At 35.7% G+C, this 57,671-nt stretch carries 54 protein-coding genes and 1 pseudogene (2 of these 55 running past the window's edge); 16 read left to right on the top strand and 39 right to left on the bottom strand.

The window, feature by feature from the left end; genetic code table 11:
- On the bottom strand, positions 1-1,237 hold the 5' portion of the coding sequence (locus tag BAQ44_RS04750; protein ID WP_061676320.1) for an NCS2 family permease. The gene continues 56 nt to the left of window position 1, outside the view; the window shows 1,237 of its 1,293 coding nt (coding positions 1-1,237); the start codon lies at positions 1,235-1,237; its stop codon lies beyond the left edge, outside the window.
- 280 nt (positions 1,238-1,517) lie between these two features.
- Between BAQ44_RS04750 and BAQ44_RS04745 the strand changes: the two genes are divergently transcribed.
- On the top strand, positions 1,518-2,909 hold the full coding sequence (locus BAQ44_RS04745; RefSeq protein ID WP_071721050.1) for an amino acid permease: 1,392 nt from the start codon (positions 1,518-1,520) through the stop codon (positions 2,907-2,909).
- A 169-nt stretch (positions 2,910-3,078) separates the two neighbouring features.
- On the top strand, positions 3,079-4,626 hold the full coding sequence (locus BAQ44_RS04740; protein WP_071721048.1) for a DNA-binding protein: 1,548 nt from the start codon (positions 3,079-3,081) through the stop codon (positions 4,624-4,626).
- A 34-nt stretch (positions 4,627-4,660) separates the two neighbouring features.
- On the opposite strand, the gene BAQ44_RS04735 is transcribed toward BAQ44_RS04740, so the two are convergent.
- Both BAQ44_RS04735 and brnQ1 read right to left on the bottom strand, forming a co-directional pair.
- Positions 4,661-6,382: a DUF2339 domain-containing protein gene (locus BAQ44_RS04735; RefSeq protein WP_071721046.1), complete on the bottom strand. Its 1,722-nt coding sequence runs from the start codon at positions 6,380-6,382 to the stop codon at positions 4,661-4,663.
- A gap of 139 nt (positions 6,383-6,521) precedes the next feature.
- A complete protein-coding gene (brnQ1, locus tag BAQ44_RS04730; protein ID WP_071721045.1) occupies positions 6,522-7,823 on the bottom strand; it encodes a branched-chain amino acid transport system II carrier protein BrnQ1 in 1,302 nt (433 codons plus the stop codon).
- Positions 7,824-8,076: 253 nt separating this feature from the next.
- On the opposite strand from brnQ1, the gene BAQ44_RS04725 reads away from it, so the two are divergent.
- Entirely contained in the window at positions 8,077-9,462 is a 1,386-nt protein-coding gene (locus tag BAQ44_RS04725; protein ID WP_071721044.1) for a peptide MFS transporter, read from the top strand.
- Between the two features lie 32 nt (positions 9,463-9,494).
- On the opposite strand, the gene BAQ44_RS04720 is transcribed toward BAQ44_RS04725, so the two are convergent.
- The 4 genes from BAQ44_RS04720 to BAQ44_RS04705 all read right to left on the bottom strand — a co-directional run bounded on the left by BAQ44_RS04720 (position 9,495) and on the right by BAQ44_RS04705 (position 12,304).
- Positions 9,495-10,127, bottom strand: a complete 633-nt coding sequence (locus BAQ44_RS04720) for a class A sortase (RefSeq protein WP_071721043.1) — start codon at positions 10,125-10,127, stop codon at positions 9,495-9,497.
- Between the two features lie 117 nt (positions 10,128-10,244).
- Positions 10,245-10,718 (bottom strand): RNA polymerase, encoded by a 474-nt coding sequence (locus tag BAQ44_RS04715; protein ID WP_071721041.1) that lies wholly within the window; start codon positions 10,716-10,718, stop codon positions 10,245-10,247.
- Positions 10,711-10,929 (bottom strand): helix-turn-helix transcriptional regulator, encoded by a 219-nt coding sequence (locus BAQ44_RS04710; RefSeq protein WP_000154011.1) that lies wholly within the window; start codon positions 10,927-10,929, stop codon positions 10,711-10,713. The genes BAQ44_RS04715 and BAQ44_RS04710 overlap by 8 nt, the downstream gene beginning before the upstream one ends.
- Before the next feature lie 112 nt (positions 10,930-11,041).
- A complete protein-coding gene (locus BAQ44_RS04705; RefSeq protein ID WP_071721040.1) occupies positions 11,042-12,304 on the bottom strand; it encodes a 3D domain-containing protein in 1,263 nt (420 codons plus the stop codon).
- A 646-nt stretch (positions 12,305-12,950) separates the two neighbouring features.
- Between BAQ44_RS04705 and BAQ44_RS31760 the strand changes: the two are divergent.
- Both BAQ44_RS31760 and BAQ44_RS04695 read left to right on the top strand, forming a co-directional pair.
- A pseudogene (locus tag BAQ44_RS31760) lies at positions 12,951-13,469 on the top strand (methyl-accepting chemotaxis protein); the annotation flags it as partial.
- Positions 13,470-13,601: 132 nt separating this feature from the next.
- Positions 13,602-14,414: an undecaprenyl-diphosphate phosphatase gene (locus BAQ44_RS04695; RefSeq protein ID WP_000434784.1), complete on the top strand. Its 813-nt coding sequence runs from the start codon at positions 13,602-13,604 to the stop codon at positions 14,412-14,414.
- Positions 14,415-14,529: 115 nt separating this feature from the next.
- Here the strand turns inward: BAQ44_RS04695 and BAQ44_RS04690 are convergent, their stop codons facing one another.
- Positions 14,530-14,733, bottom strand: coding sequence for a hypothetical protein (locus tag BAQ44_RS04690; protein ID WP_001268328.1), 204 nt, complete (start codon positions 14,731-14,733; stop codon positions 14,530-14,532).
- Positions 14,734-14,905: 172 nt separating this feature from the next.
- On the opposite strand from BAQ44_RS04690, the gene BAQ44_RS04685 reads away from it, so the two are divergent.
- Positions 14,906-16,057, top strand: a complete 1,152-nt coding sequence (locus tag BAQ44_RS04685) for a VanZ family protein (RefSeq protein WP_061676330.1) — start codon at positions 14,906-14,908, stop codon at positions 16,055-16,057.
- Between the two features lie 7 nt (positions 16,058-16,064).
- On the opposite strand, the gene BAQ44_RS04680 is transcribed toward BAQ44_RS04685, so the two are convergent.
- The 6 genes from BAQ44_RS04680 to bdhA all read right to left on the bottom strand — a co-directional run bounded on the left by BAQ44_RS04680 (position 16,065) and on the right by bdhA (position 22,358).
- A complete protein-coding gene (locus BAQ44_RS04680; RefSeq protein ID WP_071721036.1) occupies positions 16,065-17,378 on the bottom strand; it encodes a D-arabinono-1,4-lactone oxidase in 1,314 nt (437 codons plus the stop codon).
- The gene (locus BAQ44_RS04675) at positions 17,366-18,538 is read right to left on the bottom strand and encodes an amino acid deaminase/aldolase (protein ID WP_071721034.1); all 1,173 of its coding nucleotides are present in this window, start codon (positions 18,536-18,538) and stop codon (positions 17,366-17,368) included. The genes BAQ44_RS04680 and BAQ44_RS04675 overlap by 13 nt, the downstream gene beginning before the upstream one ends.
- Before the next feature lie 110 nt (positions 18,539-18,648).
- The gene (gene sph / locus BAQ44_RS04670) at positions 18,649-19,650 is read right to left on the bottom strand and encodes a sphingomyelinase C (RefSeq protein ID WP_071721032.1); all 1,002 of its coding nucleotides are present in this window, start codon (positions 19,648-19,650) and stop codon (positions 18,649-18,651) included.
- A 77-nt stretch (positions 19,651-19,727) separates the two neighbouring features.
- Entirely contained in the window at positions 19,728-20,579 is an 852-nt protein-coding gene (gene cerA / locus BAQ44_RS04665; RefSeq protein WP_071721030.1) for a phospholipase CerA, read from the bottom strand.
- Positions 20,580-20,842: 263 nt separating this feature from the next.
- Complete coding sequence (locus tag BAQ44_RS04660; RefSeq protein WP_061676335.1) at positions 20,843-21,187, bottom strand: potassium channel family protein; 345 nt, start codon at positions 21,185-21,187, stop codon at positions 20,843-20,845.
- Between the two features lie 118 nt (positions 21,188-21,305).
- A complete protein-coding gene (bdhA, locus tag BAQ44_RS04655) occupies positions 21,306-22,358 on the bottom strand; it encodes a (R,R)-butanediol dehydrogenase (protein ID WP_000645834.1) in 1,053 nt (350 codons plus the stop codon).
- A gap of 225 nt (positions 22,359-22,583) precedes the next feature.
- Here bdhA and BAQ44_RS04650 point away from each other — a divergent pair, with 225 nt between their 5' ends.
- Positions 22,584-23,762 (top strand): MFS transporter, encoded by a 1,179-nt coding sequence (locus tag BAQ44_RS04650; protein ID WP_071721028.1) that lies wholly within the window; start codon positions 22,584-22,586, stop codon positions 23,760-23,762.
- An 18-nt stretch (positions 23,763-23,780) separates the two neighbouring features.
- On the opposite strand, the gene BAQ44_RS04645 is transcribed toward BAQ44_RS04650, so the two are convergent.
- The 12 genes from BAQ44_RS04645 to BAQ44_RS04590 all read right to left on the bottom strand — a co-directional run bounded on the left by BAQ44_RS04645 (position 23,781) and on the right by BAQ44_RS04590 (position 36,074).
- Positions 23,781-24,110 (bottom strand): hypothetical protein, encoded by a 330-nt coding sequence (locus tag BAQ44_RS04645; RefSeq protein ID WP_061676337.1) that lies wholly within the window; start codon positions 24,108-24,110, stop codon positions 23,781-23,783.
- 16 nt (positions 24,111-24,126) lie between these two features.
- Positions 24,127-24,468, bottom strand: a complete 342-nt coding sequence (locus BAQ44_RS04640) for a YcnL family membrane protein (protein WP_071721026.1) — start codon at positions 24,466-24,468, stop codon at positions 24,127-24,129.
- Between the two features lie 318 nt (positions 24,469-24,786).
- On the bottom strand, positions 24,787-27,186 hold the full coding sequence (inhA2, locus tag BAQ44_RS04635) for a M6 family metalloprotease immune inhibitor InhA2 (protein WP_071721024.1): 2,400 nt from the start codon (positions 27,184-27,186) through the stop codon (positions 24,787-24,789).
- Positions 27,187-27,506: 320 nt separating this feature from the next.
- Positions 27,507-28,154 (bottom strand): fructose-6-phosphate aldolase, encoded by a 648-nt coding sequence (gene fsa / locus BAQ44_RS04630; RefSeq protein ID WP_000667669.1) that lies wholly within the window; start codon positions 28,152-28,154, stop codon positions 27,507-27,509.
- A gap of 34 nt (positions 28,155-28,188) precedes the next feature.
- Positions 28,189-29,115, bottom strand: coding sequence for a ribose ABC transporter substrate-binding protein RbsB (gene rbsB / locus BAQ44_RS04625; RefSeq protein ID WP_071721022.1), 927 nt, complete (start codon positions 29,113-29,115; stop codon positions 28,189-28,191).
- Between the two features lie 14 nt (positions 29,116-29,129).
- On the bottom strand, positions 29,130-30,065 hold the full coding sequence (locus BAQ44_RS04620) for an ABC transporter permease subunit (protein WP_001074641.1): 936 nt from the start codon (positions 30,063-30,065) through the stop codon (positions 29,130-29,132).
- Between the two features lie 2 nt (positions 30,066-30,067).
- The gene (rbsA, locus tag BAQ44_RS04615; RefSeq protein ID WP_063261561.1) at positions 30,068-31,552 is read right to left on the bottom strand and encodes a ribose ABC transporter ATP-binding protein RbsA; all 1,485 of its coding nucleotides are present in this window, start codon (positions 31,550-31,552) and stop codon (positions 30,068-30,070) included.
- Between the two features lie 18 nt (positions 31,553-31,570).
- Positions 31,571-31,966, bottom strand: coding sequence for a D-ribose pyranase (rbsD, locus tag BAQ44_RS04610; RefSeq protein ID WP_071721020.1), 396 nt, complete (start codon positions 31,964-31,966; stop codon positions 31,571-31,573).
- Positions 31,963-32,859 (bottom strand): ribokinase, encoded by an 897-nt coding sequence (gene rbsK / locus BAQ44_RS04605; RefSeq protein ID WP_063261563.1) that lies wholly within the window; start codon positions 32,857-32,859, stop codon positions 31,963-31,965. Before rbsK ends, rbsD begins: the two co-directional genes overlap by 4 nt.
- A gap of 13 nt (positions 32,860-32,872) precedes the next feature.
- A complete protein-coding gene (gene rbsR, locus BAQ44_RS04600; protein WP_063261564.1) occupies positions 32,873-33,844 on the bottom strand; it encodes a ribose operon transcriptional repressor RbsR in 972 nt (323 codons plus the stop codon).
- Positions 33,845-33,982: 138 nt separating this feature from the next.
- The gene (locus tag BAQ44_RS04595) at positions 33,983-35,596 is read right to left on the bottom strand and encodes an MDR family MFS transporter (RefSeq protein WP_071721019.1); all 1,614 of its coding nucleotides are present in this window, start codon (positions 35,594-35,596) and stop codon (positions 33,983-33,985) included.
- A gap of 19 nt (positions 35,597-35,615) precedes the next feature.
- A complete protein-coding gene (locus BAQ44_RS04590; protein ID WP_061676345.1) occupies positions 35,616-36,074 on the bottom strand; it encodes a MarR family winged helix-turn-helix transcriptional regulator in 459 nt (152 codons plus the stop codon).
- A gap of 272 nt (positions 36,075-36,346) precedes the next feature.
- On the opposite strand from BAQ44_RS04590, the gene glpT reads away from it, so the two are divergent.
- The 6 genes from glpT (at position 36,347) to opp4A (ending at position 43,608) form a co-directional block, all read left to right on the top strand.
- Positions 36,347-37,696: a glycerol-3-phosphate transporter gene (gene glpT, locus BAQ44_RS04585; RefSeq protein WP_071721017.1), complete on the top strand. Its 1,350-nt coding sequence runs from the start codon at positions 36,347-36,349 to the stop codon at positions 37,694-37,696.
- A gap of 284 nt (positions 37,697-37,980) precedes the next feature.
- Complete coding sequence (locus BAQ44_RS04580) at positions 37,981-39,000, top strand: ABC transporter ATP-binding protein (protein WP_071721015.1); 1,020 nt, start codon at positions 37,981-37,983, stop codon at positions 38,998-39,000.
- Positions 38,987-39,913: an ABC transporter ATP-binding protein gene (locus tag BAQ44_RS04575; protein WP_001196373.1), complete on the top strand. Its 927-nt coding sequence runs from the start codon at positions 38,987-38,989 to the stop codon at positions 39,911-39,913. The genes BAQ44_RS04580 and BAQ44_RS04575 overlap by 14 nt, the downstream gene beginning before the upstream one ends.
- A 14-nt stretch (positions 39,914-39,927) precedes the next feature.
- Positions 39,928-40,896 carry an oligopeptide ABC transporter permease gene (gene opp4B, locus BAQ44_RS04570; RefSeq protein WP_060629545.1) on the top strand — a complete coding sequence of 323 codons (969 nt, stop codon included), beginning with the start codon at positions 39,928-39,930 and terminating at the stop codon, positions 40,894-40,896.
- Positions 40,897-40,914: 18 nt separating this feature from the next.
- Positions 40,915-41,820, top strand: coding sequence for an ABC transporter permease (locus BAQ44_RS04565; RefSeq protein ID WP_061183804.1), 906 nt, complete (start codon positions 40,915-40,917; stop codon positions 41,818-41,820).
- Between the two features lie 12 nt (positions 41,821-41,832).
- Positions 41,833-43,608 carry an oligopeptide ABC transporter substrate-binding protein gene (opp4A, locus tag BAQ44_RS04560; protein ID WP_061676349.1) on the top strand — a complete coding sequence of 592 codons (1,776 nt, stop codon included), beginning with the start codon at positions 41,833-41,835 and terminating at the stop codon, positions 43,606-43,608.
- 104 nt (positions 43,609-43,712) lie between these two features.
- Here the strand turns inward: opp4A and BAQ44_RS04555 are convergent, their stop codons facing one another.
- The 4 genes from BAQ44_RS04555 to BAQ44_RS04540 form a co-directional block, all read right to left on the bottom strand.
- Positions 43,713-43,838, bottom strand: coding sequence for a DUF4027 family protein (locus tag BAQ44_RS04555; RefSeq protein WP_000738295.1), 126 nt, complete (start codon positions 43,836-43,838; stop codon positions 43,713-43,715).
- Between the two features lie 211 nt (positions 43,839-44,049).
- Entirely contained in the window at positions 44,050-44,472 is a 423-nt protein-coding gene (locus BAQ44_RS04550; RefSeq protein ID WP_063261568.1) for a universal stress protein, read from the bottom strand.
- A gap of 65 nt (positions 44,473-44,537) precedes the next feature.
- Positions 44,538-45,989, bottom strand: a complete 1,452-nt coding sequence (locus BAQ44_RS04545; protein ID WP_071721013.1) for a SulP family inorganic anion transporter — start codon at positions 45,987-45,989, stop codon at positions 44,538-44,540.
- Between the two features lie 157 nt (positions 45,990-46,146).
- A complete protein-coding gene (locus tag BAQ44_RS04540; protein ID WP_071721011.1) occupies positions 46,147-47,394 on the bottom strand; it encodes a cell wall-binding repeat-containing protein in 1,248 nt (415 codons plus the stop codon).
- Between the two features lie 174 nt (positions 47,395-47,568).
- Between BAQ44_RS04540 and BAQ44_RS04535 the strand changes: the two genes are divergently transcribed.
- Entirely contained in the window at positions 47,569-48,246 is a 678-nt protein-coding gene (locus BAQ44_RS04535; protein WP_063261571.1) for a response regulator transcription factor, read from the top strand.
- Positions 48,247-48,257: 11 nt separating this feature from the next.
- Entirely contained in the window at positions 48,258-49,643 is a 1,386-nt protein-coding gene (locus BAQ44_RS04530) for a sensor histidine kinase (RefSeq protein ID WP_071721008.1), read from the top strand.
- Between the two features lie 19 nt (positions 49,644-49,662).
- Here the strand turns inward: BAQ44_RS04530 and BAQ44_RS04525 are convergent, their stop codons facing one another.
- Positions 49,663-50,184, bottom strand: a complete 522-nt coding sequence (locus BAQ44_RS04525; RefSeq protein WP_071721006.1) for a dihydrofolate reductase family protein — start codon at positions 50,182-50,184, stop codon at positions 49,663-49,665.
- Between the two features lie 108 nt (positions 50,185-50,292).
- Here BAQ44_RS04525 and BAQ44_RS04520 point away from each other — a divergent pair, with 108 nt between their 5' ends.
- The gene (locus tag BAQ44_RS04520; protein WP_071721004.1) at positions 50,293-51,234 is read left to right on the top strand and encodes a helix-turn-helix transcriptional regulator; all 942 of its coding nucleotides are present in this window, start codon (positions 50,293-50,295) and stop codon (positions 51,232-51,234) included.
- 53 nt (positions 51,235-51,287) lie between these two features.
- Here BAQ44_RS04520 and BAQ44_RS04515 read toward each other — a convergent pair whose 3' ends face one another.
- The 8 genes from BAQ44_RS04515 to glnH all read right to left on the bottom strand — a co-directional run.
- Positions 51,288-52,706 carry an anti-sigma factor gene (locus BAQ44_RS04515; protein ID WP_071721002.1) on the bottom strand — a complete coding sequence of 473 codons (1,419 nt, stop codon included), beginning with the start codon at positions 52,704-52,706 and terminating at the stop codon, positions 51,288-51,290.
- Entirely contained in the window at positions 52,672-53,229 is a 558-nt protein-coding gene (locus tag BAQ44_RS04510; protein WP_071721000.1) for an RNA polymerase sigma factor, read from the bottom strand. The genes BAQ44_RS04515 and BAQ44_RS04510 overlap by 35 nt, the downstream gene beginning before the upstream one ends.
- A 184-nt stretch (positions 53,230-53,413) precedes the next feature.
- Positions 53,414-53,893, bottom strand: a complete 480-nt coding sequence (locus BAQ44_RS04505; protein ID WP_071720997.1) for an HIT family protein — start codon at positions 53,891-53,893, stop codon at positions 53,414-53,416.
- An 11-nt stretch (positions 53,894-53,904) separates the two neighbouring features.
- Positions 53,905-54,282 carry an OsmC family protein gene (locus tag BAQ44_RS04500; RefSeq protein WP_000778827.1) on the bottom strand — a complete coding sequence of 126 codons (378 nt, stop codon included), beginning with the start codon at positions 54,280-54,282 and terminating at the stop codon, positions 53,905-53,907.
- A complete protein-coding gene (locus BAQ44_RS04495; RefSeq protein WP_061676360.1) occupies positions 54,257-55,684 on the bottom strand; it encodes an amino acid permease in 1,428 nt (475 codons plus the stop codon). The genes BAQ44_RS04500 and BAQ44_RS04495 overlap by 26 nt, the downstream gene beginning before the upstream one ends.
- Before the next feature lie 204 nt (positions 55,685-55,888).
- A complete protein-coding gene (locus BAQ44_RS04490) occupies positions 55,889-56,533 on the bottom strand; it encodes an amino acid ABC transporter permease (RefSeq protein WP_063261578.1) in 645 nt (214 codons plus the stop codon).
- On the bottom strand, positions 56,534-57,190 hold the full coding sequence (locus BAQ44_RS04485) for an amino acid ABC transporter permease (RefSeq protein WP_063261579.1): 657 nt from the start codon (positions 57,188-57,190) through the stop codon (positions 56,534-56,536).
- A gap of 100 nt (positions 57,191-57,290) precedes the next feature.
- Positions 57,291-57,671 carry the end of a glutamine ABC transporter substrate-binding protein GlnH gene (gene glnH / locus BAQ44_RS04480; protein WP_071720995.1) on the bottom strand. The gene runs 447 nt beyond the window's last position, so only the last 381 of its 828 coding nucleotides appear in the window; its start codon lies off the right edge, out of view; it ends in the stop codon at positions 57,291-57,293.

The raw sequence follows: 57,671 nt of genomic DNA, 5'->3' as shown, positions 1-57,671 counted from the left end.
CTTCCATCCCTTTCCCCTTCACAATCTTTAAGACTGGATACACTAGAAATCCAATTGCAATTCCATTCGCAATGCTAGACGTTAACGGAATACCAACGAAAATTAAAAATGCTGGTAATGCATCATCAAATTCATTCCAATTAATATCACGAAGACTTTGCGCCATTAAACTACCTACAATAATTAATGAAGGAGCTGTAATAGCGGCTACACTTGATAAAGAAGCAATGACAGGGCTGAAGAATGCCGTTATAATCGTTAGGCCAACAACGACAATACCTGTTAATCCTGTTTTACCACCTGCAGCAATACCTGCTGACGATTCAATCGTCGCTGCTGTTGGGCTCGTTCCAAAGATAGAGCCTGTAGTCCCGCCAATTGCATCTGCAATAAACGCCTTACCAAAACGTTTCTCCGTATTATCTGTAATTAAGCCTGCTTGTTTAATTAAACCAAGTAATGCACCTGTTGTATCAAATAACAGTACAAGTAGAAATGAAAATACAACACCATATAATCCGTATTCAATTACATCTGAAAAGGCGTTGATTGGGTTTGAAACGATAATACCCTCTGGTAAATGAGGCATCGCAACAATTTTATCCGTAAACTTCAGTTGCCCTGTAAAGAAGGCGATAACTCCCGTCACAATCATACTAATAAATAATGCACCGCTCACACGTAATGCCATTAATACCGCCGCTAATATTAAACCAATTAAAGTTAAAATAACGGCTGGAGAATGAAAATCACCAATCGTAACTAAATTAGATGGATGATCAACGATAATTCCAGAAAGGCGTAATCCAATAAAAGCAATAAATAGTCCAATTCCACCTGCAATTGCATGTTTTAAACTATCAGGAATTGCGACAATTAGCTTTTGCCTAAATGAAGTGAAAGATAATAAAAGAAAAATGATACCTGTTACAAATACTGCCGAAAATGCAATGACATATGTAATCCCCTCTGCCTGTTGAACAACAGAATAAGCAAAATACGCATTCATTCCCATAGCTGGAGCAATAACAATTGGATAGTTAGCTAAAAACGCCATACATAGTGTCCCTACAACCGTCGCAATAATAGTTGCTGTAAAAGCTTGATCAAATGGTACACCTGCATCAGATAATATTTTCGGATTGATGACAAGAATATACGCAAATGTAAAAAAAGTTGTGATGCCAGCTAAAAGCTCTTGCTTCACAGAAGTGTTATATTTTTGTAATTGAAACATGGTTATGTACCCTTCCTACATCTGAATTATTATCACACATTCTTTTCTTACTAGTATGTGAGAAAATATAATACTTAATCTTAACAATCAATAAAAAGAAGAGTCAATATATTCACTAATAGTTCGAATTTTAAGTTTAAGTCTGACAAGTACAGATGTAGTACAGTTAACTATGTTTATTTTTGTAGCATAACAGATAGAAATGTTTTATAATTTGAAATAGTTAAATATTTAGTAAACGTATTCAAATATCGTTCACTCTACAAGGAGGATTCTTCTTATGCAGCACACAAACAAATCTGGAACTTTAAATCGAGGTTTAAAAGAACGACATATTACTTTAATGTCACTCGGTTCAGCTATTGGCGTTGGACTATTTTTAGGATCCGCTTCTGCTATTAAGCTAGCTGGCCCTTCTATTCTACTAGGTTATATGATCGCTGGACTCGTTATTTTTTTCATTATGCGAGCGCTCGGAGAAATGGCAATTGAACAACCTGTTGCCGGTTCTTTTAGTAAATATGCTTCTGATTACCTTGGACCACTAGCTGGCTACATTACCGGTTGGAACTACTGGTTCTTATGGGTTGTTACTTGTATGGCTGAAATTACAGCAGCTGGTATCTACATGCAGTACTGGTTCCCAGATATCCCACGCTGGACTTGGGCGTTACTCGCTCTATTATTAATGAGTGCTTTCAACTTCTTATCCGTAAAAGTATTTGGAGAACTTGAATTTTGGTTTGCTCTCATAAAAATTGTCACAATTATCTGTATGATAATTGTTGGAGCTGGTATTATTTTATTCGGATTTGGAAACGGCGGTATCGCTACTGGTATTTCAAACCTTTGGTCACATGGTGGCTGGTTCCCAAATGGTTTTTCTGGGTTATTGCTCTCTTTACAAATGGTGTTATTCGCTTATTTAGGCGTTGAATTAATCGGTGTTACAGCGGGTGAAGCTCAAAACCCGAAAAAAACACTCGCAAAAGCAATCGACAACGTATTTTGGAGAATATTACTGTTCTACGTTGGGGCTCTATTCGTTATGATGGCAATTTATCCATGGAACGAACTTGGTGAGAAAGGAAGTCCATTCGTTTTAACATTCCAGCAAATCGGTATCGCAAAAGCAGCAGGGATTATTAACTTTGTCGTATTAACAGCAGCTCTTTCTTCTTGTAATGGTGGTTTATTTAGTACAGGCCGTATGCTATATACATTAGCTCAGCAGAAGAAAGCTCCTGAAAGATTCGGTCGTTTAAATAAAAACGGCATTCCAAGTCAAGGGATTGTAGCAACAGCTATCGTTTTACTCGTTGGTGTTATATTAAACTATCTTGTACCTGCAAAAGTATTTACATGGCTCACTAGTATTTCAACTTTCGGGGCAATTTGGACTTGGGGCATCATTTTAATCGCTCAAATTAAATTCCGTAAAGGATTGCAAACTGATAAAAAGGACAAGCTATCATATAAAATGCCTTTATATCCATTAAGTTCATATTTTTCACTCGCTTTCCTTGCACTAGTATTAGGTATAATGGCGTATTCAGAAGATACAAGAATTGCATTAATTGTTGGCCCAATTTGGCTTATTGGTTTAGCTATCGTGTATTATATGAAAGGGTTCCATAAAATTGATGAAACACCTAATTCCAAAATTAGTTAAGCCCAAAATCTCTTCCTAATTACTAGGGAGGGATTTTTTCATTATTCACACAAATATTTCTCAATCAAATTAACGCTATCTTTACACTATTTAATATTTTCTATCTTTCTTTCCCCAAAAAAATAGATTACATTATTAAAGCAAATATTTTTATTAGGGGGATTCTTCTATGAAGAATAAAAAATGGATTACATTTTCTTTAGCAACAGCAATTACACTAAGTATAGGAGCTTCATTCCTTCCGTCTACTTATGCGGAAAGCTCAGTGGACCCAGCTCCTGAAATTGCTGCAAAAGTTGTAAATCAAAATAGCGGGAAGAAAGTATTATTCGATAATACACACGGTCAAACTGCTGGGACCGCTGACTGGGTTATCGATGGCGGCTTTTCTGACTTCGGAAACGGTATTGCCCAAAACGGATATCATGTAAAAGAACTTCGTAAATCAACACCGATTACGTATGCAGATTTAAAAGACTACAATGTATTTATCGTTCCAGAAGCTAATATTCCTTACAAGAAATCTGAACAAGATGCAATGTTACAATATGTGAAAAATGGCGGAAGTATTTTCTTTATTGCAGATCATTATAATGCAGATCGTAACAAAAATCGCTGGGACTCTTCTGAAGTATTTAATGGATATAGACGCGGTGCTTGGGATAATCCTGCAAAAGGAATGTCTAGTGAAGAAGTAAATTCACAAGCTATGCAAGGAGTAGAAAGCTCTGATTGGCTATCTGACAACTTCGGTATTCGCTTCCGCTACAATGCACTTGGTGATGTTTCTGCTAAAAATATTGTGTCACCTGAACAATCATTCGGAATTACAAAAGGTGTTTCATCTGTAGCAATGCATGCTGGTTCTACTCTAGCTATTACAAACCCAAAACTAGCAAAAGGACTTGTTTATCTTCCAGAAAACCCGTCAAAATGGAATAATGCTGTTGATAGCGGTGTTTATAACGGCGGTGGTATTGCAGAGGGTCCTTATGCCGCTATCGCTAAAGTAGGACTTGGAAAAGCTGCCTTTATCGGTGACTCTTCTCCTGTTGAGGATGCATCGCCAAAATACGTTCGTGAAGATTCTGGTCAAACAAAGAAAACTTACGATGGTTATAAAGAAGAAAACGATGCTATCTTACTAGAAAATATCGTAAATTGGCTATCGAATAAAGAAACATTTACAAGTTTAGATCAAGTAAATGGTTTACAACTTGATTTACCTACCACTTTACAAACATTTGAACAACCAAGCTTATCAACTGAGCCACAACCTGAACCTTGGAGTGCACCAAATGCAGGTTATCAATGGTTTAATACAAATACTTTTAAAGCAGGTTCATACGGTTATAACGGTGCCGTAACAGCAAACGACTACGTAGTTACACACCCTAGCACTCTACCAAACAATGAAGTGTTCCAAATCAAAATTCAAGTAAATAACTTATTACCAAACACAACATACACTAATTACTCTTTAGGTATATTCACTACTGGCGGTACACAAGTAGCAAAAGTTCAAAATACAAATGGTACTTGGCCATCTACTTTTGGATATAGCAGTGCATTTTCTTTCACAACAAACAGCTTAGGTTCTGCTGAGAAGATTGTAAATGTGCAAATCAATCCAAATACGACTGGACAAGCAACGCTTCGTCTACGCCAAAATACAACAGCGAAATACAATGAAGCTGTAATAATTGATAAGAAATAATAAAAAAGGCAATCCAAATACGGATTGCCTTTTTTTACTTCTCTTCTTTTGAGAAAAACATCCTTGAAATAACGATACCTATACTACCTACTATTAAGAATAGCACTGCCCTGATCATCATCGATACTTCTGGTAAGTCCAAAAGGAATAGTTTCCCTATCGTTACGACTAACACGACTAAGCCGGCATACAATATTTCATTCATATTTTTATTCCGTCCAAGCCAAACGGCAAATAATGCATATACCATCCATAATAACGATACAGATACGCTTATTATACTTCCATCTGTAGAAAGCACTTCACCAACTCTAGTAATTGCAATAAATACGATAACCATAAACCAATAGAGTGCTATAGAATAAACATATTTTCCAAAGCTCCTTAACACATCTTTCGCTTGTTTCATGCAGTAAAAAAATGTACCTATTAAAATAATATGAGCAACAAACCCCGCTGAAATGAAATGATCAAATGGGCTAAAAATAGTCTGTATCATTCCAATCGCATAAATCGTCGCACTAACATACAATTTTATCTGTTGTTTTACTTTAATTGCAGTCACCATTCCGAGGAAACCTTGTAATAACAATACAATCGCTGCATTCACTAAACTATACTCATATAAAATCGCTAAACTAAATGCACCCATTGCGAAACCAAATAAAAGATTTGTAAATGTAGAATGTCGATTCTTCCTATATTCAAACACGAACATAATAGCGTGCACGAGTGCGCTAATCATTAATCCCCATGTTGTAAATTCAGGTATTTTTGAAATGGCTAATATAAAGAAAACTGCATTCGCACTAAATATCGCCAAGCGTGGCTCTACTATAAAACTTCTCTCTGTAAACATATGCCAAAATAATAGTAAGTGAATCAAACCATAAACAACTGTTAACTGTACTTGCAAATCCTCTACTAACATTGACATAATGGCAAAGAAGACAAAAAGGACAATAGCAGCAACGGCGTAAGAAATCATATATAAATACTGATAACGACGTTTCAACGCATACCATAACAAGCTAAGTGTTAGTATCGTCTCATATCCAAAGAAAATATACGGATTAGGAGTCGTACTATTTAATAAGAATGGTACGAAGAAAGCTCCTACCGCTACGAAAATAGTCAGATACTCCGATTGATACCTCTTCGCTACATAAATCCCTAAAATGACCCATGCAATATTACATACAAACGCAACACTTGCTGGAATAAAGCCATATAAATAATGTGCCGCAAATGTCGTTAAAACTATACCCGTTATACTTCCTCCTGCTAATACTAATCCTAACGCTTGCCGCTCTCGTTTTATTTGAATATCCCCTACATAATAAAAACCGATAGATAGGACAATACCAAACACAATTCGTATTGCTGGTGTTAATAATCCGGCATCTACCCCTGCTTTAAATAACCATATTACTCCAAGTAACATAATGCCAACAAATATGCGTGGTAACCAAGTTTGGCAAAACTTAATAATATTAAATGGTTCTGGTTTAAAAGCAGATATATCCACTTGTTTTATCTCACGTTCTTGCACAGGCTCTTTTATTGTAACTACTTCTTCTTTTGGCTTTTCCTCCATCACCGTTTCAATATATTCTTTCTTTTCCTTCCTAACATGTTGTTGAACATTTTCTACTTCTATTTCTCTCTGTTTTGCTTTCAATTCAAAAAGAGCTTCTTGCATCGTTTCAATTGTCGTTTCGAGTGCTTCTATTTTCTTATTTAAATCTTCCTTCATAAGCTCTCCCCTCACCATTGATTTTTCCACTCAACCTATATATTACCAATTATCTTTATCATACTCTTAGTCTATTCATTTTCAATACTATTTTTCCAAAAAAGAAAGGTGTTTTCCGAAATAGGAAAACACCTCTTGCTTATTTCTTCTTATTTAAAACAATACTCACAATAACGCCAATACAAGCACCTATAATAGCTGGCACAATCCACCCAACACCTTCTGTATAGAACGGAATGTATTTCAATACTGATGTCCACTGATTCATCATCACATTTTTATTAAAAATATCGATTGCACTAAATACTCCTACAATCCCAACAGTTATTGCATATACATATGCATACTTCCCAATATATTTATGGAATAACCCTAAAATAATAAGCGTTAATGCAACTGGATAAATAAATCCAAGAATCGGTACTGATACTTTTAAAATTTGTGTTAATCCTAAATTAGCTAAAATCATACTAACAAAACTTAATATAAATGCCCAAACTTTATAAGTTATTTTCGGAAATGCACTTGCGAAAAATTGACTACAAGATGTAACAAGTCCAATTGAAACACATAAACACGCGATCGTAAAAATAAGACCTAATAAAACGACTCCACCTTGTCCAAATAACGTCGTCATCACTTGTGCTAATACGTTCGCCCCATTATCAAATGTACCTAACGAACCGCTAATTGAACCAACATATCCAAGTATGACATAAATAATAGATAATAATAGTCCTGCCCCAATTCCAGCAATACTCATATATTTCGCTAAACCTTTATCATCTTCAATACCTTTTGCACGTAAAGCATTTGCAATAACAATCCCAAAAATTAAAGCTGCTAATGCATCCATCGTTAAGTATCCATCTAAAAACCCTTGGAACATAGGAGCTTGTCCATAGTTTCCAGCAGCCTCTTTCACACTACCTACTGATGTAAACATGCTCTTTATAAAGATAAGGGCAATCATACCTAATAATAATGGTGTTAAAACCTTTCCGAACAACCCCATTAATTTTGACGGTGATAAACTTAACCAGTACACAATACTAAAGAAAATAACCGTGTAACATAATAAAACTATACTTCCTGATTCTGTGAAGAACTGACCTGGTCCCATTTCAAACGCTAAACTTCCTGCACGTGGTATACCAAGACCTGGTCCAATAAATACATACACGATACACGGAAAAATAATGGCGAATGAAGAATGAACTCTACCCGCTAGCGTTTGAAAACTTCCTGCTTTTGCAATCGCAATAACGCCCAATATAGGAAGACCTGTTGCTGATATAATAAATCCTATTAATGAAACCCACACATGTTCTCCTGCTTCATATCCAAGGAAAGGTGGGAATATAAGATTTCCCGCTCCAAAGAACATCGAGAATAACATAAGACTAATAAGTAAAATTTCTTTTTTCTGTAACAATTTCATTTCTTTCTCCTTCTTTAATTCTATCTTTTATGAAATCAATTTCACATATAAAAAAAGTGCAATAACCCGCTTCCTTACAAAGAAAACATAGTCCATAGTCTATCACAAAAGAAATACCCATTCTATAGCTATGTCCCTTTTCCAATTTCTTCTGAAAAATCAACCTTTATTGACTTATAATAGTTAATAAGGTAAAATATTAAATGTACAAAATTATTAACTTTGTTTTTGTTTGTGTCAGGAGGAAAATAACATGGAATCAGCGATACAACTAGAAAGAGAACAACAAAGAAAAAAGAAACATCCTCCAGGTTTATACTTACTCTTCTTTACAGAAATGTGGGAAAGATTTAGTTACTATGGATTACGAGGATTATTAACATTATATTTAACGACAGCTTTAGTAAGCGGTGGTCTTGGGTTTAGTCCCGCATGGGCACTCTCCATTTACGGATTTTATACTGGAGCCTGTTATTTCACACCAATGATTGGTGGATACTTAACAGACCGGTTCCTAGGTAGACGAAAAGCCATCACAATTGGTGGTATAACAATGGCAATCGGTAACCTTACACTATTTGCCATGCAAAACCAATTAGGCCTATACCTCGGATTAGCGCTTATTATTATCGGTAACGGATTCTTCAAACCGAATATCTCTACACTTGTTGGAGAATTATACGAAGAGAACGATCCAAAACGTGATAGTGCATTTACCATTTTCTATATGGGTATTAACGTCGGATCATTTTTAGCTCCACTCGTTTGCGGATTTTTATCAGAAAATTTATTCAAAACGACGGTTGATGGCGTTGTACATTACGGATTCCGTTACGGATTCTTAGCCGCTTCGATCGGAATGATCATTGGACAAATTTTATTTACAACACTATCAAATCGCTTCCTTGGTGATATCGGTAAAAAACCAACTCGCGATTTGCAAGCAGCTGATGGACAACCATCAGTAGGAGATACACCGTTAACGAAAAAAGAAAAACAACGTACCGCAGTTATCGTCATTTTAACATGCTTCGTTGTCTTCTTCTGGGCTGGCTTTGAACAAGCTGGTAGCTCATTAACATTATATACGAACAAATTTGTAGACCGATCTGTATTCGGATGGGAAGTTCCAACATCTTGGTTCCAATCGGTCAATCCATTATTTATTATTTTACTTGCTCCAGTCATTTCGGCATTATGGGCAAAACTTGCAACTCGCAAACGCGGGGATTTAAAAATCCCAACAAAAATGGGACTTGGTATGATCTTGCTCGGTATCGGTTATATCATTCTCGTTATCGCTACATTAAAAACAGGTAGTGATGAACATAACATTACAGAAAAAGCAAACTTACTATTTATCGTCTTTACGTATCTTTTCCATACGTTAGGTGAGCTATTCTTATCACCTGTTGGACTATCAATGGTTAGTTCACTTGCCCCAGTAAAACTTGCTTCTTTATTAATGGGAGTATGGTTAGCAAGCTCAGGAATCGCCAACATTTTAGGTGGACAACTTGCAAGCTTCACAACTTCACTTGGATATGCTGAAGTATTTACCGTAATCGGAGCTGTAGCAATTGTATTGGGTTGTGTTTTATTACTAATTTCTAAGAAATTAGTGAAATGGATGGATTAAAAAAAGATGAGGGGATTTCCCCTCATCTTTTTTTATTTCTTCGCCTTCGTTCCTACTAAATCACCAGCAACAACGTAACGTTTAGAATTATCCTTAACAGATACACATGTAATAAGCGTTATCTCATCTTTCCCATGATCCTCGACAACTTCCCACTTATCGGGAGTTACTTCAGATACACCAGTAACCGCATATTCATATTCGTTTTCATTATCATACAAATAAATTTTGTCACCCTTTTTTAAAGATGCTACATCACTAAATAAAACACCTTTTTTAGACATATTATGTCCTGCTAATGCATAATTCCCTTTTCCCATTACTTGATTTTCTTTTACTGTTGCTGCACCTGATAATAGGTTTTTCTCAGTAGAAGATTTTAAAACAGGAAGTTCTAATGAAACACTCGGGATTGAAATCCGACCAATTACTTGTTTCTTATCTAATGATGCATTCGCTACTTCTGCCAAGTCTGGTTGATCAATTTTCGAAGCATCTACAAATTCCGTCTCATGTTTTTCATAATCCATCTTTTGAACAGCCTGTACATTTTCAGTCTGTTTCTTTTCAGCCTGATATCCATCATAGAACGGCTTTCCAATTAACACACCACCTACAACAAATAGAAGGATTGCTACTATACTATAAATTCTTTGCTTATTCATATACAATTCCTTTCCCTTACAAAATCTTACTCTATATAAAATGATAAGATAATATTGCTATATGTACAAGTGTAAGCTGAAAAGAAACCTTCTTGCCGATGCAAGAAGGTTTCTTTTTTAAGCTAATTTATTTCTGTATAGTGATACGTGGAATACTGTCATTTGAATTAAATAAATTAAATACACAACATATAAAGGATATGCCGAAATATATAAATTTGCTACAGGTGTAAATATTAATAAACCGAGTGCACAAGGTAGTACAAACCATAATGATACAAATGTTGTGCGGCATGCTTTATCTGTAATATCCTTCTCACGTTCATCCTCTTGGGGAAATAATAAAGGATATAATTGCAATGATGATTTGTTATATTTCTTTTTATGCAATCTTTTAAAATACGCTAATATGATGGCTACAATAAATATTAATACAACAGGTGTCAAACTCATTGTTATTTTAGATGGTAAACTTTCATTTTTAATAACATCAGCAAACTGTATATAAAAATCATAAAACTCTACGAATGCCCAGCATGCCAATACACTGTAAAATAAATTTATAATATACGAAGCAACAATCCTATTCATCCTCTTCCCCCTCCTTATTTAAAACAAACACATCTTCCATCTTTAACTGAAATACATCACAAATCGTAAGTGCTAATAACAAAGAAGGAACATAATCCCCTTTTTCGATTGCAGCAATTGTTTGTCTCGTCACTCCAACCTTTTCTGCTAATACACTTTGCGAAAAATTAAAGCGAGCTCTTAATTCCTTCACTCTATTTAAAATGGTCATTTTTACCACCTCTCACCGTTATTGTATGCTACCCTTAACAAAATGTAAACTCAACTTAACATTATTTTCATAAAAAAATCCAACTTTACGTATTGTAAAGTTGGATTTCATTTTAACCTAAGATTGTAACTTTAACAGTTCTTCTACCCCAATTGCTAGATGTACCTTTATCTGGCATTAATACATCAATTCTATGGCCCTTAATTGCACCACCAGTATCCCCTGCAATCGCTTCTCCGTATCCTTCAACATATACGCGAGAACCTAATGGAATAACAGATGGATCTACCGCGATTAATTTCATTCCTGGATTTGCTGTTAAATTATGGCCCATTTTAGATTTTACAATTTGCCCTGGTCCATAGCCATTTTCAGCTGGATCTGCTGTATAAGCTGTAGCTTCTACATAAATTTCTTTACCACCAGCAGTTGGCTTAGGTGCAGGTTCTACATTTGAATTATTATTTTTAGCTTGAGCTGGCTTACTAGCTTGCTCTTGCTCTTGCTCTTGCTTTTGCTGTTCAGCAACTTCTGCCTGTGCCTTAGCTAATGCTTCTTGCTCAGCTTTTGCAGCTGCTTCTGCTTTTGCACGCTCTTCTGCTGCAATTCTTGCTGCTTCTTGCTCACGAGCAATTGTTTCTTGAACTGCCTTCATATTTGACTCAATTTTAGCCTTTTCTTCTGCCGCTAAATTAAGTTGGCTTGCAATCGCATTATATTTAGCTTGAACTGTTTGTAAGTTATCTTGACGTTTTTTCAAGTTATCTTGCAACTCAGCTTGTGCTTTTGCTAATTTTTGTTTGTCTACTACTAAAGACGCTTCTTTCTCGTCAATTGTTTTCTTATCTTCTTCAATTTGACGAAGATCTTGTTCTTGTAGACGTAAAATTTCTTTATCTGCTTCTAGAATAGTAGAAACTGCATTCATACGTTGTAAGAAATCTGCAAAGTTTTTTGACTCTACTACAACTTCTACTACTAAACTTGTATTTGAACTGTTTTGAACAGAAACCATACGTTTTCTCATAATATCCTTACGAGCAAGGACTTTATCCTCTAAAACGACAATTTCATTCTTTTTTTGCTCAATCTGCTTATGTGTTTCATCGATTTTACGTTGAATAGCAGCTTGATCCTCTTTATTTTTTGCAATTGTATTATTTAAATTATGTAGTTCGTTTTCGATACCTTGAATTTCTTTATTAACAGCTTGCTTCTCTTGCTCTTTCTTTTGCATATCTGCATCGTTTTGCTGCAATTGCTGTTGCATGTTGTTAAGTTTCTCGTCGTTTGACTCTGCTTTTACAGCGACTGTACTAGAAAGACCGATAATTCCTGCTAATACTAGACTACTGATTCGCTTAAAATAGTTCATAATCCGACTCCCTTCTTATACAGTTATACATGATTTATTTTACAGTTTGTTTACAATACCATTAAATACAGTTTATTTTTCATGACGAAAAAAAGGGAATTATGAATAAAATGTAATAGATTCTTAAATATTTAACAATTCCTATATTTAAAAATTATAAAAGATGCTAAAATCCAAATATAGAGAAAATATAACTTCTAAAGGCGGTTGAAATAAATATATGTTTACGCAAAAAAAATCACTCCAACATAAAATTGATCAATTAGAAAGTCGTATACAAGAACTAGAAGCAGAATTAAAACAAAAGGATATCGAACAACAAGAGACTATTTCTTCTATCCACGATCGTGTACAAAGCGTTGTTCAAGAACATAAACTTGTAAATAACCAGCACAATACACTCCAAAATTTAGTTCAACAATTAAGCTCATGTTTCGAAAATGTTTCAACGCGTACAACACATTCCAATGAATTGAATAATGAAATGTTACAAAAAGAACAAAGCTTAATTCAGTCAATTGAAGAAATTATTGACTGCTCTAATGAAGGGAAAGAATCTGTTCATCGCTTACTTATTGTAATTAATAAATTAGGTGAACAATCTCAGCGTACGTCTAACAGTATGAATCATTTAAGTGAGCGCTCAAAAGAAATCGAGCAAATTGTAGAAGTCATTCAAAACATTGCAGCACAAACAAATTTACTTGCATTAAATGCGAGTATTGAAGCTGCACGTGCTGGAGAGCACGGTAAAGGATTCGCTGTCGTTGCCAATGAAGTAAGAAAACTAGCGGAAAGTACAGCCGAAAGCACAAAAAACATCGGTAACTTAACGAAAAAAATTCAAGAAGAAATTGAAAAAGCATACGATAATACAAAAGATAATTTACATTTAGTCGATGAAGGTGTAGAAATGAGTGCCGATACAAACGCTAGAATTGAAAACATTTTAATTATGATTCAAACGTTACAAAGCGGTGCTACAAATGTTATTAAAGCTATTGAAAACCAAAAATCTTGTAATGATGATATATTACGTGAATTCGCTAATACACAAAAAATGTTCCAAAAGTTAAATACTACTATTATGAATCACATCCATGATGCTGAGAAAGTCGATGTTCAATTAGCGAAAAGTCTTGAAGACACAGTAGTTTCTCATTAATAATAAAAATCCCTTATACCGTTATAAGGGATTTTTATTATATTTCGAATATTTATTTCTTCTCAATATTCATCCGTATCTTTGTTATAATGGACAAGTTGTTTCTTTCGACTAATAAACAAGGAGGTTATTATGGAACAATTTTACTACATTTTAAAATATTTAATTCTTGGTTTGTTCCAAGGACTAACAGAACCAATTCCGATTTCTTCAAGTGGTCACCTCGTTTTAGCACAGCATTTGCTAGGACTAAAAATAGAAGGGTTTAGCTTCGAACTACTTGTTAATTCAGCTTCATTATTAGCTGTATTACTTATTTATAGAAATGATTTAATTCGTCTAACGAAGAATGGTTTATCTTATATATTTACAAGAGCAGAAGACGCAAAATCAGATTTCTTCTTTATTATTTACCTTGTTATTGCGACCATTCCAGCAGGTGTTATTGGTGTTTTATTTAAAGACTATATCGACCAGTACTTAAAAGGCGTGAAGATGGTTGGGATTTCCCTTCTTATTACTGCTGTCGGCCTTTGGATTATTAGAAACTTGCGTGGACGTAAAAATGATGGCGATCTTTCTATGAAAGATGCAATTATCGTCGGATTAGCACAAGCTTGCGCACTAATTCCTGGAATAAGCCGCTCAGGTGCAACAATCGTAGCAGCGATGTTACTTGGTATGAAGCAAGAAACAGCTCTTCGTTTCTCATTCTTACTATATATCCCTGTTAGCTTAGGTGGTTTATTACTAAGTATTACAGACATTGCAAAAGATCCAAATCTAGATACATTATTCGTACCATATGTCGTTGCGTTTATCGCAACATTTATCATGACATATATTTCGTTAAAATGGTTTATGAACATTATGGCAAAAGGGAATTTAAAATATTTCTCTTTCTATTGCATTATCGTAGGTGTACTTACTCTTATTTTCTTATAAAATGAAACTTACAAAGCGAAAAGCGAGTCATTCTATTAAACTAGGATGACTCGCTTTTTTATATCTTTATAATGATAAAACCCTCTTACCTTTCTGTACAGTAAGAGGAGCCCTTTTATGCGTACACTTTCTTTTCTTGACAATACAAACGAATAACATGTTTATTTTGTTGAAATACATCATGCGTTAGGCGGATAATAATAAAATTTCGTTTTGTTTGATCATCATGAACAAAAATCTGTTCTCCCTCCTGAAAATGCCATGCACTTTCAAAAGTTGTAATATGATCCCCACTTACAGAAAAAAGCTCATATCGCATATCTTGTACCCTCTCTCAACTAATTATAATCATAATATTCTTATATTAAATTTATTATAACTTAATTCCATTGAGATTTGTAATTTTTTCTATTTCGAAATATTTTAATTTTGTTTTAAGGTTCTTTTAACGTTATAATGATAAACGAATTTTCATTGAAAGGAGCTTCATTTTGACTGCATATTTATTTCCAATAAAAACAGCATTTATTTTATTTCCTATTTTAGCGATGTTTCTATTAATCCCTTTTTTAATATTTAATTATCGCAAATATGGTTATTTGAATAAATGGCGTTCATTTATTTTATATTCACTATTACTCTATGTATTAAATGCTTATTTTCTTGTTATCTTACCTTTGCCACAAACATATGATACATGTAGCCTACAACCGGCTAATACACAACATATGCAACTCTCGCCATTTTATTTCATACAAGAGATTAGTAATCATACCTCGGCAATTTTAACGAAGCCAGCTACCTACTTCTATTTATTAAAGGAATCTGCGTTTTTACAAGTCGCTTTTAACGTTCTACTAACCGTTCCATTTGGTATGTACTTACGTTATTATTTCCGACGTAGCTTCTTACAAACAGTGTGTATTTCTTTTTGCCTTTCACTGTTCTTTGAATTAACACAAGTAACTGGATTATATGGTATTTATAATTGTGCCTATCGCTTATTTGATATTGATGATTTATTTTTAAACACACTAGGCGGTGTAATTGGCTTTATCATTGCACCAATATTTACGTATTTCCTTCCGAAAACAAGTGAGCTAGATATTCATATTGATTTAGAAACGAAACCAGTCGGATTCATTCGTCGTCTCATCGCTATGCAAATTGATTGGATTTTCTTATCTATCGTTGTACCGTTCATTAAAAACAAAGGAAATTCACTATTTATCGCTAACATCCAATCTTATACAAATGTATACGAACTTCTTTTCATTACATGTTCAGTCTTCATTTACTTTATTATCATTCCATACTTTACAAATGGAAGAACAATAGGAAAAGCATTGCTTCGGATTTACATTAAAGGACAAGCAGAGCGTATTACACTAAAAGAATTATTCATCCGCTACGGTATATTCTATTTCATTCTAGGCGGAATCAATTATATTCTTTCGAGTAGCTCTATCTTAAATCTTAAAGAGCCTTTAGTATTAGTAGTTATATTATTATTCCAACTCGTAATTAACGGTCTATTTATTATTCATGTTTTATTACATGTATTTAGTCGTGATAAGTTACTATTTTACGAGCACATTAGTCAAACAAGAAATGCGATCATACTAAAAAAAGCTGACAAATAATACTTTGTCAGCTTTTTTTCATAATCGTAAATAATTTTTCTGTGTAAGGGTTTGAAAACATTTCTGCTTCATCTAATAACTTCCTCACCTTTAGAAACGAATGCAATTCTGGATATATATTTTGTAATTTTTCGTACGTTAACGTATGCATTTTCCCCCAATGCGGGCGCCCTTCATACTTTAGAAAAATTTTCTCCACCTCACCGAAATAAGCAGCATACTTCATACCTTTATACATATGAACAGCAATGTACGCTGAATCCCTTCCGTATGCTGGACTGAGCCATATATCATCACTTTTCACATAACGGCATTCAATTGGGAAGTGCACTTTATACTTTTTCTTTTCAATAAGGTTTGATATTTCTTCTACAACGACCCGCATATACTTTGAAGGAACACTATACTCCATTTCATAAAATGGAACCGCGCGAGATGTAGCAAATACTTCGTAACTCGGACCAATTATTTTTGTATTCGGTACAGCTTTAGCCGATAATCGACTTACGCCTTTACTTATAGAAGGGAAATATTTACATCCTTTAGATAACAAAGAAAACATCTTATTTTCAAGCAACTCTACCTTTAGTTTATGCCATTTTAAATCACTTTTTTTACCTGTTGTTTCATTTGTAAATTTCACTTGCACTTCATCAGAATAAGGAAAAACGAAAAATTCAAAATGGCGATTCTTCTTATATTCTTCTAGCTTGTTCATTACAGTAGATAATGACTGTTTTTCACTTTTATAAACGAGCGAATAGGCTGGAATAACCTGCAATTTTATTTTTACAATGATACCTAACATTCCAAGTGATAACTGAAAGGCTCTCCAATATTCCACATTCTCGGTTTCCGAACAAACTATACTCTCACCTGTAGATAAAACTGCGGTAATTTCTATAACTTGTGTTGATAAACTACCAAAGGTAATACCCGTTCCATGAGTCCCTGTACTAATCGCTCCTGCAATCGATTGTGAATCAATATCTCCTAAATTTTCTTGTGCATAACCTTTTTCTTCAAGTAATCTCCCTAAATCATGTAACTTTGTTCCTGCCCATACTTCAGCAACCATCTTCTCTTCATCGATATTCATAATACCTTTCAACTCATCTAAAGAAACTAAAATTTCTTCCGTTTGTACAAGAGGTGTAAACGAGTGACCTGAACCGACAACACGAATTTTCTTCCCTTTTTTTCGAGCAAGTTCCACCACTTCTACTACATCTTGTATACTTTCTGGATACATCGTATAATGCGGTGTTCCTTCTACATTCCCTGTCCAATTTCTCCATTTTTGTCCCTTTATAGAAAGCATTGGCCATCCCCCCGATATGTTACATACTCCCCAACAATCTCTCCTTCTTTCACGCGATATAAAAAAGGAAAACGCTCACATAATTCTCCAGCTTTACTATGGCGAAACAAGATAGGATCTCCTATCTCTACCCGTTCCTCACCGTTATAAAAAATCGGTGTTTGTACCTCTCCAGCACCTTCTAAAGCTAATAGTTTGGCGCCATTTGGCCTCCAAATCTCAGGTTCTTTATCTTTACCAATTGCGCCTGAAGCAATATATCCCCCACCTAGACAAGTGTAAATATACGGGGCTGGTTTACGTACAACTGGTAAAGCAAATCCGACAGCTGGATGAAATTGCACCTCTTTATAATAATCAAACAGCTTCGGGGCATAAAAAGCAGAGCCTATTGTAATCTCTGAAACTGAGTTATCTTGCTCGGTTGTTTTTACACTTCCTGTTCCTCCCCCATTTACAAACCTTAGTTCAATACCTAGGTTTTGTATTTCTTTTACGATATGTCCTCTTCTTTCTTTAACTTCTAACACCGATTTCTTCTTTAAATACGAAATCACTTTACTTTTCACTCGCTGATTCGGTATGTGATCTCCTACCCCAGCAATTTGGGCTTCATATCCCATTACACCATCTAATATCAAAAATAATGATTCTTTCACCCTTTTTACTATTTTCAAAGCACCTTGCACATCTTTTACCGGTGATCTGTTTACCCCAAAATGAAATTGAAAAAAACGACTACTCATATCAATATCCAAACAAACACGAAAACACCCTTTAGACTTCTCAGCAATTTTTTCTAAATAAACAATATGGTCTTCACAATCCACCATACAAGTTATAATGAGCCCTTGCTTTGTTAGCAAACTTATTTCATGTAAAGCTCTTTCATCATAAGCAGGATATCCGAGTAATAAATCATTGAATCCTTGTTCAATTAAAAACAAAGCCTCCCTAGGTGAGAAACACATAATACCTTGAAATCGATCATTTGCAGCTAAAACCTTTTGCATAACCGGAACTGAACGTAACGATTTACTCGCTATACGAATCTTCTTATTTCCACTTAATTCTATAATCGATTGAATATTTCTATCTAAAGCCACTTCATCCAAAAATGCACACGGTAATGGAACTTCTTTAAAAATTCCTCTATCCACATTTTTTCTCTCCCCTTCTCAATATGTCTTATACATATTGGAAAGAAAGTTGAAATTTCCTCTACAAAATAAAAAAGTTTCTTCTTATTTAAGAAGAAACTTTTTTAGGACTACTTCATAGAAATAGTTGCCTCTACTGGATAATGATCAGAAAAATCATCATACGTATATTTTTTGAACCATGATGTAACAGACCATTTTGGAGATTTCGGTTGTAATACTTTATTCTCTATAAATAATGGATTCGCATGATCTTTACTTGCAATAATATAATCTAAATACTCGGCAGGGCTATCGGGGAAATTATATTTCGCAATACTGTTTGTCGTCGCATCCCAAGTTGCTGTATGTCCTGTATAAGATGGAATAGAAGCGTGCAATGTTTTGAACATGGATGCGTACTCTGAATCACTATTGTTCTCTGCATTTACTTTGTTCACGTTCATATCACCACCAAATAGGACGTACTCGTCATTTGGTATATTCTTATTTTTTATAAAATCTTGAATTTCTTTTAACTGATTTGTACGTACAGATGCAGGTGAAGTTTTTCCGCACATACTATCTTCAGCCTGCAAATGCGTCCCAATTACATGAACGAAACGATCATTTTTCTTGATTTTCGTGTATACAAATCCTTTATTTGATAAATTATCTGGCCCGCATCCTTTTGCAAATACATATTGAATCTTCTCAACGATCGGCCATTTACTCACGATTGCAACACCCCCATCTTCAGGCGTTGAAGATGAATAGCTACCTAACGTTTTATCCCATTCATTTCCGTTACTACGACCTAATACCGCTGTTTGATTTGGATATTCTTTCTTCAAATTTCCTAATAAACGGTTTGAAGAACTATTATCAAATACTTCATTTAATATAACAACATCTTGATTCTTTATATAATCCGCTGCCCCAATTAAATCAGCACGCTCACTTTGTCCCCAGTTAGGATATAAGTTTGTTGATAGCATGTACACGTTATGTGTCATAACTTTTAATGTATCATTTTTATTTGTAGACACTTCCGCTTGAGCCGAGGATCCATTATATAAAGCCGCTAGACCGATTCCAACGCTAAGTATACTTTTTAGCAATTTACTTTTCACGATTCATACCTCCATGTTTTGTATAGTGATAAAAAAGGCCAAATACTCTATTGTGAGATTTGACCTTTTTTAAATACTTAACGATCTCCGTACGTATCAAACCAAAGCTGAATGTATCCAGCAGTAACACGTTGTGCATCCATTAATCGCTTACCTGTCATTGTTGTAACTTCAGCGCGCCATTTATCTGCATATTCTTGTGATACAGCTGCTTTTACGAACCAATCTTTCGTATTATCATTTACAATTCCAGAGTAATCTTGTTTCGCCACTACTGCCGCTCCATGAATCCACTCTTCTGGATTTGTACCTTTCCAGTTCCAATATCCATTTCCGTCCGTTACTTTATAATTATCTTTTATCGTATCTACAAAGTTTTCATATTTAGAATGGAACCCTTGTGGGTACGAAAGATTTGTAAAGTTTGCCGCATGCATTGGTTGGTTTACATCTCCTAAATAATGAAGGGATAATCCTAAATAGAAGAATGCTTGTTTCATATCTTTGTTTTTGTATGACTCACCAGCTAATTTAAAGTATTTAGCTCCAGTTTCTTTTGCCTGCTTTGCAAGTGGAATATATGTTTTTCCATTGTCTGGATCATAGAAATGTGAAGCAAATGTGCTATTATCATAATAAGGATTTTCATAGTCAGCAGCATAAATACCGTTCTCTAGCTCTGTACGCCATTCATTTAATTGTGTAACTCGATCTTGTTTTACAAGTGTTGTATTACGAGACATAATATCAATGGCACGGTTTACAATCCATAAATGAGAGTTTACGCCTTCTTTATGCTTATCTTCAGCAGACCAGCGGTGAACTATTTTTATTTTACTTCCCCCATCATTTTCATGAGCAAATGCAACACTTTGTAACGGAGCTACTAATGTAATAGCTGCTGCTAGAGCAAGTACTTTCTTTTTCATCTGAAATCCTCCATTTTATAATTGAATTATTGTAAACTTTTTGTTAGGATCCTATGATATCGTCCGGTTAACCTATGACTAGAATATCCCACCTTTCATGAAATTTCTATCACTAAATTAAAATATGCAGATTTTCATATCATTATAACTTTATACATAGTGAATATAATGATTGAATGCACTTATATTGTAATAAAGTATTGTTAAGCTACTGCAAATACTTGTCTAAACTAATGTAAAAAAGAGTAAAGCATCCACATGCTTTACTCTTTTTTTCTACTTGATAATATACTTGGCAGTTGTACATTAACTGCCAACTTATGAATAAATCCAAATACTAGTCCAATCCCAACAAATATGTATAAGATTGTAAATACCTTTCCGAAATCCGTTTGCGGACTAAAATTCCCATCACCGACAGTCGTCAACGTGACCACACTAAAATATAAAGCATCAAGAGGACGTAATCCTTCAACTGTACTATAAAAAATTGTACCAGATGTTAATGTTAGAAATGTTAATACGAATAATACTTGAAACTCTTTATCTTTCCACGCTCGTAAACAAGCTTTTAACATCCGTTTCAATGTCAACATAAATGAAAGCATTAGACTTCCCCTTCCAAACAAAATACCTGTAGTTAAAGGAAAGTCTATCACCTTTCTGTATAGAAAAAAAGTAGCCCTCTTCTATTTCTAGAAAAGGGCTACTTTTTACTATTCTCTATTATTTAGGTGAAACAAGAATTTTCACTTGTGTTTTATCTTTTACAAGTGCTTCAAAACCTTCTTCAACAACTTGATCCACTGTGATTTTCTTCGTAATTAATTTCTCTGCTTGAATTTGGCCAGAGCTAATTAATTTAATAACAGCTGGGAAAATATGACGGTATCCAAGAATACCGATAACTTCTTTTTCTTTTAATACAAGGTTGTTTGGCGTAATTGTTGCGTCTTTTTCCCATACACTAACAATTACAGTTTGTCCTTCAAAGCTTGTACTTTCAATCGCTTGACGAAGTACTACTTCAACACCTGTTACTTCAAAGCTCACATTTACACCTAAACCATTTGTTAAGTTACGAATTTCTGCTAGTACATCTTGAGTAGCTGGATTTAATACGTAATCCGCACCTGCTAATTTTGCTAACTCTTGACGTTCTTTAGAAAGTTCTACTGCAATAACAGGAGTTGCTCCTGCTGCTTTAGCTGCTTGAATGACAAGAAGTCCAATTGGACCACAACCAAATACTGCTACAGCTTCCCCTTCTTTTAATTTACTTTGACGTACTGCATGAACGGCTACTGCTGCTGGTTCTACAAGTGCACCTTGTTCATACGTCATTTCATCAGGAATATGGTGAACCATATCTTCTGGTACTACTGTATATTCAGAGAAACCGCCGCCTTCTCCGCCAAGACCGTGGAAAACAAGTTGTTCACAAACATTGTAATGTCCATGTTTACAAGCTTCACATTTACCACAAGAATAAATTGGTTCTACAACGACGCGATCTCCCACCTTATGAGAAGTAACGCCTTCACCGATTTCAACTACCTCACCACTAAACTCATGACCTAAAATAACCGGTGCTTTTACGTGTGTTAATGGGTGCTCTTCTGTTGGAATAAAAATAGGTCCTGCTAAATATTCATGCAAGTCTGTTCCGCAGATACCACACCATTTCACTTTAATCTTAACTGCTCCTGGTCTTACAGTTGGTTCTGGTACTTCTTCTACTCGTACATCACGTTGATTATGCCAAAGTAGTGCTTTCATTTTATACATCCCTCTCTACGTATATACTTAACCTGGTGAAGTTTACAAATCTATTATAATACTTTCATCCATATATTTCAAAAAAACAATCTCATTTCCACTAAATTTTAACAAATAACGTTCAATATTTTGTCACTTTGTACTTTTTTCCACATCTGTTAATTCAATTTCATTGCGGTTGAAATTAGCAGTATGCCATAATAGCATAGGAGAGGTGAATATCGCTTGAAATATTTTATTTACTTTATTGTTATTGTAGCGTTTCTAGATACATTTTCACAATTACCTATTATGAGTACGTTCGCTCAAAGTCTTGGAGGATCTCCTCTTATTATTGGGCTAGTTGTCGGTATGTACTCATTCGCTAATATGATCGGTAATATTATTGCTGGCGCTGCCGTCGATAAATTTGGTGCAAAAAAAATACTTTATATAAGCATGGGGCTTACGAGCTTCATAGTCTTGTTATACACCGTTGTTCAAAGTGGTGAACAACTATTAGTTGTGCGCTTTATGCACGGCTTTAGTGACGGATTTTTAATTCCTGCTGCCTTTACGTTTTTATCAAAACAAACAAATTCAGCAAGACAAGGTAAGGCAATGGCTCTATCTGGTGCTGCTGTTGGAACAGCTGCAATTGTAGGACCCGCGTTCAGTGGGATTATGAAAGCTACTGCTGGTATAGAGTGGGTGTTCATTACCATTTCTATTTTAATGGTCCTTGGTACAATCGTATCTCTATTCTTCTTACCAAATAACGTATCAAGAAAAGATACTTCAAGAACACAAATGATGAACAAAGAAGATATGATTGAACTATTGAAATCAGAACCGCTATTGCAAGCATATATTGGTGCTTTCACGCTAATGTTTTCACAAGGAATTGTCACGTATATGCTACCAGTGAAAGTTGAGGCATTAGCACTTAAAGCATCTACAACAGGTATGATGTTAAGTGTATTCGGAATTACCGCTATCCTATTCTTCTTGCTGCCAACAAACCGTATTTACGATCGATTTAATCGTTCAAAACTCATGTTAATTGGGATTGCAGTAATGGCATTCGCGTTATCTTTACTTGGATTATTTGCAACAAAAGGTATGCTCTTTATCGTTATGATGATTTATGGCATTGGATTCGCTATCCTGTTCCCATCAATAAATGCATTACTTGTTGAAAATACGACAGATGATAAACGCGGAAAAGCATTCGGATTGTTTTATGCTTTCTTCTCATTAGGAGTTGTTGCTGGATCTTTTACAGTTGGAGCAATCGGGGCATCACCTAGCGTCAGCTTCGTTGTTGGAACTGCATTCTTATTAACATTTGCCGGTATGATTTACGTAAGAAGCAAAGTAAAAAGTAAAGCAAAAAGCAAAGTAAAAAAGACAATGATGGGATAACTCCATCATTGTCTTTTTTTAAAATGCATATTGATATAGTCCGTAATATAATGGCAGAGTTGGGATAATACCAATTAATTTAAATATAAAAGGTAGCGGTTCATCCTTCTCTTCATATAAACGTAAAACAAAAACTGCAGTAAAAGTCCAAATAACGCTAAACACGAAGATGCACTTCCAAACGAGTGGGGTTACTATCTCTACACCAAAAACAAAACCAAATAGCCCAATCCATGTAATGATAGTCACTACAAAATCAAACTTTTGAATTGGCGTTTGAAACATACCTCTTACTAACGAAGTAATAGCCAATATCGCTACAATTACTAAATAAACTTTCCACAACATAGTGATAATCTCCTATTCAACTTTTAACTTTCAATAATCCGTATTTAATAAACAATATGGCATTATATTTTTCATAGAGATAATACAATGGATAACAAAATAAGAAGAAAATAAGTACAGTTGGTACATCGTCTATAATAGAAAAATATTTTACTAGTAATTCCTTAATACTCTCTCCAATTATAATAAACAGCGGAATGATACAAATTGCCGCTAATATTAGGCATGGTGTGATCCTCATTTCTTTTAGCCTCACCTTACAGTGTGGACACCTGAATGAAAAAGGATGCGGGAGATCAATAATATGTTGCGCAGTAATATCTCCTTCACACTGTGGACATTCAATTATTTCTTTCATTTAGCTCACTCCTTTCTATCCATAAAAAAGAGCACTATCCAATAGCGCTCTTTTATTGCCGAATATATTACTTTTGTGTATAGCCAAGTAACAATGTAAATAAATTAAACTATAATGGCAATACTACAGTTCTTCTTTTACAAAAAAAGTGTATAAATACCGACGATACTTCGACAATTTCCTCGGAAATATTTCCTTTCTCCACATAATTTGATACACTACATGTGAACAGACATTTGTATTACATAAACTAAAATAATAACTTACTGTACAAATTAAAAAGCACACTCTTCATAGGAAGAATGTGCTTTTATGTTATTAACGCTTAATCCAAACAGCGCCTGCCGATTTATCCTCTGCCTGTCCAACAACTTGGAATTTAAGTCCAAGGTTTGGAATTTTTCTTCCTGCGTCTGCAATTTGTTTGTTACTATATACTTTTGAATCATCAAAAGTGGTAACACCTTGTAACCCAGAATAGTTAAACTGCCCACGTGTTAATGAATTTACACTCCATGCTGGTGTTTGATCAAATGAAAATGCAGCGTCTGCAATTTGCATGCCCGTATTACCATAAGTTGGTCTTCCGTTTAAGTTGCCAACAAGTGCCTCTGGATGAGAATCTACCACACCAAGGAATCCTTCACCTGGATGCACACCAACCCAGTTATCTTTGAAGCTATCATCTGCATACCAAACGACAAGACCTGTATTATACACAGGGCCTTTTCCTGCTTTTAATCCATTATCTGATCCCGCATAGTTTCTCCACTCTAAGTAGTAATAATGAGCTTTCTTCTCTGTCCCATCAGAAACAACAAAACCATTTACATTCATTTTAGACTGTCCTTCTGCATCATCAGAAAATACAACTTGTCCATCAATAGTTACATTTACATTATCCATCGCGAAACCTTTATATGTTACAGCTGGATCTGTAATATAATCGAATTGCAGTTTCACTTTTTTTCCTTTAAATTGACTTAAATCATATGATTTATCCACCCATTTTCCATCTGTTGTATCTTTATCCTCTTGGACTATTTTTTCTCCAAGTCTATCAATTAATGTTTTCGTTCCATCTTCTGTTACTGCATGCACTTCGACAAAATCGCACTCTGCTTCTAACTCATAATTTGCTTTATAATCGAACTTTGCATTTGTTCCTTTTGTTAAATCAAAGAATGGTGTTTCTAGTGTTGTATGCATATCATCTCCTCTTGTACTATAATATGCATGCTTTCCAAACTCAGGTTTAATCGTTTCAACACTTTTACCTGGTAAGTTAACACGTACAACGCCTGGGCGATTGGATTTCGTAACACTTTGATCAATATATGTAGGAACCCCTACTCCACCCTTAATTTTATCGTAATCTACTTCTAAAATTTTTGCCCAGTTGCCGCCCATATTCTTTTGTAAGAAGTCTTTATTTTGTGGTGAGAAACTAGTTGGCTCTGTTCCTGCAATTTTCCCTGTCCAACTACCCCCACTCATTAATGACCACGCTTCAACAGGTGAACCCATTCCAGTATATTTCGTGTCATATTCATCCGGTAAGCCAAGGTCATGTCCAAATTCATGCGCAAATACACCTACTGCTCCATCTTCTGGTTCAATTGTGTAATCATGCGCAGCTACTTTGCCACCAAAGTAATCTACCTTTGATTTTGTACCGTCAATCGCTACTGGATCTATTGCTAATTTCGAGCGATGTGACCAAATTGCATCATCACCTAATTTACCCCCACCAGCTTCTTGACCAACACCAGCATGGATTACCATTAAATGATCAATTACACCATCAGGTTCATTTTGATTTCCATCACCATTTGTATCATATCTATCGAATTGATCAAATTGAGATAAATCTAACCCTTTCTCAGCAGCTGCATGTAAAGCTTCTTTCACTAAATCACGTGCGCCTTTTGGTCCTTTATTATCATGACCACTGCTACCATCAGCACCGTAGTCAGACGCTTTTCCTGGAACAGTTAGCCATTCCGTTACATATCCATCTGTCGTATAACTTCCGCCAGACTGCTCTTCATAATATTGTTTAAACGTTTTTACTTTTGAACCATCAAATAATGTGTACGGTTCATTACCAAATAACATTTTTTGATAATGCTCTCTACTAAAGTCATTCGAATACATATACCCTGGTGTTTGATCAATATTATTATGTTTATAATCACTAAATTCAACGAGTAATACTAATACTTTATCAGTTCGAACAGAGCCCTTATAAGGCGCTTGCTTTGCTTTAGAAGTTGGGACTTGTCCATTCAATTGTTTTTTATTTGGTTCTGGTTTTTTCTCAGGACCCACATTTTTTTCAGGTTTCTTTACTTTCTCCTTTTCTTCCATTTTCTTTTCTTTTACTTTTTTCACATAATCAGATGCCTCTTTAGCAGTATCTGCTGGAAGAATTTCTTTATTTGCCTGATCGCCTTGTTTCTTTTCAATATACTTTTCTACAGCTTTTTTCGTTTCTTCTTTAGATGATGCTGGATTAATTGTTCCTCTTTCTTTCAACGCTTCCGCTAAACGATCTTCTTGAATTAAATTGTAATCAATTGATGTTGTAGATACATTTTCTTTCTCTTTTGCTGGCGTTTCTGCGTACGCTAGCGGAGCACTCATTACAGATGTGCATCCGATAATTGCTGCAATTGCTAATGATGATAACACTTTAAATGGCGCTTTTCTTCTCATTCTATTTCTCTCCTTTTATACATAAAACTTAAAATTCAGATAAATCTGTGCGTTTTTGTCGAAATCTCTGTTTACTACCCTCCCTATATAAAAAAGCATAATTCTATAAACGTTAAGCTTTCTGTTATAGAATCATGCCCTCCAGTTTTCTGGTCAGAACCTCTACCTTTTTATGTCGAAATATGAAAAATAAAAAGTGATTTGATATATATTAAATAGCTTATATAACAAATTTAAAAGACAATATGCAAAATTGCATGAAAATTCTTTTAAATAAAAAAAAGAACCCTAGTCAATTAAACTAGGATTCTTGATTTCTATTATTTCTCTTGTGTTTTTTCCCAATCAGCTAAGAATTTCTCAATTCCTTGATCTGTTAATGGATGCTTCACTAATGAAGCAATTACGTTTGCTGGGATTGTTGCAATATGTGAACCGTTTAATGCTGCTTCTGTTACGTGAACACTGTGACGTACAGATGCTGCAATGATTTCTGTTTCGATGCCGTGAATTGCAAAGATTTCTGCGATTTGGCGGATTAGGTCCATACCGTTATGACCGATATCGTCTAAGCGACCTAAGAATGGTGAAACGTATGTCGCACCAGCACGAGCTGCAAGTAATGCTTGAACTGCTGAGAATACTAATGTAACGTTTGTACGAATTCCTAAGTCAGAGAATGCTTTTACTGCTTTTAAACCTTCTGTTGTCATCGGAACTTTTACAACAACGTTTGGAGCAATTTTCGCTAATTCTTTTCCTTCTTCAATCATTTTATCAGCTTCTAAGCTAATTACTTCTGCGCTTACAGGTCCTTCTATAAAGCTGCAAATTTCACGAATACGCTCATGGAAATCTACGCCTTCTTTTGCTACAAGTGATGGATTTGTCGTTACTCCAGCTACTACGCCTAATGCATTTGCCTCTTTAATTTCATTAATGTTTGCTGTATCAATAAAGAATTTCATTTGTTATTCTTCCTTCCTGGTTTTCATTTTATATTTATTTATTTTTCTTAATAAGCTCTAATTCAATCGGAATAGATTTGTCCACTTTTTTACCTTGCGTGATCTCTTTTGCTGTTTGCATCGCCTTCTCCCCGATTAATTCCGGTTTTTGAGCAACTGTTGCAGCCATATGCCCATCTTTAACCGCCTTTACAGCATCTTCTGTTGCATCAAAACCAACAACGACTACATCTGTTTTTCCAGAAGACTTCAATGCTTCAAGTGCCCCTAATGCCATTTCATCGTTATGCGCAAACACGGCTTTAATATCACCATTTGCTTGCAAAATGTTTTCCATAACAGATAATCCTTTTGCTCTATCAAAATCAGCTGCTTGTTTTGCAACTACTTTTAAAGACTTATCCGCTACGTTATGGAATCCTTTCCCACGCTCACGAGCAGCAGAAGAGCCCGGGATTCCTTCTAATTCAGCAACATTTGCTCCCTCGCCAACTAATTCACGAATGTAATCACTAGCCATTTGACCACCTTCAATATTATTAGAGGCAATGTGAGAAACAACTTTACCTGAATTTGCAATGCGGTCTACAGTAATAACAGGGACATTTGCTGCATTTGCCGCACTGACTGCTGAAGCAACAGCGTCTGAATCGGTTGGATTAATAACAACTACATCGACACCTTTTTGAATTAAATCCTCAACATCGTTTGTTTGCTTTGCTGCATCATTTTGTGCATCAACAGCAATCAATTCAATGCCGCTTTCTTTCGCTTTCTTTTCTGCCCCTTTTTTCAAAGTCACAAAAAATGGATTGTTTAAAGTTGAAACAGAGAATCCAACTTTAATAGTTTTATTTCGACCTTTATCGCTAGAATCCTTTGCCCATTCTGGTGGTTCCATTGAACAACCAGCAGTAATGACCATAATACATGCAACGAGTATAAGTAACCATTTTTTCATGAACTGTCCCTCCATTACGCTTCTTTTCGACGATCAATTAATACAGCTAGTAAGATTACAAGTCCTTTTACAACTTGTTGGAAGAAAGAAGATACACCTAATAAATTTAAACCGTTATTTAGTACACCTATAATAAGCACACCGATGAATGTACCAACGATCCAGCCTCTTCCCCCAGAAAGACTTGTTCCACCTAATACAACTGCTGCAATTGCATCTAATTCGTAAGAAGTACCTGCAGTTGGCTGTGCAGAATCTAGTCGTGATGTTAATACAATACCTGCAAGCGCTGCCAAAATTCCGGAAAGACCATAAATCATTACTTTAATTCTCGTAACATTAATACCTGATAGTGCTGCTGCTTCTTCATTTCCACCAATTGCAAATGTACGGCGACCAAATGTCGTTTTCTTCAAAATGAAGTACAGTACTGCGAAAGCGATCATCATTGTAACAGCTGGTACCGGAATACCGAGAAAATAACCGCGTCCAAACATTTGGAACATTAAATGATCACCAAGACCAGTGATCGGACGTCCGTCCATATAAACAAGCGTCAACCCACGAAAAATAGTCATTGTTGCTAATGTCGCAATAAATGGAGCTACTTTTCCCTTCGCAATAATGATACCGTTTACAATTCCCATTACAAGACCAGCCAATAATCCAACTGCCATTGCAAGAAACGGGTCCATGCCACTTGCCATCATTCCAGCAACAAGTGCACTTGATAATGCTAAAATAGAACCTACCGATAAGTCAATACCCCCTGTTAAAATTACAAAGGTCATTCCGAATGCAATAAGCGCATTAATCGATACTTGACGCAGTATATTAAATAAATTTGGAATTTCAATAAATGCTGGATTTAAAGCTGTAATTACGACGATAATTAATACTAAACCGATTAAAGAACCAAGTTGTTGTAATACATTCCCCTTCTTAGCCATTCTTACTCTCCCCCTGTAGCTAGTGCCATAATAGACTCTTGTGATGCCGTATCTTTCTCTAAAATGCCTCCGACTTTTCCTTCATGAATGACAAGAACGCGATCACTCATTCCTAAAACTTCTGGAAGCTCAGATGATACCATAATAACGGCATCCCCTTGCTCGGTAAGCTTATTCATAATAGAGTAAATTTCTTTTTTCGCTCCAACATCTACACCCCTTGTTGGCTCATCTAAAATGAGTAACTGCGGGTGGATACCTAGCCATTTTGCAATAACAACCTTTTGCTGATTTCCACCAGAAAGAGATTTCACTGCTTGCTCTCCACTAGATGCTTTCACATTAAGTAGCTTCATCATATCCGCTGTGAACTGCTGTTCTAGTTCGTTACTAAGGACACTTCCCTTTGAAAGACTTTCTAAATTTGGTAAAGCTAAATTTTCTCGAATTGAGAAATCTAACACTAACCCCTCAGATTTTCTATCCTCTGTAATGAAAGCTATTCTTTGTCTAATCGCATCTATTGGACTATCAATCTTTACTTCTTGTCCATTTATAAAGATTTGGCCAGAATCTAACGGTTCGTATCCAAATATCGCTTTCATAATATCTGTACGGCCAGCTCCCATCAAGCCAGCAACACCAAGGATTTCACCTTTTCTCACTTGAAACGAAACATTTTCAAACTTCCCTTTTTTCGTTCCGTTACGCATTTCAAAAATGACATCGCCAATTTGACTATTTCGCTCCGGGTAACGTTCACCAATGCTGCGCCCCACCATCATACTCACTACTTCATCAAATGATGTTTCCGGAATGAGTCTCTTTCCTACGTATTCCCCATCACGTAAAATCGTAATGGCATCACATATTGAAAAAATTTCTTCCATTCGGTGTGAGATATAAACGAACGAAACGCCTTCTTTACGTAATTTATTAATGACAGTAAACAACGTTTCAATTTCACGATCTGTTAATGCAGCTGTAGGTTCATCCATAATAATAACGCTCGCGTTTGTCATTAACGCTTTCGCAATTTCGATAATTTGCTGTTGTCCAACTGATAACTCTCCTGCCAACATAGCGCCTTTTACATGTAACCCTAATTCCGCTAGTTGCTGCTGCGCAATCGCGTTCATTTGACGCGTACGTAAAATACCTGTCTTCCCATACATTAACTCTTTACCGAGAAACATATTTTCAGCTACTGTTAAATTCGATAATATGTTCAATTCTTGATGTATAAATGCAATTCCGTACTCTTCAGCTTCTTTCGCATTTTTAAAAGTTCGTTCTTGCCCATCAATCGTGATTGTTCCACCATCTCTTTTATATACACCTGTTAAAATCTTCATGAGCGTTGATTTACCCGCTCCATTTTCCCCCATCAATGCATGAACTTCTCCTGTTTCAATCATAAACTGTGCATTCTTCAAAACAGGATTGCCATTGAACGCCTTTGAAATATTTTTCATTTCAATACGCATTCTCATCACTTCCCTTTATTAAAAAATCACGCCTGCATGTAAAATTACATTGGCATAAGGAGTAGCCTCTCCTGTACGAATAATCGCCTTCGCTTTCTTCGTATGCTCTTTAAATTGTTCATGAGATACATATTCAAACGCTGGCTCTATTAATTTCAGCTCAATCTCCTTATTTACTTCCACATTATTATTAATGACTTCTTCTGCTAACGTCACTTTTTCAATTGCCATATCATCAGCTACCACTTGCAATACGTCTAAAAAGCTAGGTTTTCCAATCTCAACAGCTAAATCAATTCGTTTTACTCCGTCAGGAATCGGTAACCCGCAGTCTGCAATTACAATCGTATCTGTATGCCCAAGTGAAGCGAGGACTGATGCAATCTCACTGTTTAATACACCGTGCCTTTTCATCCGACAATCACCTGCACTTCACGCACTTTATCTCTCGTTGGCATACCGCCTTGCGCCCCAAGCTTCGTTACAGAAAGGCCACCAGCAATATTCGCAAAACGAATTGCTTTTTGAAGTGCTTCTCCTTCAGAAAGCGCAACTGCTAATGCTCCATTAAATGTATCACCAGCTCCAGTCGTATCTACTACATCAACAGCAATGCTAGGAACATGTACAATCTCCGTCCCATTATGGAAACGTACACCGTTAGAACCTTCTGTCATCAATAGTTTATTTGGATATTTAGCTAGTAAACCTTCAATTGGTGATGTGAAATCATCTAATACGATGCGGCACTCATGTTCATTTGGCGTAATATAAGTTGCCTTTTCTAAAATATCTTCTGATAACACTTGTGCTGGTGCTGGATTTAACATAACCGGGATTTTGTGTTCCTCACAAATAGCCAATACATATTTTACTGTTTCAAGTGGAATCTCTAGTTGAAGAACAACCATATCTGCTTTTATAAGAAGATCTTTTGAACGATCTACAACCGACTCATTTACAAGAGCATTCGCCCCTTGCACGACAACAATACTGTTATCCTCTTCTGCTAAAACGATATGAGCAATTCCTGTCGCTGTATCTGTAACCGGTACCACATAGTCGATAAAGACACGTTCGTTCTCTAAATTTTTCCTAACTACAGTTCCATAATTATCGTTTCCTACCGCGCCAACCATCGCTACATTTGCGCCTAATCTAGCTGCAGCAACTGCTTGGTTGGCTCCTTTCCCTCCTGGAATTGTATGAAATGCTTCACCAATTACTGTTTCCCCTGCTTTCGGACGTTTTTTTGAAACGGCCACTAAATCCATTGAAATGCTACCTACTACTGCAATATTTGGCATCTATTTCATCTCCTTACTTCGTTGTATTTCGTTCTATAATTTCAATCGGTAAACGATAGTGTTTCTCTTCTAATCCGTTTCCTTCCATCTGCTCTAACAATAGCTCTGTTGCAATTTTCCCCATTTCATAAATTGGCTGTGCAACAGTTGTAATAGATGGATACATCATCTCTGTTAAAGAAATCCCATCAAACCCGATAATTTGTAAATCATCCGGAATAGAAATCCCCTTTTGAAGTGCCGCCTTCACAATACCTATTGCAATTAAATCATTTCCAGCAACAATCCCATCAATATGTGGGTATTCTTCTAATAATTCCACCGCTACGCGCTCACTATTAGCTGGATCAAATGTACTCTCTGCGATCATATAAGAAAGATTATTTTGCGTAATAACGTCTACAAAACCTTCAAAACGTTCATTAGCGGTGCTTACGTCACGCGGTCCGCGAATATGCGCAATATGTTTACAGCCTTTATCTATTAATAACTTTGTCGCTGCCTGACTCCCTGCATAGTTATCTGCATATACAGTAGGAATACGCTCATTAAACATACGGTCAATTGCAACAACCGGAACAGACAACTTCATGTAATTAACACTATTTTGTGGATTTGTTGCTACAATAAATCCATCCACATTATTTTGCCTAAGTACATCAATATATTGCTTTTCTTTCTCTAAACTCTCATCAGAGTTACAAAGGACAACTGTGTATCCTTGCTTATGCGCTACATCTTCTACGGCACGTGCAACTTCCGGAAAGAATGGATTCACGATATTGGGAACAACTAAGCCAATTAAACGAGATTTTTTATTATACAGTGAACGCGCTACTGTACTAGGTTTATAATCTAGCATTTCAATTGCTCGCTCTACTTTCTTTAATGTATCTTCATGAACATATCCATTTTTATTTAACACTCTGGAAACGGTCGCAACAGATACTCCCGCTAATTTCGCAACGTCTTTAATCGTACTCATTCTCTTCCCTCTCCATTTCATGTAACCGTTTACAGAAAATAATATAACGCATTTCTAGAAATACGTCAATCATTTCTCACGAAAAAGCTTTTAAGGTTATACTCAAAAAAAGCACCGCCATAAGGCGATGCTTTTTCATTACGAATATGATACAGTTTGTTCTTTTTCCTCTGCAGCTGGCTCTTCAGCACCTTTTTTACGATCTGATAGTTTAATCTTCTGTAAGAAGATCGTAAAGATGGCACCTACTACGATAAATACTAATCCTGTTAAGAATACAGTATGAAGTGAGTCTACTAAAGAGTTTTTCAAGATTGGTACAATGCTGTTAGCAAATGCTTCTGGCATTTGTTTTAATGCCTCTGGACTAAATAGCATCGAATATAAACCTTGTGGGTCTGTATGAATCATATCTTTAAATTTCGTTACCATTTGTCCCGCTTCTTTCGGGAATGTATCTAATACAGGTACTAAATTCTTTGTTAATGTTGTACCTGAAGTGTTATTCATAATTGATCCTAAAATTGTAATACCAAATGTTCCACCAATTTGACGGAAGAACTGACTTGATGATGTTACGACACCAAGGTCTTTTTTCGGGAAACTTTCTTGTAACGCTAATGTTAATGTTGGCATTACAAGACCCATTCCTAAACCGATAACCATCATATAAGAAGTTGCAGTTAATTTAGTTGTGTGCATATCCATCGTTGTTAATAACCAGAAACCACCAGCCATAATAAGCATTCCTGTAATAATTTGTGGTTTCACACCAACTTTTAATACAAGTTGCCCGCCGATAATACTCATCACAATCATAGTGATCATCATTGGCGTCATGATTGTTCCTGATTCCGCAGCACTTACTCCTACAATTCCTTGCATGAAGAATGGTACGAACATAATCGCACCGAACATTCCGATACTCATAAAGAATCCAATCGCATTCAGTAATGTAAACGTGCGATTTTTAAAGAAATGCATCGGTAAAATCGGTTCTTCTGCTTTTGTTTCAACGATAATAAAGCTAACGATACCAATTAGAGCTAATGCAAATAACCCGATAATTTGCCAAGAATCCCATGGGTAATCTTTCCCACCAAATGTTAATGCAAGTAATAAACTTACAACACCGAGAATCATCGTAAAGATTCCAGCGATATCAATTTTAATCGGTCCTGTTTGTTTATGTGACTTTAATCCCATTGCAATAAAGATTGTTGCTAAAATACCAACTGGTAAGTTAATGTAGAATACCCATCTCCAGTTCACTGCGTCTACAATCCAACCACCAACTTGTGGTCCAATTACAGAAGCAAGACCGTATAACGCACCAAAAATACCTTGCCATTTCGCACGTTCTTTTCCCGTGAACATATCTCCGATAATAATCATAGCCATTGGCATCATAATACCGCCACCAAGACCTTGAATACCACGGAAAATGATTAATTCTGTCATACCATTTGCCATACCACATAACGCCGAACCAACCATAAAGATAACTAGTCCTGTAATATATACGTTACGACGGCCAAGTAAATCCGCTAATTTACCCGCAATTGGTACAACTGTCGTTGATGTTAACATATAAGCTGTTGTTAACCACGTCATTAAGCTTAATCCGCCTAGTTCACCGACGATACGCGGCATTGCTGTACCTACGATTGTTCCATCTAATGCAGCAAATAGCATCGCGATTATTAAACCGATTAACAACAACTTTCTATTTATATTTTCTTGTTGCTCCATGTAATCTCCTCAATTCCTCTTAGTTATTCTCTTTTTTCTCTTGTGTCCCGCAAATAATTGTTTCTAACTTCTCAAAGAGGCGTAACAAATCTTCTCTTTCTTGTAATTCTAAATGTGAGAAATATTTTGCAATGTGCTCATTACGAGCGATCATTGCCTCTTCTACTCTAGCTTTCCCCTTTTTTGTCAGCTCAATGACGACAACACGACGGTCATCTTTGTCGTGATAGCGCTCTACAAGCTCTTGGTCAATTAAGCGATCAATCATCACTGTAATTGCGCTAGGCTTTACATACATCTTTTTTGCTAATTTTGTCGCTCTTGAAGCACCGTAATGATCTAAAATCTTTAAAATATAAAACTGCGGTGGTGTAAGTCCTGTTGCTTGCATTTGTTCTAATAACTCCGTCTGCATTTTCTTTCCAATTGAAAAGGCAAGAGCTTGAATTTTATCGATATGCGTCATATCATTTGGCATGTTATCCACCTCTTATTTAAGCAATAAAATATTTAACGTATTTAAATATTAATCCCACGAACAAAATCCGTCAACACTTTTTATTTATAAAAACGTTTACATTTTTGTCACAAAGTTGTATAATTTTCGACGAAGTTAATATTGACAGTCACGGAGAATCGGAGTACACGGCTATGAATCATAAAAAAGGAAACTTTTTTATATTTCATGGCCTTTTTATATTCTCTCTGACTTACAACATTTCGAATTCATTAGGGGAGGATTTTCATTTTATGTTTTTCACACAATTATTTAAACCTGCGCCCCACGCGGAACGCTTACCAGCTGATCGCGTTGATAGCGAATACCGTAAATTACGTTTACAAGTATTCCTAGGTATCTTCATCGGCTATGCAGGTTACTACTTTGTTCGAAAAAACTTTTCACTAGCAATGCCATACTTAATCGAACAAGGCTTTAGTAAAGGGGAACTTGGGGTTATCCTTTCAGCAGTATCTATCGCTTACGGATTAAGTAAATTTCTTATGGGTATCGTATCCGACCGTTGTAATCCTCGCTACTTTTTAGCAGCTGGGCTATTTTTATCAGGTATCATTAATATTATTTTCGGCTCATTTTCTTTCATTACAACGAGCATTATACTTATGTTTGTCCTTCAGTTTTTAAATGGATGGGTACAAGGTATGGGATGGCCTCCTTGTGGTCGTACGATGGTTCACTGGTTCTCTATTAGTGAACGTGGTACAAAAATGTCTATTTGGAACGTTGCTCATAATGTCGGTGGCGCACTTATGCCTTCTCTTGTAACATTAGGCTTATACTTCTTTGCAAATGACTGGAAGAGTATTTTTTACTTCCCAGGTATTCTTTCAATTTTAGTTGGTATTTATGTATTAATTACGATGAGAGATACACCTCAATCTTGTGGATTACCTTCTATTGAAGAACATACTGGAGAATATCCATCAGATGAAAAAGTAAAAGATCGAGAACGCGAACTTTCAGTAAAAGAAATTTTATTTACATACGTACTAAACAATAAATTTTTATGGTACATCGCTATCGCGAACGTTTTCGTTTATTTCGTACGTTACGGCGTTGTAGACTGGGCTCCTACTTATTTAGTAGAGGAAAAAAGTTTTACTCATAGTAGCTCTCGTACAGCTTACGCTCTATACGAATGGGCTGGTATTCCAGGTACACTTCTTTGCGGATGGATGAGTGATAAACTGTTTAAGGGGCGCCGCGCACCTGCTGGTATTTTATTTATGGTTGGTGTATTTATCGCCGTTCTTGTTTACTGGCTAAACCCTCCTGGTAATCCAATGGTTGATAGTATCGCACTTGTCGCGATTGGATTTTTAATTTATGGACCTGTTATGTTAATCGGCCTACACGCACTAGACTTAGCACCCAAAAAAGCTGCTGGAACTGCAGCTGGTTTAACTGGATTCTTCGGTTACCTAGGTGGAGCTACTTTCGCTAGCGCAGCTATGGGCTTTATCGTAGATGCATTCGGATGGGATGGCGGATTCATCTTATTACTTGTATCTTGTGTACTTGCAATGTTCTTCCTTGCTCTTACTTTAAACACAGGATCTGCAAAACAAAAACAAGCTTAAGTACTAATATTATTCTTATCAAAAAAAGAGAGGCTGCTCGTTCCAGAACACCTCTCTTTTTTCTACATATAAATCTTTTTTCTTACAAAAGATTTATTTCCTTCACACATACATGTTAACGCTTCCAAAATACTTCAACTACTAATACAACTGCATTCAATCTCTGTATAAAAAGATTTTTGAATATTTTCTCAACTTATGCTTGTCAAACATTGTCAATTTATATTAAAATAACAACAACATACAAAATATTTAGTCTTTTCAGAAAAGATGGAGGGATAGCCATGAAGAATCCACTTCTTCGCATTGAAAACTTACAGACTTCCTTTCGCATACAAGATCAATATCATGCCGCAGTAGATGATGTTTCGTTAACTGTCCATGAAAATGAAATTGTCGCGATAGTTGGTGAATCTGGTTGCGGAAAAAGTGCACTTGCCCTTTCTATTATGCGATTGCATAATGAAGAAAATACAAAATTACAAGGGCAGCTTAACTATAGAGATAAGGATTTACTAACTATGTCGACCGCAGAAATGAATAAAGTACGCGGATCAAACATCGGCATGATTTTCCAAGAACCTCTTACAGCACTTGATCCTCTTATGACAGTTGGAAAACAAATCGAAGAAAACTTAGACTACCACACAAGTCTTTCAAAAGTTGAAAAGAAAGAACGCACCCTAGAACTACTTCATCAAGTTGGTATTCCAAAACCAGAACTTACATATAAACAATACCCACACGAATTATCTGGCGGAATGAGACAAAGAATTGTTATCGCAATTGCAATTGCTTGTAACCCAGCACTCATTATTGCGGATGAGCCAACAACGGCTCTTGACGTAACCATCCAAGCACAAATTTTAGACCTACTAAAATCTATTCAAGAACAAACGAAAATGGGCATCATTTTAATTACTCATGATTTAAGTGTTGTCGCAGAAACAGCCGATCGTATCGTCGTTATGTACGCTGGACAAGTTGTAGAAACAGGAAAAGTTGAAGAGATTTTTAATAACCCTCTTCACCCATATACTCGTTCTCTATTAAACTCCATTCCATCTGCGTATGCTGAAAAAGAAAAATTGCATGTAATTCAAGGGGTGGTTCCTTCGTTAGCGAAGCTTCCTCGCACAGGTTGTCGCTTCCAAGCTCGAATTCCATGGATTAGACCTGATCAGCATGAGGAAAATCCAATTTTACATGAAGTAAAACCAGACCACTGGGTGCGTTGTACTTGCTACAAGCATTTCAACTTCCAAGATAAGAAAGGAGATGACGTAACTCATGGCACTGCTTAAAGTAGAAGATTTAAAAGTACATTTCCCAATTAAAGGCGGTTTCTTCGGCCGCACATTAGATTACGTGCGTGCTGTCGATGGTGTAAGTTTTGAATTACAACCGGGTGAAACATACGGGATCGTTGGTGAATCAGGAAGTGGTAAATCAACAACGGGTAAAGCAATTATGCATTTAACGAAAGCAACAGAGGGTAGCATTCATTTTAATAATAGAGATTTGACAAAGTTAAGTCGCTCTGAGCTACGTGAACAAAGAAAAGATATTCAAATGATTTTCCAAGATCCATATTCATCATTAAATCCGAAGAAACGTGTTCTCGACATTATTGCTGAGCCTCTTCGAAATTTTGAGAAGCTCTCACCTGATGAAGAACGTAGAGCAGTTCAAGAATATCTTGATAAAGTTGGTCTAAATCCAGAGTCAATTTATAAATATCCACATGAATTTTCCGGTGGGCAAAGGCAGCGGATTGGTATAGCACGCGCTCTTACATTAAAACCGAAGCTTATTATCGCTGATGAACCTGTATCAGCACTAGATGTTTCTGTACAAGCTCAAGTATTAAACTTCTTGCAGGATCTACAAGCTGAGCTCGGACTAACGTACTTATTTATTAGTCATGATTTAGGTGTAATTCGTCATATGTGTGATCGTATCGGTGTTATGTATCGCGGACGTATTGTCGAAGAAGCAACTAGTGCAGAAATTTATAGTAATCCGCAACATATTTATACGAAGCGCCTAATATCAGCAATTCCTGATATTCGTCCTGAAAACAGAGAGAGACAGCGTAAGCTCCGTCAACAAGTAAGCTCTGAATACGAGAAATCATACGAAAATTATTTCAATGAAAACGGTCGGGCTTATGATTTAAAGCCAATCTCGCCAACGCACCGGGTGGCATTACCATAAGGGAGTGATAAAACATGTGGAAGTTTATATTACGGAGATTTTTAGTAATGATCCCGCAATTATTCGTGTTAAGTATACTTGTCTTTCTACTAGCTAAAGCAATGCCAGGCGATGCCTTAACCGGCAGAGCAGTAAATAATCCAAAAGCAGATCCAAAGGTTATTGAGGAACAACGTGAAAAGTTAGGTTTAAATGATCCTGTCACAACACAATATGTTCGCTGGGTTAAAAATGCTGTGCAAGGTGACTTTGGTATTTCCTATGCACATAAAATGAAAGTAACTGATTTAATCGGTGAACGACTTGGAAATACAATTTGGTTAGCAATTCTTGTCCTTGTTCTTACTTACGTGATTGCAATTCCACTCGGTGTAATAAGTGGACGTTGGACTGATACATGGGCAGATCGACTCATTACACTGTATAACTATTTAGGACTTGCTACACCACTATTTATATTTGCATTAATCATGCTCTTCCTGTTCGGATTTAAGCTTGCAATATTCCCAACCGGTGGTAGTGTAGATCCTCAAGTTGCAACAGGTACATTCGCTTACTATTTAAGTAAATTGAATCACATGATATTACCAGCTTTATCTGGGGCATTAATTGCAACAGTGGGTACAATCCAATATTTACGAAGTGAAATTATCGATACGAAACATAAAGATTTTGTACGCACAGTAAAAGCAAAAGGTGTTCCAGAATCGAAGGTTTATTCTAGACATATTTTACGTAATTCATTCTTACCAATTGCAGCGTTCTTAGGATACGAAATTACAAGCGTGGTTGCAGGATCAATTTTTCTAGAAAGCATCTTTAGTTATCCTGGTATTGGTCAATTATTTATGCAGTCTATTTCTCAACGTGATTTTAGTGTCGTAACTGCACTCGTTTTATTTACTGGATTCGCAACGCTACTCGGGACTCTTCTTTCCGATATTATTCTAAGCATCGTTGATCCACGTATTCGTATTGATTAATGGAGGTGAAGAAACGTTATGTTAGCAAATCCCGAAAAACAAACTGAAGTCGTTCATTACGAAAAAAGTCCTTCTGGCTTTTCTGTCATGTGGCGTGAATTTCGTAAAGATAAATTAGCAATGTTTTCACTTTTCTTGTTGGCAATCATACTGATAGCCGTTTACACAACTTCCTTCATTATGAAGCAGGAGGATATTGTAAAAGTTGATTTATTTTCTATCTACTCCCCACCATCTAGTGAACATTGGTTAGGAACTGATTACGGTGGTAGAGATATTTTTGGACAACTTATTATTGGAACAAGAAATTCATTTACCATTGGACTTGTAATCACTATTCTCTCCTGTTTGATTGGTCTTTCTATCGGACTAATCGCTGGTTACTTTGGTGGAGCTGTTGATAACATCATTATGCGTATTATTGATTTCAAACTTATTTTACCTTTCCTAATGCTTGTTATCGTACTTATCACAATTGTTCCAGTCTTTAATGTTACTGTATTTATTTTGATCATGAGTATCTTCCTATGGACAGGAAAGGCCAGGTTGATTCGTTCAAAAGTATTGACCGAAAAAGAATTGGACTATGTATCTGCTTCCAAAACATTAGGTACACCAAACTGGAAGATCATGATGTTCCAAGTATTACCTAACTTAAGCTCTATTATTATCGTAAGCGTTACATTAAACCTTGCTGGAAACATTGGCATAGAATCTGGACTAACTTTCTTAGGTTTTGGTCTACCTGAGAGTACACCGAGCCTCGGAACACTTGTTAGTTATGCAACAAATCCTGATGTTCTACAAGAAAAATGGTGGATCTGGTTACCTGCATCACTCATGATTTTAGTGTTGATGCTGTGTATAAATTTTATCGGTCAAGCGCTACGTCGCTCAGCTGATGCGAGACAAAGAAAAGGTTAAGGGGTGGAGACAATGACAAACAAACCAAAATTTTTCAAGGTATTAAGTACACTCGCAGTTTCAACATTACTACTTTCAGCGTGTGGGGGCAGTGGAGGTAGTGAAAAAACGAGCAGTACAAAAAAGGTAGACACTAGCAAATTTAATGAAGTCGTTAAAAACGAAAAGAAAGAAATTAAAGATGGCTCATTGACATATGGGCTTGTTTCTAACACACCATTTGAAGGACTTTTAAACTTCGCTGTATATGAAGGTGATCCTGACAACCAAGTCATTACTTTCTTTGATGAACCATTATTAGACAATGATAAAAACTGGGAATACAATAACGAAGGTGCCGCTACGTATGAAATATCAGCAGATAAAAAAACAATTACATTAAAAATTAAAGATAACGTAAAGTGGCATGACGGAAACCCTGTAACAGCTGAAGATTTAGAATATTCTTACCTTGTAATTGGTAGTAAGCTGTATGCAGGATCTCGCTATGATACTCAAATGCAAATGATTGAAGGAATGACTGATTATCACGATGGAAAAACTGACAAAATTTCCGGTGTAAAAGTAATTGATCAAAAAACAATTTCATTTACATTTAAAGAGCCAAATCCTTCTGTAAAGACTGGACTTTGGACATATCCTCTGCACAAAAAATACTTAGCAGACGTACCAATTGATAAATTAGCAGAATCTGATAAAATCCGTAAAAATCCAATTGGTTTCGGACCATTTAAAGTTAAGAAAATCGTTCCTGGAGAATCTGTTGAATTTGAACGTTTCGATGATTATTGGGGCGGAAAACCAAAACTTAAAAATGTAGTCTTAAAAGTTGTAAATCCATCTATCGTTAATGCTTCATTGAAAAATGGTGACATTGACATCGCAGAAGTAAGTGCTGATCAATATCCGAACGTAAGTAAATTAAAGAATGCACAACTAGTTGGAAGAACAGATTTATACTACAGCTACATCGGCTTTAAATTTGGACACATGGATAAAGAAAAACGTGAAATGGTAATGGATAAAGATACATTCAAAGATGTTCGTTTACGTCAAGCGATGGCTTATGCAATTGACCGAAAAGAAATCGGTGAAAAATTATACCACGGATTACGTTATCCTGCTAACTCACCAATTTCACCAGCTTCACCTAAGTTCCACAATAATAAAGTAGGTTCTTATGATAAAGATGTTGAGAAAGCGAAAAAATTATTAGACGAAGCTGGATATAAAGATAAAAACGGTGATGGTTTCCGTGAAGACCCTAATGGTAAAGAAGTGAAACTTAACTTCTTATCAATGAGCGGTAGTGATGTAAGTGAACCTCTTGCAAAATTCTTTATTCAATCTTGGAAAGAGATTGGCATTAAAGTTGAACTTCTTGACGGTCGTTTACATGAATTTAACTCCTTCTATGATAAGCTGAAGAAAGATGATCCTGCAGTCGATCTATATGCTGGTGCTTTTGGTACTGGTTCTGATCCAGATCCATCTGGCCTTTGGGGACCTGATGCAAGCTTTAACTACCAAAGATGGTCAAACCCTAAAAATACTGAGTTATTAAAAGAAGGTCTTTCTCCAAAAGCTGCTGACGATAAATATCGTACAGAAGTATATGATAAATGGCAAAAACTAATCCATGATGAAGTACCAATGATTCCACTTCATTATAAGTTCGATCTAAAGGGTGTCAATAACCGCGTAAAAGATTATAAATATACACCAGAAGATCAATACAAATGGGGTAAAGTTAGCGTAACAAGTGATAAAGCAGAAACAGAGAAATAAGAATAAAAATAGCTCCTGGCGCTAATTTACATGCCAGGAGCTATTTTTTATTTATAATCCTTCTCTTGCTATTAATAGCAACCAATTCCTTCCCGACTCTACTATTAAAAGATTTGATGAATCATCTTTATTACAACAGCTAACGTAACAGATGCAGCAAATCCCCCTAAACAAATAAGACCGACACCTTGGCTATATGATAAATTTTGAAATGCTTTCATCTTTTTCATCCTCCCTCTCTCCCCTTCGATATGTTTATTTTACCAATGGAATAAATTTCATAACATCGATTTCACTAACAACAAACTTACAAATTTGTAAGTTAACAATTTCCCTTTAAAGTTATATATCTAGTATGTCCAAGCTCTCTCCCTTTATACGTCAAAAAAGACCTCGAATCATATCAAGGTCTTGCTTACACTACAGAATATCCCATTCAATTTATTTAATAATCATCACCGGGCATTTCACACGTTTTGCTATTTTATGACTGACACTACCAAGCACCATCTCTTGCAATGTATTTAATCCTCTACTGCCAGCGATAACAAGATCTATATCCCCTGTATTTACATATTGAACGATCGTATCTCCAGGATCACCATGTAATATTGTAATTGTATAAGGAATGTTCTCTTTCTTTAATAAAACTTCAATCTCTTTTAATTTATCTTTTCGGCTAGCCGATATTGTTTCTAAATCTGTTTGACCTTGTATAATATCTGATTTTGCCGTTCTATTATCTACTACGTACACAACTTCAACATTTGTTTCTTCATTAAATTTCGCAATATATGTTGCATGTTCCGCTGCCCGAAGTGCATGTTCAGAACCGTCACATGCTAATATAATTTGTTTGTACATATGCTGAATCCCCTTTTCGTTATCCTACTCGTATTATATAATAAAGCCCCCTAAAAAGGAGGCTTCTAACTTGCAATTCTTTTATTATAAGTAGCTAAATTTGAAATGATTTTCGAGCTTCGTTCATTTAATCCCGTTATACTTACTTTCACGCCACTTTGTTCATACTTCATGATAACTTTATCAATTGCGGCTACTGCTGAATCGTCCCATACGTGTGCGTGGGTAAAATTCAACTCAATTTCTTTTCCATCTTCATTGAATGAAAAATTATTTATAAAGTCTGCTGTAGATGCAAAGAACAGTTGACCGTGAATTTCGTATATTTTCTTATTTTCAATATATAAATGTTTCACGTGAATCTTTGCCATATTGAAAGCAAATAAAACTGCACTAATTACGGTTCCGATAATTACACCTAGTGCTAAATTATGTGTAATTAAGACAACCACAACTGTTACGATCATAACTAATGCATTTCCTTTCGGTACTTTATGAATCGTTGTTACAGAGTTCCAATCGAATGTTCCGATTGAAACCATAATCATAACTGCAACTAAAGCTGCCATCGGAATATGAACGACATAGTCACCTAAAACAAACAATAATACGATTAAAAATCCACCCGCTACAAATGTTGATAAACGACCTCGTCCACCTGATTTAATATTAATAACAGATTGTCCAATCATTGCACATCCTGCCATTCCTCCGAAGAAACCAGCGACAATGTTTGCAATACCTTGCCCACGTGCTTCCTTGTGTTTATTACTTTCCGTATGCGTCATATCATCTAAAACTGAAGCTGTTAATAATGACTCGAGTAAACCAATAATTGCAAGCATAACTGCGTACGGTAAAATAATCCCTAATGTCTCAAGTGTAAAAGGTATGTTTGGAATGCTAAAGAACGGTAATTCTTTTGGCAGACTTCCCATATCCCCGACTGTTTTTAACTGTAATCCGCTCATAAGTGCAATACTTGTCACGATGATAATTGAAATAAGTGTAGACGGTACCGCCGTCGTAATACGTGGAAATACATATATAATTGCAAGTCCTAATGCGACAAGTGCATACATTTGCCAAGTCGCATTTTTAAAATGTGGCAATTGCGCTGTAAAAACTAAAATTCCAAGTGAATTTAAAAAGCCACTCATAACAGATTTAGGAACAAACTTCATAAATGAGCTCAGTTTAAACACGCCAAAAATAATTTGAACAATCCCTGTTAATATTGTCGTGGCAAATAAATATTGCAAACCGTGATCTTTAACGAGCGTCACCATTAACAATGCCATTGCACCTGTTGCAGCTGAAATCATTCCAGTTCGTCCGCCAACAAATGAAATGGTAACTGCAATACAAAAGGCTGCATATAATCCAACGGTCGGATCCACGCCTGCAATAACAGAGAAAGCAATCGCTTCAGGAATTAACGCTAAAGCAACGACAATTCCCGATAGCACGTCCCCTTTCACGTTGGAGAACCAATCATTTTTTATCGTTTGAAACAAAATACCACTCCTCTACTCTTTTCTCATTTGATTTTCTCCATAAGAAAATCTAAGCCGACTGCACGAAGGCTATTATATAACGAGTAGAGAGATTTTTGCTATGTAAAAGTTTCCTAAAGAAAAAGACGCTACCTTAGTAGCGCCCTTGCTCATTATATTAATGTCCACCGTGCCCTTGACCACTTTCTTGCACAATCTCTAACCTCTCATCCAATATACCTTGTGTTTCAAATGAAATATCACTCGTACTTCCTAATAAGAAACCGTGGTTATACGGTCCAAGTGTTGGGTCATCTTTAAACTTCGGCTGAATACTAGCAAGGAAGTCATACACTGGTTGTGAAGCTTTTCCTTCTTCTAACAATACAACAGGTGCGTGTTTACCCATATGCGAAAAAGGTGCTCCTGCAACTGCTAAGTCTGGTGTTTTGCTTGAAACAAATGATAAACCATGACCTGGTTTGGTGAATCCCCAGCCAAATTTCGTTTTTGTATCTTTAAATTTCGCAAAGGCAACGGAATTTTCTGTTGGGGTTTCACCACTAATACGCGTTACTTTACCGTATTTACTTAACTCTTTTTCTACAGTTTTTGAAATAATTTTTTCTGGTCCTAATACATATATATTCGCTTTATCTTTTCTCATCTTTAATGCCTCTATCGTCGCTTCTGGCACCTTATCTTTTTCTGTATATAAAAGCGGTTCTGGCATATGAGAGATCCAATTTACAGCTGGTGTTGTATATAAACGCCCTTCTTCTTCAGACGAACCGATAATAACACTATTTGGATAGCTTCCTGTTATATCGGCATATTCTTTATCCACATCTTTAGCAAATATAGCTGGATCCGTTTCTTTTATTTGCTTTACTTTATATGCTTTTAATTGTTCAAGGATAGATGCATCTACATCCCCCATCACCATGATTTGTGTTCCATCTTTCGTTCCGAGCGGATTTAATCGTTTTATTTCTTTTAACGCCATTTCGGGTATCTTTTCTTTTTCTATAAATAAAATCGGCCCGTTATTCGGATGGTGAATAAGGTCCGCACTCGCAATACCTAATTGCCATTCGTTTACTGGTACTAAAATAATAGCGCCTGGCTGATTCTCTTTATGCGTTGCTGGCCATATCGTTTGCGAAGTTAATACTGCCATTTGCAAAGGATCGTTTGTGTTTAATCTCGTTACATTTTTTAAACTTGTCGTTAATAAATCATTCGATGCCCCTTCGTTCATTTCTTTCGGCGCAGTTACCACCGGATTCATTTTCATTTCCTTTTGCTCTGTTTTTTTCTCTTCTTTAGATTCATGATTTTTATGATCCGTGTTCGTTTGTCCACATGCAGCAAGACCAACTGCTGTAATTATTGTTATCCCAAAAATTCGGGTCATCTTTTTCACTATACCGCCTCCGTATAAATCGTTTTCGAGCCAATATGATTACCTAAAATGGAATTTCAACTTTACAATAACAAGCAATTCTGAAGAAATTATGCAGATGCATAATAATCTGCACCATTTCTTCATGATTTTGACTTACAATTTAAGTAATAACAACAAATGCGGAGGTACTCTATGGTCGATATACTACTCGTAGATGATGAGCCGAGAATGCTTGAATTATTAACGCTTTATCTTACTCCAATCGGATACAACTGCGTATGTGCAGTATCCGGGGAAGAAGCTATTTCACATATAGAAAATCGAAACTTCAAATTTGTTTTACTCGATATCATGATGCCAAAGATTGATGGTTGGGAAACGTGCAAAAGAATTCGATCCTTTAGTAACGTTCCTATCATTATGGTAACGGCCCGTGATCAAACAGTAGATGTCATTCAAGGGTTAAAACTTGGAGCGGATGATTACGTAACGAAACCTTTCCATGAAGAAGAGCTTTTCGCAAGAATTGAAGCTGTTTTAAGGCGAACGAATCAACACGCGCAAATCCAATATCACGGTATTTTATGGGATGAGGCAAAGCATTTCATCTCTGTCGATAATGAAGAGCTTCTTCTCACTCCAATCGAATTCTCTTTACTCGGATTATTTTTACGTCATGTGAACTACGTATTAAGCCGTGATCAGCTCATTGAACGAATTTGGGGACTAAATACAAATACAGAAGATAGAACAGTCGATTCACATATTCGTAATTTGCGTGATAAATTACGAAAAGTAAATTTCCCTATTGATCACCATTTAAAAACTGTTTACGGAGTCGGGTATCGATGGGTTGATACTCTAGAGTAAGGAGCAAAACGATGAAGCGAATTTCTATTCAACTCGGATTTTATTTTTTAATTGTTACACTTTTAATCGAAAGTGTTCTATTTGTCTTGCTTTATTATAGCCTTGTCAACAATAGAGTAAATGAAGAAATGACGGCTTTATTAAAGCGTGGAAATAGTCACCGAGATGTCCTTGAAAAGTATTTTGATAAACAAACAATCTCCCATGTTGCACTAATGGAATCCGAAGCCGAAACCACTGTCGTTATTACAAATGCAAATAAGGATGTGCTAGCTAAATCCAATGAAATAAATACTACGATAAAAAAGCATATTGAAAAGATGCAAACACGGACAGATCATGATGGAGCAATTATAGAGAATCATTGGAAAACATCTAATTATATATGTACAGTTAGCCCTATTGTAGTGGCTGGAAAAACGGAAGGCTATGTATATATGTTTCTCGGAACGGAATCAATCGAGGGAATGGTTAACGGGCTAACGAGACAATTCATTATTGCCGGAGTCATTACGTTTCTATTAACAGTCATCACCATCTTTCTATTATCACGGTTGTTAACAAAACCATTGTTACACATGAAACATGCCACTGAAAAAATGAGTAAAGGCGATTTATCTGTTTCGTTAACGACTACTCGAAATGACGAAATTGGTGAACTAGCATCGTCTATTCAAACGCTTGCTAATGATTTACATTATATGAAAACAGAGCGAAGTGAATTTCTAGCAAGTGTTGCTCATGAATTACGAACACCGTTAACATACGTAAGAGGTTATGCTGACATCGCTTTAAAAGAAACCACATCTCCTGAGCAACGTTTGCGATATTTATCTATTATAAAAGATGAGTCTGATTATATTACGAACTTAGTTCAAGATTTATTTTCACTTGCACAAATGGAACAACATAATTTTTCTATTCAAGTAAAGGAAGTGCATTTACACACAATCCTGACTCGCATAGCCAAAAAAGTAAATGCCATGTATAAAGAAAGATACATTACAGTTTCTTTCTCTTGTCCTCCTACATTGCTAGTAAATTTAGATGAACAGCGATTTGAACAAGTTATAATAAACATTTTAAATAACGCTTATAGACATTCAAAAGAACATTCTCATATAAATATTTCTGTTACAGAAGAACATAAACGTATTTCCATTACAATTGAAGATGAAGGCGAAGGTATTCCGCCTGAAGACGTCCCTCACATTTTCGACCGCTTTTATCGAGTTGATAAAGCAAGATCACGAGCTACAGGCGGGACTGGTTTAGGGCTATCTATCGTAAAAGAAATTGTAGAACTACACGGCGGGAATGTTACTGTAACGAGCGAAGTCGATCACGGGTCTTGCTTTATCATTTCATTACCATCTATACAAAAACACGACTACTGATGGTAGTCGTGTTTCTTTATCATTTTACTTTATAATATAAATTTACAAATTGCCCAAAACGTTTCGTATCCGTTAAAGTTAAATTAATTTCTGGATTCTTGTCTTGAAATAACGGAACTCCAGAACCTAATATATGCGGTGTAATCGTAACGATATATTCATCAATTAGATTATTCTTAAAGAACTCCCTCAGTAAACTTCCTCCACCAACCATCCATATTTTAGATCCTTCTTGTGCTTTTAACCTTTTAGTAAACTCCACTACATCTTCATTTACAAACTCCACGTTTCCGTCTGAACCTTTTTCTGAACGAGAAAAAACATAACATGCTTTATCTAAGTACGGAAATGTTTCTGTATGCTCTACTACATAATCATACGTTCGTTTTCCCATAATTATTGTATCAATCGTTTCATACATTTCTGTATAACCGTTATCTCCCTCTCCTTCGGTTTCCATTAACCACTCTAAATCATCATTCTCTTTCGCAATATATCCATCCAAACTAGCGGCTATAAATAAAACAACTTCACGTGACATCTCTTTTCCTCCTTACAACGTATATTGATAAAATCACCTTATACACACTATACTAACCTTAAAACATGACAATTCATGTCATATTAAAAAAAGAAACGAGTGAGATAGTTGTCCAAAGCAAAACGTTTACTAGACATTCTTATATTCGCTTCTGCGAAAAGAACATTTACAGCTCAGGAAATAGCTGATGAATTTAATATTTCCGTTCGTACTGTTCATAGATATATTTTAGATTTAAGCGATATGGGATTACCCCTTTACGCAGAACAAGGTCGTAATGGAGGATATAAAGTATTAACGAATAAAGTCATTCCGCCTATTTTATTCACCGAAGAAGAAGCAGTATCCATCTTTTTTGCTTTTCAGTCTTTAAGCTACTACAGAGACTTACCATTTAACACAGAAATCAATTCCGTTACGCATAAACTGTATAGCTCTCTACAACATGATGCGAAAGCGAAAGTTGATAAAATACGCTCTTATATTGCTTTTTGGAATCCGAAGAGAGCAATTGATACACCTCTTTTAAACGAAGTGTTAACCGCAGCTATTGAAAATAAAGATTTACACTTTCAATATGAATCTAAATCGGGGATAAAAACAAAACATGTTCATCCTATCGGTGTATACGCTCATGATGGGCTATGGTACTTACCATCCTATGACTTCAGCAGAAAAAAAGTATTACTGTATCGCGTTGATCGTATTCTTTCTATATTATCAACAGAAGAAAATGAAGATACGTTCATGAATTTAGAAGAATGGTTCGATTCGAGCTCTAACGTAGTACACATTCCTACCCAGTTACATGTCTCATTAACAGCAGAAGGCGTGCGCCAATGTAAAAGCGTTCCTTACCTTGAAGAATTCGTGGTAGTAAACGAAGACGGGACAGGATATATACATTCAACAATTGATAAAGGTGAAATTAACTTTATTACTTCTTTATTTTATAGACTTGGGAAAGACGCACGAGTGTTAGAACCGAAAGAATTAATAGATGGTTTACGTATACGTGCAAAAGAAGTTTTACATATGTATGAAGACTAAAAAAGCTGCTAAATATAAGCAGCTTTTTGGTTCAGTTGTTCCTATTGTTTTTACTATTGACGAATATCAAACCACCAACGATGTTTCGCATTCATATTTTCAGTGTCGCCACTCCCTCTGTAATTGAAAGCGTCCAGAAAGATTGAATCTAGTTTATCCTCATCTACAAAATAACCTACGTTAACTTTTACCGTTTCTCCTGGTCGAATACTGCCAATATTGTAAAAGCTTTTCCCCTCTCCGTGAGGTTCTAAATAATCAACTTCGCCTGTCATAATATTTTTTTCTGCGATTCCATTTTTCCCAGCGTACTTCCATGCATTTCCTTTCCCTTGAAGCACTTGTATGGATGGATGCATATAAATTTCTTCTATCTCCTTTTTATTTATATTTTTCACTGTTGTTGTCAGGTAGACAAATTTAGGGTGAACTAATTTCCACTCGATCAATTTATCAATTGACTCTTTACCATTTCCAACTTTATATTCATCCCGCCTATATGGTATCAATTGTCCCGCTTGATCCAAAGCTTGATTCTCGCTTAGTCTCCCTAATCCCATTTCGTTAAAGTTTTCTTGCTTAAAATCTTTAATTGAATCAAAAACTTCAACTTTTTCTATCACATATTCAATTTGGCTGTTATTCATAGATATCGTTACTGGAACCTTTTGCCCTATATGAAATAGTCGTTTGCTATCTTTTTTCAAAGGAATTACCTTAGTTGTTTTACCTTCTTGGCTAAAATACTTTTTATCATAATCGCTTATATGTGATGACTTTTCTTTTGACGTAGGCTCAAGTGAAATGCTCCCTAACACATCTATCATTTGTTCTTCGTTTATATCGTTTCCAATATAACTTTGTAACATAATTCCTTCTTCCTCAAAGAATATAAAAACCACTCTGTTCATTGTTAAATCTTTATTACCAGTGTCTCTATGGACAATTACTGCCTTCTTACCATTTATCTCTTTTTCTTCATAACTTTTCGAGTACAGAGTTGGAAAATCTGAATTCTCCCCTACTCTCCAAAGAACGAATGAAAATCCACCCTTTGCGTAGTTATCTTTAAATGAATATTTCATAGCACTGTCATCAATTGCTTCCATATTTTCTGGCAATTTACCAACCTTCAACTTATACCACTGATCACTCTTTTTCGAATCCTTATTTGTTAAGGAAACATTTACTTCGTAATTTTGTTTTTGAACAATCATATTATAGACTTTCACTGCACCAAAAACAGTTGTCGGCATACCAATCAATAAGCAAGCAGCAGCGATTAACATACGATGTCTTTTACGCTTTTTCTGCGGTTGTCCATCTTTCAGCTTCATTTCCTCCATAAACAATTTCTTTTTGCGCGTATATGTATGTGAAAATTCATGTTGTTCTTCGGATTTATCAAAATCATCTAAAGCAATTTTTTCAGCAAGTTCATATATTTCTTTGGAGTTCTTTGAATTCGTCATGTTGTATACCTCCTATCATATTTTGGACTCGCTTTCGAGCGCGTTCAAACTGTTTACGGACATTTGCCTCCGTTATCCCCATGACACTTGAAATTTCTTGATACGTTAAGTTATAGAAGACTTTGTACTTAAACACCTGTCTGTTAGATTCATTTAACTCTTTTAGCAATGTATCAATTTGAACCTCAGACATTTTACGTTTTTCCCACTCTTCAATATTTTCATCTACTGCTTCTGTTGATTCTCTTTCATATTCTGCTAAAAATGTTTCATGTCGTTTATTTTTCCGGTAACTATCAATCGCCTTGTTTTTCGCGACCCTCAAAATGTAGCGTTTAAGCTCTTCAATGCTCAAGCTATGGAGCTTTTCCAAGTTTTTATAAAGAGTAATAAACGTCTCTTGAACCGCATCTTCAGCCTGCTGAATATTATTTAAAATAGAATAAGCTACATAATAAATTTTTTGTTCATACAACTCGTATAGCTCTTCCATCTTTTCATAATCGTTGTTTGTAACTTTCATATAATTCCTCCTCTCACTCTATATAACGAATGAGCGCTATACTTTGTGACACTACAAAATCTTTTTATATATAAAATTTAATAATAGAATATAAAAAGCCCAATTCCTCTATTTTAACTGAGAAACTGGGCTTTTTTATATTAGAATTTTCCTGACTGTTCCATTAAGAACATCCCTCTTACGCCTATTCAGTAAGCAGTATTCGCTCTATCGCTTCTTTTAACAAATGCTTTGTCTCTTCCAAGTTATAATTCTCCTTCTCTCCTAGCTGTACCATATAAAACTCGGCAAACGAGCGCTCTTTATATCTCGGTACGACATGCATATGGTAATGCGTTAACTCATTAAAGATTCCACCATTTTGACAAACTGTAATTCCATCTGGTTTATATAATGATTTAATCGCTTTTGCAATCAGCTTAGAAGCATCCATAATTGATTTCGCTATAACATCATCTAATTCGTCCACTTCTACAACATGCTGCTTTGGCACAATTAAAGTATGTCCTGGATAGAAAGGTTCATGATCTAAAAAGCATGTTACATACTCATCTTCATATACTTTATATATTTTTTCCTCTTCGTTTGCTAATTTACAGCCTAAACAGTCCATAATACTTCCCCCTCTGTTAAAAACATAAAAACGTGAGAGCCGTATTCTCACGTTTTTATGTTTCACTTTATTAATTCAATTGTTTCCGTGACCTTTATACTATCTTTTACCGATTGAACAATCGTGCAATTTTTCACTGCAAGTTGCAGCGCCTTGTCCAATTGCTCTTCTGTAATGTTTTGCGCTTTAATTTTATAGTGCAAATGAACACTTTCAACTGGTTTTGATAAAGCTTCACTTCTACCAATTTCTGTTTCAATTGTAAACGTATCGTATGTAATACGTTTCTTTTCTAAAATTGTTCGAAAGACAATTGCACTACATCCTGCGATAGAAGAAACGAGTAATTGTAACGGTGAATACCCGTTTTCTTTTCCAATCGCTAATGGACCATACGATAAATCTGCCTCTATATCATCGTGTTTGATTGTTAGTTTCATTTGTATTTTCCATCTCCACTTTCATCGGTTTCTTCCGTTTCTTACTCATATAATAATATATGTAGCAGAAAATGATAAATGGAATACCACAATATAACGCCATTCTTTGTTCTGGAATAAACGCTAAACTAATAACAACGATACTATTTGTAATTAAAGCTAAAATAGGAACGATTGGATATAGTGGTGTTCTATACTTTAAGTCCTCTAACTTTCCTCCGCCTTTTATATACTGACTTCTAAAGCGAAGTTGCGATAGAGCAATAATAATCCAACTTGATACAGCTGATAAACCAGCTATAGATAATAAATACATGTATACTGTATCTTCTGCAAGGAAGCTTGTGAATAAAGATAACCCTGCTACCGCAATCGTTACGACTAGCGCTGTAATTGGAATACCTCGTTTATTTACTTTTTTGAAAGAAGTTGGTGCCATTCCTTCATTTGCAAGTGACCATAATATACGAGTTGCCGCATATAATCCTGAATTCGCTACAGATAGTAACGCTGTAATAATAACGAAATTCATAATATCAGCTGCGTATGGAATACCGATTTTATCAAATACGACTACGAATGGACTTTCAATTACGCCAGCTTCTTTCCAAGAAATTAATCCTACTAAAATTGTCATTGTTAAAATGAAGAATAACATAATACGCCATACTGTATTACGAATCGCACGTGGAATTGTTTTTTCTGGATTTTCACTTTCTCCCGCTGCAATCCCGATTAACTCTGTTCCTTGGAACGAGAAGTTAACTGTAATCATTGTAAGTAATACAGCAGCTAGTCCATTCGGGAATAATCCGCCATCGCTTACAAAGTTAGAGAAAAGAGGTGCTGCTTCTTTTCCGTCATATGATATAAACCCTAATAATGCACTACCACCAAGAACAACAAACGCAAGAATTGTAACTACTTTAATACTAGAGAACCAAAACTCTAATTCAGCATAACTCTTCGCTGAGATAGCGTTTGAAGCATATAAAATAACGCCGAATACGAGACACCATACCCAAACATCAACATTCGGAAACCATCTTTTCATCATTAAACCGATTGACGTTAATTCTAGTCCTACTGTTACTGCCCAGCCAAGCCAATATAGCCAGCCAATCATAAACCCAGTTCCTGGTCCAATAAACTTCGTCGCATACTTTTGGAAAGAGCCTGAAACTGGCATTGCTACCGTTAACTCTCCAAGACAAAGCATTGTTAAATACATAATAAATCCGCCTACTAAATATGAAAGGATGGCTCCCCCTGGTCCAGCCTGATTAATGGTGTAACCTGAACCTAAGAAAAAACCAGTTCCGATTACACCACCTAATGCGATCATAAATAAATGTCTACTCTTCATCGTACGATGTAATTTCTCATTTGTTGGTTGCTGCATCTAAATCCTCCCCCTACCGATACCCCTATATCTTGTTAAAATTTTCTGATAATAAAAATATACACGAAAGCGGTTACAATTTCTATATAAAATTAAAACTTTTCTGATAAAATAATATAAAAAATCGAATTATCGCGAGATTTAGATTCTAATTAGAGGAAAATAAGGTTAAACAAGGAAAAACCTTTACATATATTGTAAAGGTTAACGAAGTTCTAATCTTCTCGATAAAATTGATAAACTATAATTTACGATAAAGTACATACAAGCTACTACTATAAACGTTGGAATCATATAATTTACATTCTGTCCGCTAATAATTTGAGCATTATGCATAAGCTCTGGCAATGATATAACAACTGCTAATGCTGTATCTTTCAGCAATGAAATAAACTGACTAACAAGCGGCGGGACCATTCTTCTTAATGCTTGTGGTAAAATAATGTGCCAAAGCGCTTGAACGTAAGTTAATCCTGAAGATCTTGCGGCCTCAATCTGCCCTTTTTCAATTGATAATAGGCCACTTCGAACGATTTCAGATATCATTGCTGCTTCAAATATTGTTAAAGCAACAATTACAGCTGCTATAATTTCTAATTTCAAGCCTGCTTCTGGAAGTGCAAAATACGTGAAAAATATAATTAATAGTAGTGGTAAGTTTCGAATCACTTCAACGATAATTCCTAATACTTGTGAGACGACAGGGATTTTCATATAGCGCAATATTCCTATTACACTACCAATAATAAAGCTAAGTACAATCGCTACGAGCGCTACCTCTAACGTTATGAGTAATCCTTTTAATAAAAACAGAATATGATCTCCTGTAATTGCTCCCTTAAAGTCCATTTAAACCGCCTCCTTTGCTAAGCGTTTTTCTAAATAACGCACTAGCATACTGAGCGGAATTGTTAATATTAAATAAAACATCCCGACAAATATATACACATCGAACGTAACAAACGTCTTCGTTGAAATTAAGTCTCCTTGATACATTAAATCCATACCAGCGATAATTCCGAGTATGGAAGAGTTTTTTACTAAATTGAGAAATTGATTTCCTAGAGGAGGGATTACGATTTTCATCGCTTGAGGTAAGACAACATAATACATTCCCTGTACATACGTTAATCCTGAAGACCGCGCCGCTTCCATTTGACCTTTTGCAACTGATAAAATACCAGCGCGAATGACTTCTGCAATAAATGCTGCCGTATATACGGTAAGCGTAACTGTTCCTGCTACAAAACCATTTAAAGTAATTCCTATTACAGGTAAAGCGAAATAAAATATAAATGCAATTAATACGAGTGGAATATTTCTTACAAACTCTACAAAAGCTGATCCTATCCAATTTAAAATACGAATAGGTGCAATACGCATTACAGCCAAAACTACTCCCAAAATAAAGCTGCCTATTAACGCAATTACACTAGACATAACTGTATATTTAAAGCCCTCTAAATACATATCAATGTTATTCGTTAATATAGAAAAATCAGGCACATATTCTCCCCTCTTTCTTTACAAGAAGAGGATGAGCATCCCTCATCCTCTTGCTATTTATTAATGGGAATGCAGCTCCACTAATTTAAATATTACTTTACTACTCTTGCTTTTGCCCAATCCATTTCTCATACAATTTGTCGTACTCCCCGTTCGCCTTCATATCTTTTAGCAAGCTATTAATCTCTTTCGTTAAATCACCTGCACCTTTTTGCACTGCAATTCCGTATGGTTCATCCGTGAAAATTTTCCCTACAACTTCATAATTTGAATCTTGTTTTGCCATGCCGTAAAGAATTGCATTATCTGTCGTTAAAACATCGCCTTTTCCTGCTTTTAACGCCGTAAATGCCTCACTATAATTTTCAAATTCTAATACAGTCGCTTCCGGTGACTTTTGACGAATATTATTTGTAGACGTTGAACCTTTTACCGCTAACACTTTCACACCCTTTTTCACATCATCAATACTTTTAATATC

The organism is Bacillus mobilis, from assembly GCF_001884045.1.
Classification (GTDB): Bacteria; Bacillota; Bacilli; order Bacillales; family Bacillaceae_G; genus Bacillus_A; species Bacillus_A mobilis.
This window is presented reverse-complemented; position numbering and strand designations above follow the sequence as displayed.

Excerpts from the sequence above, each read along its gene's own strand:
- BAQ44_RS04580 (WP_071721015.1), top strand. The coding sequence starts at position 37,981 with ATGAAGAATCCACTTCTTCGCATTGAAAACTTACAGACTTCCTTTCGC.
- BAQ44_RS04745 (WP_071721050.1), top strand. The coding sequence starts at position 1,518 with ATGCAGCACACAAACAAATCTGGAACTTTAAATCGAGGTTTAAAAGAA.
- brnQ1 (WP_071721045.1), bottom strand. The coding sequence starts at position 7,823 with ATGAAATTGTTACAGAAAAAAGAAATTTTACTTATTAGTCTTATGTTA.
- rbsB (WP_071721022.1), bottom strand. The coding sequence starts at position 29,115 with ATGAAAAAATGGTTACTTATACTCGTTGCATGTATTATGGTCATTACT.
- BAQ44_RS04495 (WP_061676360.1), bottom strand. The coding sequence starts at position 55,684 with ATGCAGCAACCAACAAATGAGAAATTACATCGTACGATGAAGAGTAGA.
- BAQ44_RS04530 (WP_071721008.1), top strand. The coding sequence starts at position 48,258 with ATGAAGCGAATTTCTATTCAACTCGGATTTTATTTTTTAATTGTTACA.
- BAQ44_RS04525 (WP_071721006.1), bottom strand. The coding sequence starts at position 50,184 with ATGTCACGTGAAGTTGTTTTATTTATAGCCGCTAGTTTGGATGGATAT.
- cerA (WP_071721030.1), bottom strand. The coding sequence starts at position 20,579 with ATGAAAAAGAAAGTACTTGCTCTAGCAGCAGCTATTACATTAGTAGCT.
- opp4A (WP_061676349.1), top strand. The coding sequence starts at position 41,833 with ATGACAAACAAACCAAAATTTTTCAAGGTATTAAGTACACTCGCAGTT.
- BAQ44_RS04565 (WP_061183804.1), top strand. The coding sequence starts at position 40,915 with ATGTTAGCAAATCCCGAAAAACAAACTGAAGTCGTTCATTACGAAAAA.
- BAQ44_RS04715 (WP_071721041.1), bottom strand. The coding sequence starts at position 10,718 with ATGAATAGGATTGTTGCTTCGTATATTATAAATTTATTTTACAGTGTA.
- inhA2 (WP_071721024.1), bottom strand. The coding sequence starts at position 27,186 with ATGAGAAGAAAAGCGCCATTTAAAGTGTTATCATCATTAGCAATTGCA.
- BAQ44_RS04490 (WP_063261578.1), bottom strand. The coding sequence starts at position 56,533 with ATGGACTTTAAGGGAGCAATTACAGGAGATCATATTCTGTTTTTATTA.
- fsa (WP_000667669.1), bottom strand. The coding sequence starts at position 28,154 with ATGAAATTCTTTATTGATACAGCAAACATTAATGAAATTAAAGAGGCA.
- BAQ44_RS04720 (WP_071721043.1), bottom strand. The coding sequence starts at position 10,127 with ATGAATAAGCAAAGAATTTATAGTATAGTAGCAATCCTTCTATTTGTT.
- BAQ44_RS04640 (WP_071721026.1), bottom strand. The coding sequence starts at position 24,468 with ATGAAAGAAATAATTGAATGTCCACAGTGTGAAGGAGATATTACTGCG.
- rbsD (WP_071721020.1), bottom strand. The coding sequence starts at position 31,966 with ATGAAAAGGCACGGTGTATTAAACAGTGAGATTGCATCAGTCCTCGCT.
- BAQ44_RS04575 (WP_001196373.1), top strand. The coding sequence starts at position 38,987 with ATGGCACTGCTTAAAGTAGAAGATTTAAAAGTACATTTCCCAATTAAA.
- BAQ44_RS04555 (WP_000738295.1), bottom strand. The coding sequence starts at position 43,838 with ATGAAAAAGATGAAAGCATTTCAAAATTTATCATATAGCCAAGGTGTC.
- BAQ44_RS04515 (WP_071721002.1), bottom strand. The coding sequence starts at position 52,706 with ATGACGAATTCAAAGAACTCCAAAGAAATATATGAACTTGCTGAAAAA.
- BAQ44_RS04595 (WP_071721019.1), bottom strand. The coding sequence starts at position 35,596 with ATGGAGCAACAAGAAAATATAAATAGAAAGTTGTTGTTAATCGGTTTA.
- BAQ44_RS04735 (WP_071721046.1), bottom strand. The coding sequence starts at position 6,382 with ATGAAGGAAGATTTAAATAAGAAAATAGAAGCACTCGAAACGACAATT.
- BAQ44_RS04680 (WP_071721036.1), bottom strand. The coding sequence starts at position 17,378 with ATGCTTTCTATAAAGGGACAAAAATGGAGAAATTGGACAGGGAATGTA.
- BAQ44_RS04690 (WP_001268328.1), bottom strand. The coding sequence starts at position 14,733 with ATGCGATATGAGCTTTTTTCTGTAAGTGGGGATCATATTACAACTTTT.
- BAQ44_RS04590 (WP_061676345.1), bottom strand. The coding sequence starts at position 36,074 with ATGCCAAATGATATGACGCATATCGATAAAATTCAAGCTCTTGCCTTT.
- BAQ44_RS04510 (WP_071721000.1), bottom strand. The coding sequence starts at position 53,229 with ATGAAAGTTACAAACAACGATTATGAAAAGATGGAAGAGCTATACGAG.
- rbsA (WP_063261561.1), bottom strand. The coding sequence starts at position 31,552 with ATGCGTATTGAAATGAAAAATATTTCAAAGGCGTTCAATGGCAATCCT.
- opp4B (WP_060629545.1), top strand. The coding sequence starts at position 39,928 with ATGTGGAAGTTTATATTACGGAGATTTTTAGTAATGATCCCGCAATTA.
- glpT (WP_071721017.1), top strand. The coding sequence starts at position 36,347 with ATGTTTTTCACACAATTATTTAAACCTGCGCCCCACGCGGAACGCTTA.
- BAQ44_RS04535 (WP_063261571.1), top strand. The coding sequence starts at position 47,569 with ATGGTCGATATACTACTCGTAGATGATGAGCCGAGAATGCTTGAATTA.
- bdhA (WP_000645834.1), bottom strand. The coding sequence starts at position 22,358 with ATGAAAGCACTACTTTGGCATAATCAACGTGATGTACGAGTAGAAGAA.
- BAQ44_RS04500 (WP_000778827.1), bottom strand. The coding sequence starts at position 54,282 with ATGAAACTAACAATCAAACACGATGATATAGAGGCAGATTTATCGTAT.
- BAQ44_RS04695 (WP_000434784.1), top strand. The coding sequence starts at position 13,602 with ATGGAACAATTTTACTACATTTTAAAATATTTAATTCTTGGTTTGTTC.
- rbsK (WP_063261563.1), bottom strand. The coding sequence starts at position 32,859 with ATGCCAAATATTGCAGTAGTAGGTAGCATTTCAATGGATTTAGTGGCC.
- BAQ44_RS04725 (WP_071721044.1), top strand. The coding sequence starts at position 8,077 with ATGGAATCAGCGATACAACTAGAAAGAGAACAACAAAGAAAAAAGAAA.
- BAQ44_RS04620 (WP_001074641.1), bottom strand. The coding sequence starts at position 30,065 with ATGGCTAAGAAGGGGAATGTATTACAACAACTTGGTTCTTTAATCGGT.
- BAQ44_RS04550 (WP_063261568.1), bottom strand. The coding sequence starts at position 44,472 with ATGTACAAACAAATTATATTAGCATGTGACGGTTCTGAACATGCACTT.
- BAQ44_RS04740 (WP_071721048.1), top strand. The coding sequence starts at position 3,079 with ATGAAGAATAAAAAATGGATTACATTTTCTTTAGCAACAGCAATTACA.
- BAQ44_RS04645 (WP_061676337.1), bottom strand. The coding sequence starts at position 24,110 with ATGTTGTGGAAAGTTTATTTAGTAATTGTAGCGATATTGGCTATTACT.
- BAQ44_RS04710 (WP_000154011.1), bottom strand. The coding sequence starts at position 10,929 with ATGACCATTTTAAATAGAGTGAAGGAATTAAGAGCTCGCTTTAATTTT.
- BAQ44_RS04660 (WP_061676335.1), bottom strand. The coding sequence starts at position 21,187 with ATGCTTTCATTTATGTTGACATTGAAACGGATGTTAAAAGCTTGTTTA.
- rbsR (WP_063261564.1), bottom strand. The coding sequence starts at position 33,844 with ATGAGTACGATTAAAGACGTTGCGAAATTAGCGGGAGTATCTGTTGCG.
- BAQ44_RS04705 (WP_071721040.1), bottom strand. The coding sequence starts at position 12,304 with ATGAACTATTTTAAGCGAATCAGTAGTCTAGTATTAGCAGGAATTATC.